Origin of the sequence: Paenibacillus sp. MAEPY2 (assembly GCF_000499205.1) — a bacterium.
Taxonomy (GTDB): Bacteria; Bacillota; Bacilli; order Paenibacillales; family Paenibacillaceae; genus Paenibacillus; species Paenibacillus vandeheii.
The window spans coordinates 1-57,671 of sequence record NZ_AWUK01000036.1 but is presented as its reverse complement, the minus strand read 5'-3'; the positions used below and the strand labels follow the sequence as shown (position 1 = coordinate 57,671).

At 47.8% G+C, this 57,671-nt stretch carries 55 protein-coding genes (1 of these 55 running past the window's edge); 14 read left to right on the top strand and 41 right to left on the bottom strand.

All coding sequences use genetic code 11. The features are described 5' to 3' along the window. The 9 genes from P364_RS0126200 to P364_RS0126155 all read right to left on the bottom strand — a co-directional run. Positions 1-1,081 carry the 5' end (the start) of an S-layer homology domain-containing protein gene (locus tag P364_RS0126200; RefSeq protein WP_081718146.1) on the bottom strand. Its footprint begins 2,561 nt before the window's first position, so only the first 1,081 of its 3,642 coding nucleotides appear in the window; the start codon lies at positions 1,079-1,081; its stop codon lies beyond the left edge, outside the window. A 270-nt stretch (positions 1,082-1,351) separates the two neighbouring features. Continuing rightward, positions 1,352-1,576: a hypothetical protein gene (locus tag P364_RS0126195; RefSeq protein WP_024633003.1), complete on the bottom strand. Its 225-nt coding sequence runs from the start codon at positions 1,574-1,576 to the stop codon at positions 1,352-1,354. Positions 1,577-1,646: 70 nt separating this feature from the next. Further along, positions 1,647-2,501, bottom strand: a complete 855-nt coding sequence (locus P364_RS0126190; RefSeq protein ID WP_024633002.1) for a lipoate--protein ligase family protein — start codon at positions 2,499-2,501, stop codon at positions 1,647-1,649. A 260-nt stretch (positions 2,502-2,761) separates the two neighbouring features. After that, positions 2,762-3,355 (bottom strand): GTP cyclohydrolase I FolE, encoded by a 594-nt coding sequence (gene folE / locus P364_RS0126180; protein ID WP_024633001.1) that lies wholly within the window; start codon positions 3,353-3,355, stop codon positions 2,762-2,764. A gap of 177 nt (positions 3,356-3,532) precedes the next feature. Continuing rightward, positions 3,533-3,796 (bottom strand): YneF family protein, encoded by a 264-nt coding sequence (locus P364_RS0126175; protein WP_024633000.1) that lies wholly within the window; start codon positions 3,794-3,796, stop codon positions 3,533-3,535. Between the two features lie 223 nt (positions 3,797-4,019). Next, the gene (locus tag P364_RS0126170; RefSeq protein ID WP_024632999.1) at positions 4,020-5,051 is read right to left on the bottom strand and encodes an HD-GYP domain-containing protein; all 1,032 of its coding nucleotides are present in this window, start codon (positions 5,049-5,051) and stop codon (positions 4,020-4,022) included. Positions 5,052-5,066: 15 nt separating this feature from the next. Beyond that, positions 5,067-6,956, bottom strand: a complete 1,890-nt coding sequence (gene queG / locus P364_RS0126165; RefSeq protein ID WP_024632998.1) for a tRNA epoxyqueuosine(34) reductase QueG — start codon at positions 6,954-6,956, stop codon at positions 5,067-5,069. Between the two features lie 179 nt (positions 6,957-7,135). Beyond that, positions 7,136-7,741, bottom strand: a complete 606-nt coding sequence (gene lepB, locus P364_RS0126160) for a signal peptidase I (RefSeq protein ID WP_024632997.1) — start codon at positions 7,739-7,741, stop codon at positions 7,136-7,138. A gap of 421 nt (positions 7,742-8,162) precedes the next feature. Continuing rightward, entirely contained in the window at positions 8,163-8,588 is a 426-nt protein-coding gene (locus P364_RS0126155; RefSeq protein WP_024632996.1) for a GNAT family N-acetyltransferase, read from the bottom strand. 538 nt (positions 8,589-9,126) lie between these two features. On the opposite strand from P364_RS0126155, the gene P364_RS0126150 reads away from it, so the two are divergent. Beyond that, positions 9,127-9,738 carry a superoxide dismutase gene (locus P364_RS0126150; RefSeq protein WP_024632995.1) on the top strand — a complete coding sequence of 204 codons (612 nt, stop codon included), beginning with the start codon at positions 9,127-9,129 and terminating at the stop codon, positions 9,736-9,738. A gap of 116 nt (positions 9,739-9,854) precedes the next feature. Here P364_RS0126150 and mutY read toward each other — a convergent pair whose 3' ends face one another. After that, entirely contained in the window at positions 9,855-11,207 is a 1,353-nt protein-coding gene (gene mutY, locus P364_RS0126145; protein WP_024632994.1) for an A/G-specific adenine glycosylase, read from the bottom strand. 61 nt (positions 11,208-11,268) lie between these two features. Further along, positions 11,269-11,688: a holo-ACP synthase gene (gene acpS / locus P364_RS0126140; protein WP_024632993.1), complete on the bottom strand. Its 420-nt coding sequence runs from the start codon at positions 11,686-11,688 to the stop codon at positions 11,269-11,271. Between the two features lie 187 nt (positions 11,689-11,875). Here acpS and P364_RS0126135 point away from each other — a divergent pair, with 187 nt between their 5' ends. After that, complete coding sequence (locus tag P364_RS0126135) at positions 11,876-12,691, top strand: alpha/beta hydrolase family protein (protein ID WP_024632992.1); 816 nt, start codon at positions 11,876-11,878, stop codon at positions 12,689-12,691. Between the two features lie 95 nt (positions 12,692-12,786). Here P364_RS0126135 and nadE read toward each other — a convergent pair whose 3' ends face one another. From nadE to P364_RS0126120, 3 genes are all read right to left on the bottom strand, one after another. Then, on the bottom strand, positions 12,787-13,596 hold the full coding sequence (gene nadE, locus P364_RS0126130; protein WP_024632991.1) for an ammonia-dependent NAD(+) synthetase: 810 nt from the start codon (positions 13,594-13,596) through the stop codon (positions 12,787-12,789). A 138-nt stretch (positions 13,597-13,734) separates the two neighbouring features. Further along, on the bottom strand, positions 13,735-14,169 hold the full coding sequence (locus tag P364_RS0126125; protein WP_024632990.1) for a BrxA/BrxB family bacilliredoxin: 435 nt from the start codon (positions 14,167-14,169) through the stop codon (positions 13,735-13,737). 169 nt (positions 14,170-14,338) lie between these two features. Beyond that, positions 14,339-16,030: a two-component system sensor histidine kinase NtrB gene (locus P364_RS0126120; protein WP_081718145.1), complete on the bottom strand. Its 1,692-nt coding sequence runs from the start codon at positions 16,028-16,030 to the stop codon at positions 14,339-14,341. A gap of 196 nt (positions 16,031-16,226) precedes the next feature. Between P364_RS0126120 and P364_RS0126115 the strand changes: the two genes are divergently transcribed. Continuing rightward, positions 16,227-17,495 (top strand): NAD(P)/FAD-dependent oxidoreductase, encoded by a 1,269-nt coding sequence (locus P364_RS0126115; protein ID WP_024632989.1) that lies wholly within the window; start codon positions 16,227-16,229, stop codon positions 17,493-17,495. Between the two features lie 194 nt (positions 17,496-17,689). Here the strand turns inward: P364_RS0126115 and P364_RS35650 are convergent, their stop codons facing one another. The 3 genes from P364_RS35650 to P364_RS0126100 form a co-directional block, all read right to left on the bottom strand. Beyond that, positions 17,690-18,073 carry a hypothetical protein gene (locus P364_RS35650; protein WP_024632988.1) on the bottom strand — a complete coding sequence of 128 codons (384 nt, stop codon included), beginning with the start codon at positions 18,071-18,073 and terminating at the stop codon, positions 17,690-17,692. A gap of 115 nt (positions 18,074-18,188) precedes the next feature. After that, positions 18,189-19,439, bottom strand: coding sequence for an ABC transporter permease (locus P364_RS0126105; protein WP_024632987.1), 1,251 nt, complete (start codon positions 19,437-19,439; stop codon positions 18,189-18,191). A gap of 18 nt (positions 19,440-19,457) precedes the next feature. Continuing rightward, positions 19,458-20,189: an ABC transporter ATP-binding protein gene (locus P364_RS0126100; protein WP_024632986.1), complete on the bottom strand. Its 732-nt coding sequence runs from the start codon at positions 20,187-20,189 to the stop codon at positions 19,458-19,460. Between the two features lie 386 nt (positions 20,190-20,575). Between P364_RS0126100 and P364_RS0126095 the strand changes: the two genes are divergently transcribed. Further along, entirely contained in the window at positions 20,576-21,037 is a 462-nt protein-coding gene (locus P364_RS0126095; RefSeq protein WP_024632985.1) for a MarR family winged helix-turn-helix transcriptional regulator, read from the top strand. 81 nt (positions 21,038-21,118) lie between these two features. On the opposite strand, the gene P364_RS0126090 is transcribed toward P364_RS0126095, so the two are convergent. The 5 genes from P364_RS0126090 to P364_RS0126070 form a co-directional block, all read right to left on the bottom strand. Next, positions 21,119-21,304, bottom strand: coding sequence for a hypothetical protein (locus P364_RS0126090; protein ID WP_024632984.1), 186 nt, complete (start codon positions 21,302-21,304; stop codon positions 21,119-21,121). A 31-nt stretch (positions 21,305-21,335) separates the two neighbouring features. Further along, positions 21,336-21,821 carry a hypothetical protein gene (locus tag P364_RS0126085; protein ID WP_024632983.1) on the bottom strand — a complete coding sequence of 162 codons (486 nt, stop codon included), beginning with the start codon at positions 21,819-21,821 and terminating at the stop codon, positions 21,336-21,338. Positions 21,822-21,940: 119 nt separating this feature from the next. Continuing rightward, positions 21,941-23,449: an MDR family MFS transporter gene (locus P364_RS0126080; protein WP_081718148.1), complete on the bottom strand. Its 1,509-nt coding sequence runs from the start codon at positions 23,447-23,449 to the stop codon at positions 21,941-21,943. A gap of 34 nt (positions 23,450-23,483) precedes the next feature. Further along, positions 23,484-24,056, bottom strand: a complete 573-nt coding sequence (locus tag P364_RS0126075) for a GNAT family N-acetyltransferase (protein ID WP_024632981.1) — start codon at positions 24,054-24,056, stop codon at positions 23,484-23,486. 198 nt (positions 24,057-24,254) lie between these two features. Continuing rightward, positions 24,255-24,551, bottom strand: a complete 297-nt coding sequence (locus P364_RS0126070) for a hypothetical protein (RefSeq protein ID WP_024632980.1) — start codon at positions 24,549-24,551, stop codon at positions 24,255-24,257. Positions 24,552-24,737: 186 nt separating this feature from the next. Here P364_RS0126070 and P364_RS0126065 point away from each other — a divergent pair, with 186 nt between their 5' ends. Then, positions 24,738-25,226, top strand: coding sequence for a GAF domain-containing protein (locus P364_RS0126065; protein WP_024632979.1), 489 nt, complete (start codon positions 24,738-24,740; stop codon positions 25,224-25,226). Between the two features lie 158 nt (positions 25,227-25,384). Here P364_RS0126065 and P364_RS0126060 read toward each other — a convergent pair whose 3' ends face one another. The 7 genes from P364_RS0126060 to P364_RS0126030 all read right to left on the bottom strand — a co-directional run bounded on the left by P364_RS0126060 (position 25,385) and on the right by P364_RS0126030 (position 33,401). Beyond that, on the bottom strand, positions 25,385-26,200 hold the full coding sequence (locus P364_RS0126060; RefSeq protein WP_024632978.1) for a MerR family transcriptional regulator: 816 nt from the start codon (positions 26,198-26,200) through the stop codon (positions 25,385-25,387). Positions 26,201-26,558: 358 nt separating this feature from the next. Next, a complete protein-coding gene (locus P364_RS0126055; RefSeq protein WP_024632977.1) occupies positions 26,559-27,983 on the bottom strand; it encodes an aldehyde dehydrogenase family protein in 1,425 nt (474 codons plus the stop codon). An 87-nt stretch (positions 27,984-28,070) separates the two neighbouring features. Further along, a complete protein-coding gene (locus P364_RS0126050) occupies positions 28,071-28,493 on the bottom strand; it encodes a universal stress protein (protein WP_024632976.1) in 423 nt (140 codons plus the stop codon). Between the two features lie 19 nt (positions 28,494-28,512). Further along, positions 28,513-29,733 (bottom strand): MFS transporter, encoded by a 1,221-nt coding sequence (locus P364_RS0126045; protein ID WP_024632975.1) that lies wholly within the window; start codon positions 29,731-29,733, stop codon positions 28,513-28,515. A gap of 140 nt (positions 29,734-29,873) precedes the next feature. Further along, complete coding sequence (locus P364_RS0126040; protein ID WP_024632974.1) at positions 29,874-30,314, bottom strand: helix-turn-helix domain-containing protein; 441 nt, start codon at positions 30,312-30,314, stop codon at positions 29,874-29,876. A gap of 245 nt (positions 30,315-30,559) precedes the next feature. Then, positions 30,560-30,919 (bottom strand): SdpI family protein, encoded by a 360-nt coding sequence (locus P364_RS36350; RefSeq protein ID WP_161634259.1) that lies wholly within the window; start codon positions 30,917-30,919, stop codon positions 30,560-30,562. Between the two features lie 100 nt (positions 30,920-31,019). Beyond that, entirely contained in the window at positions 31,020-33,401 is a 2,382-nt protein-coding gene (locus P364_RS0126030) for a heavy metal translocating P-type ATPase (RefSeq protein ID WP_024632972.1), read from the bottom strand. 258 nt (positions 33,402-33,659) lie between these two features. On the opposite strand from P364_RS0126030, the gene P364_RS0126025 reads away from it, so the two are divergent. Further along, entirely contained in the window at positions 33,660-34,031 is a 372-nt protein-coding gene (locus P364_RS0126025; RefSeq protein WP_024632971.1) for an ArsR/SmtB family transcription factor, read from the top strand. 139 nt (positions 34,032-34,170) lie between these two features. Here P364_RS0126025 and P364_RS0126020 read toward each other — a convergent pair whose 3' ends face one another. From P364_RS0126020 to P364_RS0125985, 8 genes are all read right to left on the bottom strand, one after another. Then, the gene (locus tag P364_RS0126020; RefSeq protein ID WP_024632970.1) at positions 34,171-35,331 is read right to left on the bottom strand and encodes an AI-2E family transporter; all 1,161 of its coding nucleotides are present in this window, start codon (positions 35,329-35,331) and stop codon (positions 34,171-34,173) included. A gap of 317 nt (positions 35,332-35,648) precedes the next feature. Next, positions 35,649-36,683 carry an LLM class flavin-dependent oxidoreductase gene (locus P364_RS0126015; RefSeq protein ID WP_024632969.1) on the bottom strand — a complete coding sequence of 345 codons (1,035 nt, stop codon included), beginning with the start codon at positions 36,681-36,683 and terminating at the stop codon, positions 35,649-35,651. 161 nt (positions 36,684-36,844) lie between these two features. Beyond that, positions 36,845-37,156 carry an ArsR/SmtB family transcription factor gene (locus P364_RS0126010; RefSeq protein WP_024632968.1) on the bottom strand — a complete coding sequence of 104 codons (312 nt, stop codon included), beginning with the start codon at positions 37,154-37,156 and terminating at the stop codon, positions 36,845-36,847. A 239-nt stretch (positions 37,157-37,395) separates the two neighbouring features. After that, a complete protein-coding gene (locus tag P364_RS0126005) occupies positions 37,396-38,073 on the bottom strand; it encodes an NAD(P)H-dependent oxidoreductase (RefSeq protein ID WP_024632967.1) in 678 nt (225 codons plus the stop codon). A gap of 252 nt (positions 38,074-38,325) precedes the next feature. Continuing rightward, complete coding sequence (locus P364_RS0126000) at positions 38,326-38,784, bottom strand: DUF523 domain-containing protein (RefSeq protein WP_024632966.1); 459 nt, start codon at positions 38,782-38,784, stop codon at positions 38,326-38,328. Positions 38,785-38,842: 58 nt separating this feature from the next. Next, complete coding sequence (locus P364_RS0125995) at positions 38,843-40,102, bottom strand: hypothetical protein (protein WP_024632965.1); 1,260 nt, start codon at positions 40,100-40,102, stop codon at positions 38,843-38,845. Continuing rightward, complete coding sequence (locus tag P364_RS0125990) at positions 40,099-40,677, bottom strand: RNA polymerase sigma factor (RefSeq protein ID WP_024632964.1); 579 nt, start codon at positions 40,675-40,677, stop codon at positions 40,099-40,101. Before P364_RS0125990 ends, P364_RS0125995 begins: the two co-directional genes overlap by 4 nt. A gap of 172 nt (positions 40,678-40,849) precedes the next feature. After that, positions 40,850-41,584 carry a class I SAM-dependent methyltransferase gene (locus tag P364_RS0125985; protein WP_024632963.1) on the bottom strand — a complete coding sequence of 245 codons (735 nt, stop codon included), beginning with the start codon at positions 41,582-41,584 and terminating at the stop codon, positions 40,850-40,852. A gap of 166 nt (positions 41,585-41,750) precedes the next feature. On the opposite strand from P364_RS0125985, the gene P364_RS0125980 reads away from it, so the two are divergent. Continuing rightward, the gene (locus P364_RS0125980) at positions 41,751-43,106 is read left to right on the top strand and encodes an MATE family efflux transporter (RefSeq protein ID WP_024632962.1); all 1,356 of its coding nucleotides are present in this window, start codon (positions 41,751-41,753) and stop codon (positions 43,104-43,106) included. A 145-nt stretch (positions 43,107-43,251) separates the two neighbouring features. On the opposite strand, the gene P364_RS0125975 is transcribed toward P364_RS0125980, so the two are convergent. Both P364_RS0125975 and P364_RS0125970 read right to left on the bottom strand, forming a co-directional pair. Then, on the bottom strand, positions 43,252-43,608 hold the full coding sequence (locus P364_RS0125975) for a FlxA-like family protein (RefSeq protein WP_024632961.1): 357 nt from the start codon (positions 43,606-43,608) through the stop codon (positions 43,252-43,254). Between the two features lie 128 nt (positions 43,609-43,736). After that, a complete protein-coding gene (locus tag P364_RS0125970) occupies positions 43,737-44,957 on the bottom strand; it encodes a TraB/GumN family protein (protein ID WP_024632960.1) in 1,221 nt (406 codons plus the stop codon). A gap of 368 nt (positions 44,958-45,325) precedes the next feature. On the opposite strand from P364_RS0125970, the gene P364_RS0125965 reads away from it, so the two are divergent. The 6 genes from P364_RS0125965 to P364_RS0125940 all read left to right on the top strand — a co-directional run bounded on the left by P364_RS0125965 (position 45,326) and on the right by P364_RS0125940 (position 52,057). Continuing rightward, complete coding sequence (locus P364_RS0125965; RefSeq protein WP_024632959.1) at positions 45,326-46,183, top strand: carbohydrate ABC transporter permease; 858 nt, start codon at positions 45,326-45,328, stop codon at positions 46,181-46,183. Beyond that, positions 46,180-47,064, top strand: coding sequence for a carbohydrate ABC transporter permease (locus P364_RS0125960; RefSeq protein WP_024632958.1), 885 nt, complete (start codon positions 46,180-46,182; stop codon positions 47,062-47,064). Before P364_RS0125965 ends, P364_RS0125960 begins: the two co-directional genes overlap by 4 nt. Before the next feature lie 52 nt (positions 47,065-47,116). Further along, positions 47,117-48,508: an ABC transporter substrate-binding protein gene (locus tag P364_RS0125955; RefSeq protein ID WP_024632957.1), complete on the top strand. Its 1,392-nt coding sequence runs from the start codon at positions 47,117-47,119 to the stop codon at positions 48,506-48,508. A gap of 131 nt (positions 48,509-48,639) precedes the next feature. Then, positions 48,640-49,647: a LacI family DNA-binding transcriptional regulator gene (locus P364_RS0125950; RefSeq protein WP_024632956.1), complete on the top strand. Its 1,008-nt coding sequence runs from the start codon at positions 48,640-48,642 to the stop codon at positions 49,645-49,647. A gap of 33 nt (positions 49,648-49,680) precedes the next feature. Then, a complete protein-coding gene (locus tag P364_RS0125945; RefSeq protein WP_024632955.1) occupies positions 49,681-50,673 on the top strand; it encodes an N-acetylglucosamine kinase in 993 nt (330 codons plus the stop codon). Positions 50,674-50,728: 55 nt separating this feature from the next. Continuing rightward, positions 50,729-52,057, top strand: a complete 1,329-nt coding sequence (locus tag P364_RS0125940; RefSeq protein ID WP_024632954.1) for a 6-phospho-beta-glucosidase — start codon at positions 50,729-50,731, stop codon at positions 52,055-52,057. A 334-nt stretch (positions 52,058-52,391) separates the two neighbouring features. Here P364_RS0125940 and P364_RS0125935 read toward each other — a convergent pair whose 3' ends face one another. Next, the gene (locus P364_RS0125935; protein WP_024632953.1) at positions 52,392-53,621 is read right to left on the bottom strand and encodes a glycosyl hydrolase family 8; all 1,230 of its coding nucleotides are present in this window, start codon (positions 53,619-53,621) and stop codon (positions 52,392-52,394) included. Positions 53,622-54,395: 774 nt separating this feature from the next. Next, positions 54,396-54,707 carry a hypothetical protein gene (locus P364_RS0125930; RefSeq protein ID WP_024632952.1) on the bottom strand — a complete coding sequence of 104 codons (312 nt, stop codon included), beginning with the start codon at positions 54,705-54,707 and terminating at the stop codon, positions 54,396-54,398. 1,152 nt (positions 54,708-55,859) lie between these two features. Between P364_RS0125930 and P364_RS0125925 the strand changes: the two genes are divergently transcribed. Then, positions 55,860-57,506 carry an RNA polymerase sigma factor gene (locus tag P364_RS0125925; protein ID WP_024632951.1) on the top strand — a complete coding sequence of 549 codons (1,647 nt, stop codon included), beginning with the start codon at positions 55,860-55,862 and terminating at the stop codon, positions 57,504-57,506. Positions 57,507-57,671: the final 165 nt, after the last annotated feature.

The following is a 57,671-nucleotide window of genomic DNA, read 5'->3' as shown; positions in this document are numbered from 1 at the left end:
ACCCTATCGTCTGATCATCAATGGGTGATGATGAATTATCAGACATAATGTTTACAGATGCCGCCACATAATTATGAAGTACATTTATTTGAGAGGTGTTACTCGAGCTACGTACTTTATTCACTTCACCAAACAAGCCGCCAATACCTTCAGCAGAAAAGTCATTATTCCCTGAAGCATCAGATCTAACAGAACCGACCACATAATTGTCTGCAATGGTATGGCTTAATTCATAATTAAGTTGGCCAATCAAACCGCCTACCTGGTAGTTACCCGCCACCTGTCCTGAAGTGTAGCTCTGACGAATGAAATTATCATTCGACTCTCCGATCAGTCCACCTATAGCCTCGTAACCACTCACTATACCTTCAGCAGCATTCGCAATGATTATGCCCTTATTACTTTCTCCAACAAGTCCCCCGAGTGAGTCGCCATCCTCACCTAAGGCGGTCACCGCGACATTAGTGCTGTTATTTATATATTCACTTTCGTCCGATAAACCTGAAATACCGCCTACTCTCATATTCCCTTGTATATTTCCACTGATTTGGACCCCTTCAATACGGGACTCTGTACTCCGTCCGGCAAGTCCGCCTACGATCACATTTCCTTTTATAGAAACATCGTTTAATACAAGATTTTTAACCTCAGCACCTTGTAATACAGAGAACAGCCCCACATCGTTCTGATTCTCATCTGTCGTTTTCAAACCGGAGATTGAATAACCATTCCCATCGAACCTGCCTGTAAAAGGCATAAGCTCATCTTCTATCATGTCAGCAATTGGAGTCCAAGAGCCTCCGTTCAAAAACGTGCTCATGGCTGCTTCAGAAATATCATTCTTCAGCTTGTAATTACCGTTTAAGTCTTCTCTTACGCAATAGAGCTCTTCAGGCGTACTAATGAGCTTCCATTCAACATCATCAGAATCGGTTTCCGTCATTTCATAGCAACTCTTGGCCTGAACGACGCCTTGTTGAAACACAACTGGCAGCATACCGAAGACCATAAGGAACGATAATATCACGACCCCTATTCGTCTCAGGAGCCTGGCGCGCTTCTGGTGATCCTTTTTTCGCATGTTCGAATCTTCCCTTCTCTTTCTGTTGTAGGAAGATTATAACTATCAGCTCTGAACGGATTCTGAACATTTATCGGCATTTTTCGTGAAATTATGCCTTTTCTCGCATTTTTGCAAAACCACTTTCAAATGAACATGTTTCTTCCCGTACAATTGTTGTTCAGTTCAGCGGGGCACGGAATCGAATAATCCAAATACAGAACAAAAAAAGCAAGCCTCTATACTAGAGACTTGCTTATCATTTGAGGCCCACTATGCAGAGCGTTTACCTTAAGAGGCGCAACCCTCACAGGCAACATAATTGTCGCCAACCTGTTTGCTAATCGCGATCAGATCGCCCAGCTTGATATCTTCCTCTCCTGTAAATTCAAGATCAGCGATACGTGCAATGATCAGAGCAGCTGCTTCTTCTTTGCTTGTTGCCATTTGGCTGAACTCAGACTTTTCGCCTGTGGAAATGACCTCATATAAATACGTATATCTTAATGTTTCCATGTAGACACTCTCCTTCCGAAATCACATCATATCATCTCTATTAACCAATTCCAAGTCCAAGCTTCTGAACCTAATCGTAACGCAGCTTCATCTGCTCAGCCGTCCGTCTGACGGTTTCCTGATCCACGGTCAACACTCGGCTTGTCTCCGCAAGGGGAAAACGCTGACGCAGTGTGCGTACCAGCGAGGCTGTATACGCCGCAGCAGAAGGGACACCTGCCAGTTCCTGCAAACTCGCCATCGTTCCGGGCCGAACATCCGGATACCCTTCGTTGGCACCGTCTGCTGCTTCCTGATAGAACTGACGCACATCTGCTGCCAGTTGATCTCCTTGTCCCTCCACGATGATAAAGGCAGTAATAATATAAGCCTTGGCCTGTCTGCGCTGGGCAATACCACAGAATTTCAGTCCACCCACACTGACATCATAATCGCCAGGACAGAAAGCACCCTCGATCTCCCCCGTACGTGCCTGACTCGACCATGGTGTTAGCGATTCAGCGATCAATGAGGCCATCTCTCGGAAATCGTCGTGAATATTGATGGCACGTCCCGGGTTGGGCAGAATCAAAGACACGTTAACGACCCCTGGATTCAGGGGAACTGCTGCACCACCGGATGGACGAACACAGACCGCTGTGCCTTGGCTTCTCATGCGTTCCATGACTTCTACGGCCTGTGGCAATCTCCTGTCTCGCAGTCCCGCTACAAAGGCATCTGGATGCCGCCAAATGTGAGCAACAGGCAACTGACCTTCTCCCACTCGGCGGCACATGACTTCTTCCCAGGCAAATGCTTCTAGTACACTGCTCCCGGGCCGCAGGAGCGGTGTCTCCCAAATTTGCAGACGCAATGATTGATCCAGTTGCAGATGCTGCTCTGCTCCCCGCGATCCGGGTTGATCTGAATTGGACGGTATACTCATATAAGATAGCCTCCGACTAAACTAATCTGGATGAACTGAAATAATTGGGTGATCCTTATGTATCTCCTTGTGTGAATGCAAAAGTAATATATAAATAAGCCGGTTCCCCAGGGAACACGGCTTATTTATGAAAGCTTCCATTGGCACAAGCATCTATTCTGCCATTTCAGTTCCAGCAAAAATTGCCGAATGGAAACAACATAATTACGCCAAAGGATTCAAATGCTTCTGGCTTGTCCAACGCGTGGAATGAGCCAATCTTAATCTTTCACCAGTGACAGGAACTCTGCACGCTGTGCCGGATTGTCACGGAAAGAACCTCGCACAGCAGACGTTACCGTCTTGCTGCCCGGCTTCTTCACGCCGCGGGAACACATGCACAAGTGCTCGCCTTCCACGACGACCATGACACCGTTCGGCTCTACCGCCTCAGTCAGAATATCGGCGATCTGTGAGGTAATGCGCTCCTGAACCTGCAGGCGGCGGGTAACCGCCTCCACCAAACGGGCCATTTTGCTCAGTCCCACAATCTTGCCGCTCGGTACATATCCAATGTGCACCTTGCCGAAGAAAGGCGCCATATGGTGTTCACATTGGCTGTAATAGACAATGTCCTTCACAATGACCAGTTCTTCGTGATTCTCGTCAAACGTAACCCCAAGTACATCACGCGGGTCCACTTCATACCCGCCAAAAATCTCTTCATACATCCGGGTTACGCGTGCAGGCGTTTCCAGCAGCCCTTCACGCGTACTATCCTCACCGATCAATTTTAGGATCTGCTCAACGTGATACTCGATCTTCTCCCGATTGTCGGATACTTTTGAATTCAAATAATCTTTAACGCCAGCCACTGCCGAACGCCTCCTTTCGAACCACATGCTGTAAGCAACTATTCACTTCAGCATTATGCATAATTCGATTCTAACCGCTCCCGGGTATAATATATAGACGAATAAAACCATTTCGATCTATACATTCATGATTGGAAGTCGCTCTTTTGATTTATGCAAAATACTCACTCACAGCTATTATTTTCGGCGGCCCGAATTTTTACGCGCAGGATGTTGCCCCGGCTGAGGCATCTTCGCGCCAGGCTGCTGGTTCTTCATCATCTGCTGGGCGCGCTGCATTTGCTTGCCATTCAGGTTGTAACCCATTTGCTTCGCCATCTTCTGGAGCATGTCGGGATCACTTTGCATTTTCTCAAGCTGCTTCCGCAAGTAGTATACCCCAATGAAAAATCCTCCGACCAGACCAACAATCAATGTAATAATCGGTATTGCTATTGCCATCTCTTAGACACCTCTGTATGCAATCTAAAAAGCCTGATGATCCGTGTCAGCACATGATGTTGAATGCTCACGATGCAAACATGACACGTACCGGATTTCCTGAAAGTTATCATAGCATTTCCGCACGCCTTGAGCAAACGGATTTTCCAGCTAACTACCGAATTTAACATCCAGGAAACAGATCGAAAACATTCAGTAAATCTCTCAGCAACATCCGTTTAAGTTACATCAGGACCGCCTCTATGAAAACGGTTGTATGCTGAGCCAAGTCCACTTCTATCACATCCAGATCATAACGTGTACTGCCACGTGCAACCCGGATGACTGGCCTGCCGGGCAATCCCCGGTGCTGACGTACAATGACTCCGGTCTCCCTGGTAGACAATCGAACTGCTGTTCCATTCGGATAAACGGACACACTCCGGTTGAATTCGATCAGAATATCTCTATCCAGCTTCGTGCCAGACATCGCCATCATCTCTTCGCAGGCGTCATGTGGGAGCATACTTCGACCCGAAAGGCCATTGATCAGATTATCATACGTGTTAGCTGCACTGACGATTCTGGCGAACAGATGAATGTCTTTTTCCTTGATACCTCTCGGCAGTCCTGTACCATCTACATGCTCATGATGCTGCAATGCCGTATGTGCCACAAGCAGATTGAACTCCCGTTTGGACTTGATCAACTCGAACCCTTTCCACGTGTGATGCAGAGAAGAATTCGCTGCTGAACCGCTGCCGGGTGGCTCCCCCACTTTGCCGATGTCATGCAATAGGGCTCCGACAGCCAGATCCTTAAGCTGCGCATAGTTAAGCCCCAGATTCAGACCAATGACAGAAGACAGCAAACATACATTCATGGCGTGAACATACTGTGCGTTATCTTTGGTCCGAATATCTGTGAGCTGGACAAGCAATTCACGCCCGTTCAGAACATCGTTCAACAATTTATCTATGCTGATGGCGACCTTCTTCGGGCTCCAGTCCTTCCCGGAACGAATAGATTCAAGCGTGACACTCATTTCATTAATTACTGCCTTTTTCGTGGCTTCATCCAGAATGTCTTCTGTATCCACATCTTTATACGCTTCATCCTGGATGTACAGCATGGTCACGCCAATACGCTTCAGCGTATTAACCATAAATACGGTGAGCTGGACTCCGGCAGACAGCAATACCGTGCCGTTGCCAGAATATATGGTTTTACCCAAAAACTCCCCCGCCTCCACGCTCTCCACGTTAACATACTTCATGAACGTCCCCCGCTCTTACGATTGCTGCTCCAATGTGAGCAATTGCTCTTTGGTTTGCAGACCGCCTACATAACCCACCAGGGTTCCGTCTTTACCGCTGATGCGGTGACAGGGAATTATAATCGGAATCGGATTTTTGCTAATCGCATCCAGAACTGCTCGAACAGCTTTGGGCCTGCCGATGATTTCCGCAACCTGTTGGTGTGTTGAGGCCTCTCCATAAGATATATCGGACAGGACTTGCCATACTTGTAGCTGGAATGGTGTTCCAAACAAATCGAGCTTCAGTTCAAACGCTTTTCGTTCTCCTGCAAAATACTGCTTCAACTGCTGTACAGCTTCACTCAGCTTCTCTTCATTTTTCTCATATCGATATTCCCCAATCCAGGTACGGGCCCATTGTTGCAGATGCGCCTCGCGCACATGGAAAGCACCAAAATCAATGTGACACAGCCCCTTTTCCGTAGCACAAAGCGTAAGTGTTCCGATCGGTGTCAGCACCTCATCGTAATATACGGGTGTACCATGCAGACCTGTTACGGCTGACGGTTTCCATGCTGCAGCTTCCGGTTTGGCAGGCTCTGTCGTCTGTCCGTTCTCCTGTTTGGGTGCCTCATCCGTTACCTGACTTGGCTGTTGCCCATCCAATTGGTTAAGCTGATTATTCTGTTCCTTCTGATCCTCAGGCTTATTGTTGCTCGATTGCTCTGCCTGAGGCTTATCGGGTAAGGTCGCGGACGAACTCAGTCGTTCCTTGGCCTTCTGCAGCATGCTTAGCACGTTCCCATCTTGTTCGTTAGCGGCAGCTTCCCCAATAGCTCTCATTGCGTCTTCTCCTCCAATTCTGCTCAGCGCCCAGGCTGCAGTTCCCCGCAGCTCGGGACGCGGATCACGCTTCAGTACCTCCGTTAGTTTTGGTACAGCGGTTTTGTCTTTGAAATTGCCCAGGGCAATCACGGCGTTGCGCTGGATTGGCTTCTTGCCCCGCCAAGCGGCGGAGCTTTGGCCAAAGCGCTCTTTAAATTCACGGTTACCGATGTCAAGCAGCGGTATCAGCAAAGGTTTTACAATCTCCGGATCGGGATGAAACTCGGGATGGTGGTCCCAATTTTTACCCCGATTCTTCGGGCAGACAATCTGACAGGTATCACAACCGTACAGGCGATTGCCAATTTTCAGCATAAATTCTTCATCAACGAAGCCTTTTGTCTGGGTCACAAACGATATACAGCGCTGTGCATTCAGCTGTCCCGGCCCCACCAATGCTCCTGTTGGACAGGCATCAATACACTTCGTACATTCACCACAATCCTCGGTCACCGGGTTATCTGGCTGAAACGGGATATTGGTTACCAGCTCGCCGAGAAAGATCCATGAACCGAATTTGGGCGATATAATGGCACAGTTCTTGGCACTGAATCCAATCCCCGCACGCTGGGAAACAGCTCGGTCCACCAACGCCCCGGTGTCTACCATACTTTCGATCATGGCTTCAGGTACGCGCTCACGTATAAAATGAACCAGCTTGTCCATCGCAGCACGCAGAACTTGGTGATAATCCTGCCCCCAGGCAGAACGTGCCAGAATACCACGGTAGGCGCCCGGCTCCGACTTCGGCGGATTGATCATCTTCGAAGGATAAGCCACGGCTATCGCAATGAGCGAAGCAGGCTCTCCGTCCTTCAACTCGGGACGCACCCTTTTCTCAATGTCAGGCTCCTCAAATCCGGATTCAAACCCTTTAGCCCGATGCTGCTCCAGAATAGACTTCAATGTCACGAAAGGCTCTGCCGAGGCAAACCCAATATCATCAATGCCAATCTCGGGAGCGGCTGCCTTAATCTCTTGTTTTAACTTCTCCCATACAGCTGCCGCATTTGCTGCTCCGGTCTGTGCACTCGTCATATCTATTCCCTCTCTTCTTCCAACGCTAATTCCGTAAATAGTGAACGCCCGCCTCAGGTGGGAGGACAGGCGCTGATTTCGATATACAAGTCGGACATACCGGAGCTAAAAAGAAACCGAGTCTATATCGTTTAACGCAAAATGCAGCGCGAAGTTGTTGTCCTTGTCCTGCTAACATTTTACAGTTTTTTAATTTCCGAGAACGGCCAAAAAATAAATTCCGCCCTGCCTACAATTTCACTGGATGTAATGCTTCCAAACACACGACTATCCTTGCTCTTGCCCTCATGACGGTTATCTCCCATCACAAAGTAATGATCCGCTTCCAGCGTAATCGGTCCAAAATCAGGGTCCTGAACCTCCGTATCCGTGTACGTTTCCGCTTGCTGCTCCCCATTTACGAACAGATGGTGATCCCGCACTTCAACCGTATCTCCGGGAAGTCCAACAATCCGTTTGACCAGAAAATCTTTTTTCTCAACACCTTCACTTGGATCACGAAGCACAATGACATCCGATCGGGACGGTGTCCCAAAATCATATACAATTTTATTCACAAACAGACGGTCTCGCTCCACCAGCGTGGGCTGCATTGATTGACCTTTGACCATTGAGAGATTAAATACAAACAGGTTCAGCAGCATCATGATCACAAAAGCTATCACAATGGTTTTCACCCAGTCCCAAAGCTCTGCACCCCAGGATTTCCCCGGTTGATCAGGCACTCCTGGCCCGTTTCGTTCCTTGGAAGCCACATGCTCCGTTGAAAGGTTATTGGAGTTCAAAGAGACACCTCGTTTATCAATTTTGTAAGAAAAACGTCTATCGATGTACTTTCAAGGGAGAAAGACCGCATATAGTGAAAGTTTTTCTTAAAATATCAGGAAGCTCGGGCTCCGTGTTTATATGTTCTGATATTACCAAAATCGAGTGATCATAATCCTTTTAATTCTACTTCATTTGCAAGGGTGAAACAATTGGTTATGAGCACCAATACCACTGGAAAGGTAATAACAATGCGAATATAACAGTTAGAATAGGGGTCCAAGTTAAATGTAATAGCGTTCAGAAGTGGCGAAAAAAGGGGAATAATCGGTGAATAGCACCCATATAAATAGAAAGGCGTATCCCCCACGTTGTTACACGTTGAAAGATACGCCTAATATGAAATGAAAATCTGTTATATTTCTTTATTAACCATACAAACTAAGCTTTGGACAAGATACTGAGTTTCTGGAAAGCGCTCATAATCTGATTGGCACCGTAACCCATTGCTTCATATAGAGGCATGGCTACTTTGTTGTGCTCATCACCCGCCACCCAAATTTGACTGACTTTACGCTGCTGGAACCGTTGTTCCATGGCCTCGACAAGTTTTTTGCCGACTCCGCGGCGACGATAGTCTGGATGGACCGCAATACGATAGATGCATCCCTGGTTGTGGTCAATCGTACCGATCAAAGCGCCGACGAGGTCTCCCTCTTCTTCCGCAACCATGATCAGGTCAGAATCCCATGACAATTGACGGGCAAACGGGCCCATCGTGTTCTCATAACACTCTTCCGATAGTGCAACCTGGAGAAGCTCTGTCATCTGGCTTGCATCACTCAACTGAAAGGAACGAACGTGCATGTCTTAAATCTCCCTTTTCGTTAGCTTAGATGAGGTTTTACAAAAAGGGGTTCCCCTTTTTACCAAAAACCCAATGTTCATATAATGACAAAAAACGAGAAAATACCGCTTCTTCGTCAATTAAACCATACTTTACGCCATAAAACACGCATTTTCTTTTGAAAGCGCTTAATTGTAACCGTTTACATCCGAATATTAAACTTTTCCTCTATTCTGACCTCCAAAATCACATAAATAGTTTCATAATGGGTAAAATATGTTTGTTATCTCTAACCCATGAATGGATTAACGTCTGGGGGGACTTAATAAACAAAAATGTTGCTTAATTAGCCCGGATGCGGTTTAATATTAGTGACAAGGGTATTATTACATATGTACCTGGGCAATTTGCATAAATCCTATGAGCGACTTTCATTAAGCAAGATATAGATCGAAGTGATATTATTTCGTCTAAAACTTGTCCCGGGAGCGATTCGAATTGAATTATGCAAAATGCTGACCTTAACAAAAATCCCAAAATCTCAGGAGGTATTTCACTATGACTTTTCAATTACCAGCACTTCCTTACGCTAACGACGCACTGGAACCACATATTGATGCGCAAACGATGGAAATCCACCACGATCGCCATCACAATACTTACGTAACGAACTTGAACGCAGCTCTGGAAAGCGCTCCTGAACTGCAAGGAAAAAGCTTGGAAGATCTGATTGCTAACCTTGACAGCGTACCTGAAGGTATCCGCACAGCGGTTCGCAACAATGGTGGCGGACACGCTAACCACAGCCTCTTCTGGGAAATCATCGGACCTAACGGCGGCGGCGCTCCTACTGGCGACATCGCAGCAGCAATCGATAGCGAACTGGGTGGCTTTGACAAATTCAAAGAAGATTTTGCAAAAGCAGCTACAACTCGTTTCGGTTCCGGCTGGGCTTGGCTCGTCGTTGGCAAAGATGGCAAATTGTCCATCACTAGCACACCTAACCAAGACAGCCCTCTCTTCGAAGGTCTGACTCCGGTTCTGGGTCTGGATGTATGGGAGCACGCTTACTATCTGAAATATCAAAACAAACGTCCTGACTACATCGGTGCTTTCTGGAATGTAATCAACTGGGATGAAGTAAACAAACGTTACGCTGCAGCGAAATAAGACTGCTGGCATAATAGAAGAGCCTGACTCGGTCAACGCGACCGGATCAGGCTCTTTTTTGTGTGCTTTTGTTTGCTTCACGTCAGTTCATTCAATGTACATATGGTATGCGCCCATTATTCATTAACATCGTCATACGCTCCTGCAAAATAACTGCTGATGAGCTTCAGGAAGATGTTCGGGAATGCCATCTTGTCCATATCTTCCGGACCAATCCAGCGGTAGGTCAGGCCATCGCCTTTGCCAATCAGCGTAAGCTGAGCGTCATCTGCCGCTGGAGATTCATCCAACAGGTCCGCATCTTCCGATTGGTTGGAGAGCAGAGAAGTAACCGAATGGAACTGCTCCGAGTAAGTTGTTGCCAACTCAGACGCAGCAGACGCTGAGGATGAGTGATCGCTCGCAGCCGCCTGTGCGTCGTAGGCGGCTCTGGCTTCCGCAGCGATCAGCGGAAGCTCGTTACTCTGGTCCTGCTCGGTGCATTTGTACACCTGCAGGCTCCAGACAATATGGCTGAACACATGCTCCGCATGGGTAGCCAGCCCTTCCGGGCGGGCAGCGAAGCCTTCCGCCCACAGACTGCCGGCCAGCAAAGCCATGGCCGGCTCATCGGCCAGCGGCCCCGCCGCCTTGCCGGCTGCGGCGGGCGCCGCCAGCACATGCGGCAGCTCCCACATACGGGCCAATAGGCCCGTTGCTGGGCGCTGGCGCACAAGCACACGACCGCGATGAGCACCGCGGCCCTCCACAATGGCGACCAGCCGCTGCTCAGGGCGCGGCGGCTTCGCCTTGGTCTTGACCGGCAGCGTGAGCTCCCGTCCGGCGATGCGGCCGGAACATTGCTCCATGACCGGGCAAGTCAGGCAGTGCGGCGCTTTGGGCGTGCACACCAGCGCGCCAAGTTCCATCAGCGCCTGATTGAAATCACGCGCACGCCCTTCCGGAATGAGCTCTCCCGCGAGCTCTTCCATCAACACCCGGGTGCTGCCCTTCATAATGTCCTCATCAATGAGGAAGTATCGGGACAGGACCCGCATCACATTGCCATCCACCGCTGGCTGCGGCTGGTTGAAGGCAATGCTGAGAATGGCCCCGGCTGTATACGGGCCCACCCCTTTTAACGCAAAGACCGCCTGCTTGTCCTGCGGCATCTCCCCGCCATGCAGCTCCATGACTTGTCTGGCAGCTGCCTGAAGATTACGGGCACGCGAATAATATCCGAGTCCTTCCCAATTTTTCAAAACATCTTCTTCCGGTGCCTCAGCCAAAGCCTGTACGGTCGGAAAATTCCCGATAAAACGGTTGAAATACGGGATCACCGTATCCACCCGAGTCTGTTGCAGCATAATTTCCGATACCCACGTAAAATAGGGGTTGTTGTGGCGACGCCACGGCAAATCCCGTCTGTTGACCATATACCAATCCAGCAAATTCACACTGAAGTGTCGTTTCTGTTCCAATAAACCCATATTCCCGTCCTCTCCTGTTACCGTGCTTACATGCTAATGTTCTTCACACATTCCATCATGGTTACTGTTCAGATCCAGGCAACGTCTTCTCCATCTGCTCCACAATAGCAAAGGCCGCAGCCAGCTCCGTCTGGTGTGTAATGCTCAAATGAATGTCATACTGTTGGCCGTATGGCAGTTGCAGCCGTTCCCATGCCTCAGCGGACAGTGTGGCAACGGGACGTCCTTTCTCATCAGGCAGTACTTCAATGTCGGTAAAACTCATCACGCTTCCAATTCCGCAGCCAAACGCCTTGGACACTGCTTCCTTTGCGGCGAAGCGGCCGGATACAAACTCGACCCTTCGTTTCCCCCGATGATCCGCAATCTCCCGCTCGGCATATGTTAAAATTCGCTTCATAAACGCTTCCGCGTGGCGACCGGACATCAGCTTGCGCATGCGTCCAATCTCCAGCACGTCGTTTCCAATGCCATATATCATCAACGTTTCACCCGCTTAATCATTTATGCTGTAAACGATCTCCATTCGGTCATATGATCCGTAACTTATCCGAACACGTATTCTATTGTAGCAGGAGGGGCGTACGGATGCGAGTACCTTCGTCCACATTACCATTTATGTTAAAATATGAATCGGGAATAGTATGAAAATTGAGGAGGAATAAGATATGTCCACAGCATTTGAACTGCCTGCTGGCGGGGATGCCGTCATTCGCGGAAATATATTCACTGCACGGCAACCCGCTCAAGGAATCATGATCCTGGCTCACGGTTACAAAGGCTTCAAAGACTGGGGCATGTTCCCCTACGCTGCATCCCAGCTAAGCGAGAATCATCACGTCCTGACCTTCAATTTCTCTCACAACGGCGTTGGAGAAGATCTGGAGCAATTTTCTGAACTTGAAAAGTTTGCAGTCAATACGTACAGCCGGGAGCTTGCTGACTTGGCAACGCTGCTTGACTATGTGTCCACACAGCCAGAGCTTAACGAACTGCCGGTAATTCTGATTGGACATAGCCGTGGTGCAGGCGTATGCCTCGTGTACGCGCTGGATCATCCCGAGCAGATTGCGGGCGTTCTATCCTGGAACGGCGTAACTAACCTGGATCTTTTTACACCGGAGCAAAAAGAGGAAATGCGTACGCTTGGCCGCAGCCATGTCACGAACGGCCGAACAGGCCAGCAGATGCCACTGGATGTATCCATTCTGGAGGATTTGGACAAGCACAAGGACCGCTATGCCATCATTGATCGTTTGTCTGCCTCACCTCTACGTGTAGCACTTATTCAAGGAACAGAGGATGGCCAACGGCTGCGTGGCGGCTCGGCCGCACTGGTTCAGGCTCGTCCGGATGTCCCGTGGTACCAGATCCCTGGAGGAAACCACACGTTTAATACGGTACATCCATTCAAAGAATCGACTCCACAGCTTGAGCAGGCGATCACCGAAACCCTTCGCCAGATCGAGGCCTGGAGTAAGTAGTTCCTGCATAACAAAAAGAGTCGCTGCCTTATGCAGTGACTCTTTGCTGTTTAGATGCTTGCATTGTCCATATCATGGTATGCTTGCCATCCATATTAGATGCCAGGAATGGCATTACGTTTGTGATGTGTACGCTTGTAAAATGCTTCAAGACGCTCCTGTGCAGCCGGATCGATCTGTTTGCCCTCCAGATAGTCACTGTTCGCTTCATACGAAATGCCCAGTTCATCTTCATCGGTCTGGCCTTCCCAGAGTCCTGCTGATGGAGCCTTGTCCAAAATGGCCTGTGGCACGTTCAAATACGCAGCCAGCTGACGCACCTGACGTTTGTTCAGGGTGCTCAATGGTGTAATATCCACGGCGCCGTCACCCCATTTGGTGTAGAAACCCGTGATGGCTTCAGAAGCATGGTCTGTTCCGACAACCAACAGATTTTCCTCAAAGGAGAGAGCATATTGCATCACCATACGGGTTCTCGCTTTCACGTTCCCTTTGCCTTGGTGAGTCATGTGACGCGGGCTTCCCATCGATTTGAAACCTTGCTCCACTTCGAGTGCAATCTCGTTAACTGCATCTTCGATGTTTGTTTCCACAACATGCTTCAGGTCATAGGCTTTTGCCACAGCATAGCTATGGTCAATGTCCGATTGCTCACCATAAGGCTGGAATACACCCAGTGTTTTGTATTCCTTGTTCTCCTCTGCTGTAAGCTCGTCCGTTGCTTTTTTGCAAAGCGCCGTAGCTACAGCGCTGTCAATCCCGCCACTGATCGCGATGAGCAATCCTTTGGAACCGGCATTTTTCACATACGTTTTGAGAAAGTCAACGCGCTTGCGCACTTCCTCTTCTTCATTAATGCTTGGTTTAACCTTCAATTCAGCGATGATCTGTTGTTGCAAACTCATCGTTCACACACCCCGTTTCTAAATTAATGAAATTTGATGTCCATTTTGAAAGGTCCGAATGGTTCAATAACCTTATTCGCTCAAAATGAAACGCCCCGGCATCGGTCATCCGAAAGGCGGGGCGTTTGCTTGAGCTAATTAACGGCAGTAACGGTCAAACACACTTGTGAGCTCAGCCGCGATTTCCTCTGCAGAACGGTCTTCCACTTGATGACGCTCAATAAAATGAACGAGTTCTCCGTCTTTCATCAAAGCGATGGAAGGTGAAGATGGAGGATACGGTGCAAAGTATTCACGTGCTTTTGCTGTAGCTTCCTTATCCTGACCGGCAAATACCGTGTACAGGTGGTCTGGTGTAATATCATGCTGAAGTGCTTGGGATACACCTGGACGGCATTGACCTGCGGCACATCCGCAGACCGAGTTAATAACAACCAGAGCGGTTCCTTTGGCATTCGGCAAACTTGCTTCAACCTCTTCTGGCGTACGCAGCTCCTGAATTCCCAAACGAGTCAAATCATCCCGCATCGGTTGAACCATATCTTTCATGTATTGATCAAATGACATAGACATTTCGGTTTCACTCCTTAAACATGTAGGTTCTATTATTTAAAAAATTAAATGCTTTTGTGCTATTCCTATTATACATCGCTAATCAATGAAAGCAAGGTTCAAAGACCGCCTGCGGAAAGGCTTCTTCTACAATATTATGTCTCATTCCTTGGCAAAACATGCTTGAAGTTCAGCGTTGGAATGCAACCTTGAACGTTGTACCCTGACCTTCCTCCGATTCGATGGTAATGGTTCCGTTATGTCGTTCAACAATGCTTAGACACATGGATAATCCCAGTCCGGTTCCTTTGGCTTTGGTCGTAAAAAAAGGTTCGAACAGCTTCTCCTGCTTCACTCTAGGTATACCCGGGCCTGTATCTCGTACACACAGCTCCACCGTGTCATCCACCAACCGGGTCTCCAGCGTAAGTACTCCTTTTTCATTCATGGCTTCCATCCCGTTGCGAGCCAGATTAAGTACCACTTGTTTGATTTCCTTTGAATTCAGATGCAGCTTGGGCACATCGTGAGCCAGCATAAATTCAATACTCTGACCTCGCAAATTTGCATCCGCCCATAATAAAGGACTTAGTTCATGGATGATATCATGCAGCTGGGATTCTTCTTTCTCGGCAATTCTATTCTGCGCCAATGATAGAAAATCATTAATAATGCTGTTTGCCCGATCAAGCTCTTCCAGCACGATTCGGTAATAGTGATCCAGGGACTCCGGGCTCTTTTCCTGCATTAATTGAAGAAAACCACGCACAACCGCCATTGGATTTCTTACCTCATGGGTAATACTTGCGGCCATTTGTCCGACGAGACTGAGTCGATCCACATTATCGAGCTCGCTTCGCAGCATTTCAAGCTCAGTAATGTCCTGAATGATCAACATGGCTCCTATAGCCTCTCTTGGTTCTGGGGATAAAGCGTAAATAGGAACCGTCCGGGACTGGAACACGTTTGAGCCATAACGCACTGTCAGCCCACTCACTTCTCCATGAACAATGGCTTTGCGAATACTGTTCTCCATCTTGTCTGCCTGAGCTTGTTCGACAAACTGGCTAGCAGGTTGCCCAATCAAATCAGGTGTTGTTGTGCAGGGCAGTTGATCCCGCGCCGTTTGCTCCATGGTATCATTCACGAACTGCACGGTCCCCTCCCTATCTACGGTAGCTATGGATAAAGGAACGGCATTCAGAATTTGGTTAAGCTTTTCCGTTTCGGCTATGTATCGATGATGAACTTCGGACAAATGCTGCTCCAGCCCCCTGTGATGCTGCATCTGTTCAATCCAGAGCATACTAAGACTTCCGGCGAGGATTGCACCGATCGTGTATCCCAGAGCTGGCAATAGCCAATGTACTATTGAGAATGTTGCATGACTTTCAATAGATAGGATATATAGCAGACTGTCCACAACCAGCTCTGCCGTTATCAAGGCGATAACTGTTCCCATTTTGCGTGAACGTGTATAATGCTTGAATCGTTTGGCTGACAACCATACAATAGGATAGAGAAGGATACCCGTTTGAAATAGAAATCCGTACAAATTATAGGGATGCGCAAAGAGAAAATAGAAGAGTATCTGGAGAAGAGACAGCGTTAGGCCTACGCGGGGCCTGCAATACAATATGACGAGCGTCAGGGGCACAATGCCCAAGGAGATGGGAACGGATACTGGGCTTCCATAGAGAGCAAAAAGCAGACACAGTAACATGCTCACCACACTGGTCGCGGCAAAACTGGTCAGTATCATCCTGTGATATCCTGCCTTGGCGACCGTTTGCTTGGAGAGCCTCAAGTGCAATAATGGAATCAGGAATACCGCAGCTCCTGCAAGCAGTATTTGTAAAAGAATGTCCTTCAACGCAACCACAATGCCATCTCCCTCCTCTGCCTGCACATTCCCTTATGTATTTCTGATTAAAACATAGGCGACAGTATATTACAATATATCCCTTAAGACTGCATAATAGAACTGCTAATACATTTGTATTGTTTCATAAACAGGCAGGAGTAGACAGCTTTTTCGGAAATCAGACAAAATCAATGAAAAAAGAGGGTAATAACGCATGTATGATGTCATTGTAATTGGTGGTGGATCTGCGGGACTCATGGCCTGTGTTGCTGCTGCCGAGCATGGAGCCTCCGTGCTTCTGCTGGATAAAGGAGATCAACTCGGCCGCAAACTCGGGATCTCTGGTGGCGGTCGCTGCAATGTGACCAATGCCAAGGAGACGGATGAACTGATCCGGCATATTCCGGGCAATGGACGCTTTTTATATAGTTCATTTCAGAATCTGGACAATCAGGGAATTATGCGTTTTTTTGAGAATCTCGGTATTGCCCTGAAAGAGGAGGATAACGGGAGAATGTTCCCGGTAACCGATAAAGCCAAAACGGTGGTAGATGCGTTGGTAGGCAAGATCATTTCCCTTGGGGTTGAGATTCGCACCAAACAGCCGGTTAAGGAATTGATTCAGAACGGTCAACATGTGCAGGGAGTGAAGCTGGCATCTGGTACAACCGTGCTTGGACGCTCTGTTATTATCGCTACCGGGGGCAAATCGGTCCCCCAAACCGGCTCAACCGGGGATGGCTATCCTTGGGCTGAAGCGGCTGGACATACGATTACGGAGCTATATCCGACGGAAGTACCAATTGTGTCTGGTGAAAGCTGGATTCAATCCAAAGAATTGCAAGGCTTGTCCTTGCGGAATGTGGGGTTATCAGTTCTGGATGCCAAAGGCAAAACGGTTATCTCCCATCGCGGAGATATGATCTTTACCCATTTTGGCGTATCCGGGCCGATTGCGCTTCGTTGCAGCCAGTTTATTCGCAAAGTGCAGATGAAATCTGGACAACCACAGGTCACGATGAGTATTGATCTGTTCCCGGATCTGTCTGCCGGCGCTTTGGAAGCCCAGGTTCAGCAGGTGCTGGAGCAGGAATCCCGAAAGGCTGTCAAAAACATACTCAAAACATGGGTTCCTGAACGCATGATTCCATTGATGATGAAGCGTGCAGAGATCAGCGAAGACCTCACATTCCACCATTTTCCCAAAGGTATGTTAACTACATTAGTGGGGTTGATGAAGGCTTTTACCTTCCGCGCAGACGGTACACGTTCTCTCAAGGAGGCCTTTGTAACTGGCGGGGGAATCCACTTAAAGGAGATTTACCCCAAAACAATGGAATCCAAGCTGCTGCCGGGGCTATTCTTTTGCGGTGAAGTCCTGGATATTCATGGCTACACGGGAGGCTATAATATTACTGCCGCCTTCTCTACGGGGTATACGGCGGGTATGCATGCTGCAGAGTATAAAAACACTAGCTCATAACATGAACATACGATGTTGATGGACGGATTCACGTTCCACATCAGGTAAGGTCAATAAAAGTATTAAAAAAACCTCGAAATCCCACTATCATGGGGTATCGAGGTTTTTTATATGATATATGCTATGCCCATTCCAAATCCTTGTTACAAACACAGTTACATACTAAGACAAACAGCAGCATCACCCATATGTCTTTACGCCTTCACACTGCCCGAGAATCCATCGACTGAATCATCGAAGGTCGGATCATCATCCCGGTTATGCATCCCCTGTTCAGGATTGCTCCCTTGGCCTCCACTCGCATAACCTTCATGCCAATCTTCATTCACGAGATGAGCCGGAATGGATATATTCTGAAACTGATCCAATCCATCGGTTTCGGAAAGAAACACGGCACTGCCTCCGTGAGACTGTACGATTTCCACAGCGGATTGCGTATCCTGACGATCTGTAGGAATGTACAATTCGAGCGGTCCAGACTGATATGGTTTATACCCCAGTTCCTCCAAAGTTGCTTGCGCAGCGAGCAGCGCTGCATGATCTGCGAAGTGCACCTGAAGTTCACTATCATCCATCATAATTTTTCCTCCTTGCGAGAGCTGATCCCTTATCTTCTAAAATGATAAGATCCGTCTCCTCTAGCATGGTCAGTTATTTCATCGGATATGCTACTGCACAAGGAAGAATATCATTCTATGCAGATCGGATGTAACGAATCCAGCCTGTTACAGACAGAACGAACAGTCCAAATGCCACCGCAGCCGCAGCTGTAAGGATACCTTCGAGCCAACCCAGCCAGGCTGCCCCCAGTGAATATCCCATTAGAATCCCGATCGGAACGAATAACATTCGGACCATGGTCGTCGCAGCTTGATTCAACGCCTCGGCATCGTAGGATACGAGCTGAACATAGTCGGAGGTTGCAAATACATCCCATGAACGATAAAAGAGTACACTCAGCATGATAATTAATAATCCACACACAATCACATTGACCGGAAAAGGCGGCAGAGCTACAGCAGCGATGGATAGGCCACCAAGCTGCAAATACAGTTTCATGGTCGATGAGTTACGAAAAAATGCCTTGAATGCCGTCTCGGCTGTCCGATTAGAGATGGATCGATGACGCAGCAGCTTGCGCGGCTTGCGGAATATCATGGTCCGAGTGCGCGGCGCTTTTGGCTTGGTGATGGAGCGACTTAGTATAAGTGCTGTAAGCTTCAGTCTTTCCCGTAGATCCTCTCTCACATCGCCCTCAAAGGTCCCCTTCATCTCCAGCCTCATTCGGCCAACCATTATCAGTAGAAGGAATGCGGCCACGATGCCTGCAAGCAGTGTCCAGATCTGCCCATGCATCCAATACGTTGCCCCAATCGTGATAATGCCCATTGCAATTGCGAGAGGAATCATGCGAATCCAGCGTCTCCAGCCGGTATACCGTACTTTTGTCATATGGAGCACAATAACCTGAAATGAAGCCACTGCGCCAAACCAAATCGATATAAGCGCGATATGGATAATTGACATGTCATACACACGGGACCATAGTGGTGCGGTCAACGCGGTAATTGCAATCATTTTACCCAGATGCTGCATACAAGCCCGGTAGATCCCCTGTCTCATCAAGGTGCGCATCCACAGTGACCTCGACTTCAGGAATAACACATCCGCTTCTTCCACAAATATAATAATTCCACCTGTGAGCATAACGATGTCGATTAGTCCTGTCAGTGTAGGCAGCGATAATCCGGTCGCCCATGAGGGAAGCGGTTTGGACCACAAGCTCATATACCATCCGCTAAGATACAACAGACCCGGAACAAGCAGATATACCCATACCGTCCAATCTACTACCAGTTTCAGGTTTTTTAACTGTTCATTGAAGTGCTCCTTGCGCCTGCGTCTATATAAACCAAGTGGTGTGTATGTATGAAAGGTCTGCATCTCTTCTCCCCTTCCCGCTTAGGATGTCAGTGTATCAAAACAATCGAATAATGAGGCTTCCGGCAAATCCGCGGCTGCACGGATTTCATCCAGCGTTCCTTCAGCAGCTGATCCCCCGGCGTGGATGAGAATAAAACGATCACAGATTCGCTCTGCGGTATCCAGTACATGCGTTGACATAAGGACACCTGCACCACGGCGGCGCTCATCGTCAAGCAATTTCAGAAAATCCTTGGTTGCTCGCGGATCCAGTCCGATAAAAGGCTCGTCCACAATATATACATCCGGCGAGGACAGGAAGCCGATCATCAGCATCATTTTCTGCCGCATGCCCTTGGAGAAACTGGCTGGAAGATCATTGCGAACGTGGTCCATACCGAAACGAATCAGCAGTTCCTCCGCCCTGGCAACAAAGACATCTTCTTCCATCTCATAGGCGGCCGCAGCCAGGTCGAGATGTTCCCACAGGGTCATATATTCGTAAAAAACAGGCTGTTCTGGGATATAGGCATAGCGACCGTCTCCTCCAATGGTCACTTCATATTTTGCATGCTCAAGCAGGCCAAGCAATGTTTTGATGGTCGTGCTTTTGCCAGCCCCATTCGGTCCGATAATGCCTACCAATTCTCCTTGAGCCACGTGTAATCGGATGTTTCTTATTGTGGATTGACCCGCATCATATCCTGCTTCCGTAATATGTACATCCAATATGGACTCCTGTGCGGGTATATCTTTGTTTTCGCTTTCCATATCATTCACTCCCTGTCCTGTCAGGTGCTTGTTCGGTTCTTTATTGTTATTGTAAACGAGTTCGTGAGGAATTGTTTGATCATTTTGAGCTTTTGTATTCTATATTAAATGGAACAAAGATTATTTTACACTTACCACTCCGATGCTAGAACATAACAGCGATCGGAAGGTTGTTCTGTCAGCGCAGTGACAAGGGTAAATATTCAATCGTTCAATTTATATAGACAAAAAATGATTAAATTTTAATTGCTAAAAATGCAAATCTTGTGACATATCGCATGTTTTTCACACAAACAGACGCTTACAATAAAAACATGGCGACCCTCTGAATCGTCAACTGTCAGTTCATTATCAATTACAAACTAATCTGAAAAGGCGGGATCAGCATGCTGGAATTACAGGAAATCGGAACCGAACGTTCTCTTCATCTGTACCGCACCTTGGCCCAGACATTTAAGAGCGTGAATGAACACGCTGTATCCGGAAGCAAAGTGCATGGCTTCAACCCCACCGCTTACGGGGTGCTCGAAGTGTTATATATGAAAGGAGCACAGCCTATTCAACAAGTCGGTGCACAGCTTCTGCTGCAAAGCGGGAATGTCACTTATGTCATTGACAAGCTGGAGCAAAAAGGACTTTTGCATCGCAAACACTGTCCACAGGACAGACGCATCATTTTTGTAGAACTGACCGAGGAAGGCCAGCGTACCATGGATGAAATCTATCCAGGCTATGCACACAAAATTGATCGTGCTGTCAGCGGACTGAGCGAGGATGACAAAACATTGCTGTCTGAGCTGTTGGAAAGGCTTGCACTCGGTGCAGATCGTTTATCCGCAAACGGCTAGGACCAGCCCCATATCACCTGATCCAAATTAAAAATAACCGGTTCGCCTAAATAGGCGGTACCGGTTATTCGTATGTGTTAATCAAAGGTACAGAATCCACATCAACACCGTCAGGGCAGCGACAACCAATCCACCTGCAATCAGCAAATCGACAACGTATCTGGACAGATCTGAGCGACTGTGCCCCTCAATCTCCCTCTGAGTCTCTTCGTACTTGCGTTTGGCTTCGTCTTCCTTCGACGAATTCAGATTATTGGGAAACATCATCCTCACCTCTACTCCCAATGAGATATCTATATTATTTTGTGTTGGTTTGCCCCTGATTACGGGCTTTATTCACTATCCATCCCAGACCGGATTGCCACAACAAAAAAACAAAGGTTGTTATTACTACGTATTGATAAGGGCCGACATACTGGAAGGCATCCATTTTGAACACAAAGATGGAGAACAACAGCGCACTGCCTATACCCAAAAGAAAATAAGTTCCGATTACAGATATCACCCTTGTTACAGGTCCATTCAATCTCAAGGAAGCAAGCACATTGTCCACAAATAACGATAAAGGCAGAATCAGAAATAGAAGAACAGCCACATTGATAAGAATGCTTATGATCAATGTATACCAGAAAGGATAGTAATATGTATGTTCAGCTCGTTCAACTAAGGGAACATATTGCATGAGTTCGACAACCATAGGAAGCGAAATACATGTTAGAAGGGCTGCCAGCGACTTGATTGAAAATGGCACAAACCCGTACGATTGCTGCGATTGTTTTCTCATCTTAACTCGCCTCCCATTCTATTACTGAACATTACAGAAAATCCCTTCTAGAAAATAATAAACAAAAAAGCAGCCAAGAAACAGCTGCCTTGTTCCAATGATTATACTTTCGACTACATTTACTTCCCTGAAGCTTGCGCTTGCGGCGGAGCATCTGCATCTTCGGGAACGATTAGCCGTTTGCGCAAGGCCAGTGTCGTCACCCACGAGATAATGGCAATGACAAACATGATAACGAACAATGAGTGCAGACTTCCTTCCAGCACATTACGCAAAAGTGACCATTTTTCATCCGACAGGGCAGCTTCCGTATGCGGGGCAAGCAGTTGATTCAGATCCCCATCCGAGATCCCCGCCTCCGCCAGATGCTGCTCGCTCGACAACGTTGATATTCGATAGTTCAACCAAGTGCCGAAGGCTGCTGCACCAATAGTTTGTCCTAGCGTACGCATGAAGGTATGTAACGCCGTGGACGATCCACGCTCTTTATATCCGACCGAAGACTGCGAAATAATTGTGAATATCGTAAAAGCAAATCCGAAGCCGAGTCCGTATATAAAGGTCAAAATAAACAGTACGGACTGGGGAGACGTCCCACCGACCAGGAAGAGTCCTCCCGAGCCAATGGCTATCCCGGTTAATCCAATCACTGCCGTCAAGCGTGATCCGATTTTCATTAACAGACGGCCCGCAAGAACGCTGCCGATTAGCCAGCCGACTGACATGGGTGCAAGCAACAAACCCGATTCAGTCGCATTACCGCCCCGAACCCCCTGCACCCAGAGTGGCAAATAACTGGTTAGGCCAATCATCAGGGTACTGGTCAACAGTCCGGCGATATTCGCCACCCGGATGTCCCGAATACGGAACAGATGGAGAGGAACCATCGGGGCCTGAGCTCTCTTTTCCACCACAAAAAATAAAATCATGAATATGATAGCCACAATGCTCAATCCCACAATAACAGGGGAACTCCATGCGTAATACTGTCCACCCGCCGACAATACAAAGAGCAATGCAGTAATACCGACGGTAAAGGTCAACGCACCCATGTAGTCAATTTTTGCGGTACGCGGAGACATTTCTTCCTTCAAATAACGAAATACAAACCACATCGCGAGCAGTCCGAACGGCAAATTGAACCCAAAGATCCACTGCCATCCCAGATTGTCTACAAAATAACCGCCCAGCAGCGGTCCTGCCAGAGAGGATATGCCCCACACGGAGCTGATCCAGCCCTGTATTTTGCCTCGTTCTTCAATACGATAGATGTCACCGATAATCGTAAACGTAACAGGCACAACTGCACCTGCACCAATCCCTTGAATCGCACGATAAATAATCAGCTGCTCCATGTTCTGCGAAAGGCAGCAAAGAAGCGAACCTAGTAAAAATAAGGCACAACCAATCAGGAATACCGGCTTTCGTCCGTATATATCACTGATTTTGCCGAAAATCGGCGTGCTCACAGCCATCGTTAACAGATAAGCAGTGAAGATCCAGCTTAGCAGCTGTACACTACCCAGTTCACTGACAATGGTTGGCCCTGCCGGACCAATTACGGTACCTTCAATGGCCGACAAAAAAGTCGCCAGCAGCAACCCCGCCAAGATGAAGCTGCGATTCAAACCTCCTGTTGTATTCACACAAACCCTTCTCTCTTTAATTCTCTCTCTTGCGCAAAAACTCATCGTATAACAGGGAATACATCACCATATCCTTATATCCGGTAGACGTATGCTGCACCTGACGCAGCAGTCCTTCCCGTGTGAAGCCGTGGTTCGTCAGAAACTCACCCGAAGCGAGGTTACGCGGATCAACCAGCGCTTCAATTCGATTGAGACCCATCGTCTCATACCCAAACGGCAGCATAACCGAAAATGCTTCCGTCATATAACCGTGACGCCAGTAATCGCGCCCCAGTTCATAACCGATCTCACCCCGGAATGCGCCTTCAAGCTGCCAAGTGTTATATCCGCAGCTTCCGATAAGCCGGCCCGTTTCCTTGAGTTCAATCCCCCAGCGAATCGCCTCCTCTTCTCCTGCCATATGATTCAGCAGCCCAATCATATCCGCAGCCTCACTTGTCCCAATCATTGGCGCCAAATTCATATAACGTGTCACTTCCCGGTCAGACCAGCAAGCGAACATCTGGGCCGCATCCCGGCGGCGCATTTTGCGCAAACGCAGCCGTCCTGTCTCTAGTTCGGGAATTCTCCCTTTGCATTTATACATGAAAAGACACTCCGATCCGATCCATCTCCACAGACCATAAGATTCAATAGCCATCTAACCATAACCTGCACCGAATGGCAACTGTTCAGTCATCGTAATCACGTCAAAAAACCGGGCGCTTCCGCTCCCGGTCTTGTTGTACGTATCGATTAACTCAAGTTTGCATGAAATTTCGGGAGACTTTGAACCAAGGTAGATTTAGGCAGTAGACGTCTTCTTGCCCGTCGCCAGCAATTCCTCACTAACCCGGCCAAGTACAGCTGTGATTTCCTTAAACTCCTCAATGCCAGTCCCGGTAAGACTCCATTGATCTCCATGGGCGGTCAGGAAGTTCTCTTGCGTCAGGTGCTCAAGCTCCTGTTTGATCTCCCGCTCACCAACGCGATATCCCCGTTCTTCCAATAGAGGCAATGCGTCGCTAACGGTTAAATCCTGATTTTGGGCCAAATATAGAAGATGAATTCGTACAAAAAGATTCTGTACCTCTGCATGCATAAGCCAAGCTCCTTCCCGGGTTGTAGCCCGCCGTGGTTGCTAAGTAATTACCCCACGCAGGAAGATGAGAAACAGGAGGGATTTTCAGGCATGAGCTGCCTTTTCCGAAATCCTCCGCTTGACTAACCGCATACTCTGCACTATCTTGAAAATAAGTACCATTTTTGCTCGGGAGGGTGATTCATCATGTTTCAAGCTGTTTCTTATGAAGGAACACGAAGCGAGCAGCAAACCGCCGTCCTGGGACAGTTAAGCGCTCTGATCCGCGATGAACCTAGCGACATTGCCAATCTGGCAAACGCTGCGGCGTTGCTCAATGTATTTATGACCGATACCAATTGGGTCGGATTCTATCTGTATGATGGAAAAGAACTTGTACTCGGTCCATTCCAGGGACTGCCTGCCTGCATCCGTATTCCACTGGGACGCGGTGTATGCGGCACTTCTGCTTCGGAACGACGTACGATGGTCGTAGAAGATGTTCATGCCTTTCCAGGCCATATCGCCTGTGATGCCGCATCGAACAGTGAAATCGTAGTACCTATTATCAAAAACGGCGAATTGTACGGGGTGCTCGACATCGATAGCCCGCTCAAGAACCGTTTTGACGATGAAGACCGCATCTTCCTGGAAAAGGCGGTAAGCCTGATTACAGAGCAGCTGGAATTATCCTAACTGCCTGAAGGACATGTTCATTAAGCAGATAAAGCATTCATCAGCTTTACGATGGTGTGCAATAACAAAGAGCGCACTCCTCACTAGAGGAGCTGCGCTCTTTGTTATGATTATTTTCTTCACACCCATGTTCTGCTCGCCCATGATACTTTATGCATCTAGGATAAATCCTGTTCCGCCTTAATCATCATCCCGTCTCGCAAAAACTCGGCCAGCTTGGGGTGATAGCCATCATACATCTGGCGAAAATTTTTGTGCTCGACATACAGATTGCCCAGATCGCGGTAAATCTCGGCCGTGGGTGTGTAATAATCCTTGATCCATTCGAGATGTCTGCCAATAATTTGTTGAACCTCCGAGCTGCCAGGCGTTAACCCTTCCTCAATGGCGCCCTGCAAGTCCAAATGAATCCGGTCAAGCTTCGCTTGCGAATCGAGAAAATCTTCCTTCGACTTCATCTCCTGGCCCTCGGGCATGGTGGATTGCTCCAAGGAATGGACGCCTTGCTTCTGAGCGGCTTTTATCTGCTTCTGTTCGTAATAATCATGCTTTGCCGCATGATCAGAAGTCGTTTCATTTAAAAGCCTGTGACGTCCTTTATTCGAAAAGCCAGCGTACAGTTCAACCTCATCCAGTTCCTGCTCTCCTCGTAAATAGGAGATGGTTTTGTCCAGTGTCTGGATCATCCTGTGAAGATGAAGGGCCTTCTCCAACATCTCGATCCGATGCTGCTGCATAATACGGATCATGTCCCGGGGAGTATCCCTGAGCATGGGGGCGATTTCTTCCTCCTCCATGCCTACTTCTTTACAGAACAGAATCTGCTGCAGCCTTAGCAATTCCGGCTTCTCATAGTAGATATCATCATCTTGACCCACAAAGGCAGGATTCAGCAGACCTGTCTCTGCGTATTGTCCCAATTCACTAAGGCTTACACCGGACATTCCGGATACATCAACCATGGAATATGCCATTTGAATACACCTCCTGTCTGGCCTGTATGCTCAGGCTTGCTCATTCTGCATTTTATTTGAATTTTGAGTGAGAGATTATAAAACGTTCGACAATCTGTACCCGAGTAATCCGTTCATTTCTCTGGATTACACAATACTTCGTTGATATGAAGGGCATGTAATTGATAGATTCGCGGTATGATAATTATTTATACCCTTCTCATCAGATGTGAACCCGGGGTCAGTGAAGAAAAGCTATGTATTTTTTTACGTTAAGGACTGAATGTTGAAAAGCTAAAAAATCCTGCACCCGCTAATTCGGGCACAGGATCACCTTATTCTATTTCATCTCGAATATCCGCTCACTTATAGGTCGATCTTAATTCTTGTTAAACATGACAAACTTCAATTCCGTCATTTCCTCTACGGCATATTTGACACCTTCACGTCCCATCCCGCTCTGCTTCACACCGCCATACGGCATATGGTCCACACGAAATGTGGGGATATCGTTAATCATTACGCCACCAGCTTCGATGTGGTCAGCAGCATGCAAAGCGGTATGAATATCATTGGTGAATACACCCGCCTGAAGTCCATAGATGGAATCATTCACATGCTCAATACCTTCTTCAACCGAATCCACCGTATTAATCACAACGATCGGCGCAAATACCTCCTGACAAGACACCTTGGCATCACGTGGAACGTTAACAAGCACCGTTGGACGCAGTACGCCTCCCTCGGCTTCGCCGCCTGCTGCAACCTCAGCACCTGCCTGCTTGGCCTCATTAATCCATTCAAGCGTACGTTGTACATCTTTGGATGTGATGAGTGCAGAGACAACGGTATCCGGGTTCAGCGGGTCTCCTACCACGACTTGTTTCGCCGCTTCAGCAAAACGGCGAATGAACTCATCCGCGACCGCGCTGTGCACATAAATCCGCTGCAGCGAGATACATACCTGACCTTGGTAAGTAAAAGCCCCGGTCACACATCTCGGTACCACCTTGTCCAAATTGGCATCCGCGTCTATAATGACGGCTGCATTGGACCCCAGCTCCAATGTTACGCGTTTCAGTCCGGCTTTGCTGCGAATGCTGGTGCCTACAGCGGGGCTGCCTGTAAATGTAATATGGGCCACGTCAGGATGCTCTACAAGTACATCACCAATCGTTTTGCCGTCACCGCTCACCACATTCAATGCCCCATCGGGTAATCCGGCTTCCTGAAGCAGATTGGCGATGTAATAGGAAGACAGCGGCGTCTGCTCCGCAGGCTTCAGTACAATCGTATTGCCTGCTGCCAGCGCCGGTCCTACTTTGTGAGCCACCAGGTTCATCGGAAAATTAAATGGCGTAATGGCTCCGACAACGCCCAAGGGCTGCCGCATTGTGTATCCTATGCGTCCTTCTCCGCCTTTGGCTGCATCCATGGGAACCGTCTCCCCAGTGAGGCGCTTGGCTTCCTCTGCGGCGAAACGATACGTTTCCACTGTACGATCAACTTCAGCGAGTGCCGCAGTAATCGGCTTCGCTGCCTCCAGTGCAATAATGCGTGCCGCTTCTTCCTTCCGTTCTTCCAGCAGGACAGACAGCTTGTAAAGAATGTCTGCACGCTGATGGGCAGGCATTCTGCGCATCTCTTTACGAGCCTGAACTGCGGCGGCAATCGCTGCTTCTACTTCCTCAGCTGACGCCGAGGATACTTCTGCCAGTGTTTCTCCAGAATACGGTGCCTGAAGTGTTATATAATCTGCTGATTCGGTGGGCTTGCCCCCGATGAACAGATGTTGTTTTTTCATCACTGCATCCTCCATTCATGTTTTCCGCAAGAGTTTTCCCATTCCTATTTATACACCACTTTGGCATCATCAACACAAGTTATACCTCTAATTGACAGTCATCACCGGACATTCTGCATGTTTCAAGACGCCGTGACTGACACTGCCCACCACGATTTCGGCGAGCATGCTTTTCCCCGCTGTTCCCATCACAATAAGATCACAGTTTCTATCCTTTGCTGCCCGGCATATCTCATTCACGGGATCACCGGCAATCAGCAAAGTTTCATAATGAACAGAACAATCACCTATCAATTCATTAATGGGTTGTATGATATGCTGACCTTCTTCAGCGATCCGCGCTTCCAGATCCACGCCAAGTGCGGGCTCATTCAGCGAGATCGAAGGATTGACATGAACAATAATCAACGTAGCCGGCTCTTTCAAACTTTCTGCCAGAACAACAGCTTGCTCCAAAGCCTTGTGTGCATGCTCCGACCCATCGACAGCAACCAATATTCGTTTCAGCATTTTCCATTCCTCCTGTTCATTAATGATGCGTAATGGCAGCATCGATATCGCGCAGATGTCTGCGGCGTACCAGAAGCACGACGACCCCGATCAGAACCATCAATGCGCCAAAATAAAACGGTGTCTCCGGCAGGAACCACTCGGATAACTTACCAGCAAGCCATGGTGCCAACGCACCGCCAAGGAACCGGACAAAGCTGTAGGCAGCCGATGCCACAGAACGTTCCACGGGCGCTGCTTCCATGACTGCCGTTGTAATCAACGTGTTGTTGATCCCGAGGAAAATCCCGGCAACGATAACAGCTACGATAACGGTTGTGGATGATCCCATCACCGTACCTACGGCCATCACCAGCAAATCTATTGCGAACAGGGTCAGCATAACGCTCATGGAAGGAACCGATCCGAATCGGCGTTGCAGTCTAGGTGCGACAAATACAGACGTGATCGCCAGCATCAGACCCCAACCGAAGAATACATAACCGAGTCCGTGCTCATCCAGATTCATGACATAAGGTGAATAAGCCATCAAGGTAAAGAAACCAAAGTTATACAGGAAGGCGGTAATCGCCAATGTTTTCAGTGAAGGATAACCCAGAGCCTTGAACGGATCGGACAAGGAGCTGCGTGTTTTGGGTTTGGCTATCTTGGGCAGCATAAACGTAATACTGATAAAAGCAATCGCCATCAGAACAGCTACCCCATAGAACGGACCACGCCATGAGATGGAACCCAGTTCACCACCGAGTAATGGACCAACGGCAATCCCGAGACCAAGAGCTGCTTCGTATAAAATAATCGCTTTGGCTGTTCCCGATGTGGACAGTCCCACGATAGCGGATAATGCGGTTGCGATGAACAGGGCATTCCCCAGTCCCCAGCCACCACGGTAACCGACGAGTGCACCTACGGTATCAGATGTCCCGCCCAGGAACGAGAAAACAATGATTAGCAAAATCCCGCTGAGCAGTGTCCACTTCACACCAATCCGGCTGGATACAACACCCGTAATGAGCATGGCAACCCCGGTAACCGCGTTATAACTTGTAAACAATAAAGATACCTGGCTTTTGGAAGCATGCAGTTGATCTGCAATCGCAGGCAGAATCGGGTCAACCAATCCTAGTCCCATAAAGGAGATAATACAGGCGAAGGCTACTGCCCATACCGCTCTGGGCTGGGACAGCAGGCCTCCACGGGATGACGGTAATTCGTCAGGTAACGAGGGTTCTCTTTTCATACATGATTCCTCCTGATTCATGATTAATGTTGGGAAATAATTTGTGAAAACAATGAAATTCTTGTCTTTATTTTCAAAAATATAGGAAAGAAAACGGCACAAATGACACCGGATCTCCCGGTGCTTATCGTGAATATGAATTATGTGTCATTCTCGTGCCCTTCTAATCGTCGAATGCCGTTCTGCACCCGTACACGCAATTCCTCCAGTTCCTTCTGCACGGCATGAATGCTCTGAAGTTTCTGCTCAATCAGCTCCAGCTGGTCGTCCAGCGTCGTTTCCATCTTGGTGAGCTTCTCGATCCGTTCTTTTACTTCAGTGGTCTGCTGGTAGTCAAAACGCTGTTCGTTCAGCGCATCCGCCGTTGCCACATAGGTATGCAGCTCCTGAAGTGAGAATCCCAGCACTTCCTTCGCCCGGACCACCTTTTTCAGATAATCGATATCTTCCCGGGTGTATAATCGTGTGCCACCGTCCGTCCGCTGAGGTGAAGGCATAACACCAATCTCTTCGTAATACCGAATGGTACGCTTGGTCAAACCACATTCCTTGGCTACGTCATCGATTTTATATAAACTCATTTCCTTCACCTCACTTTCGTTATATGTCTATAATGTTATATACATAATTATATATATTATTAACGTTAACGTCAACGTTAGATTTTTGACCGGAATATGTAGTATGTCTCAAACATCGACTGAATATCTCAATAAAAGCTTTCCAGTATGTTGTTAAATGTAGTTTTATTATTCTCTACCTCTATAGACGCAAAAAAGATCCGCTCTCACGGATCTTTCGTTCAGGTCGAATTCACATCATGCTTCTAAGCGCCTTGCTTCTCCTGTTCCTGCTGCTGAACACGCTGCATTTCCTTCAAGCGACCTTCAACCTTAGTAAACAGCCGTACCGTATAGAACAGGACAGCGAAAAGACTCAGAACCAATGCTTGTACATCGGTAAACCAGAAACCGAGAATACCAAACACGGTAATAATGACACCAAATTGCATCATTAGATTGGCGCTGTATCGTTGTGCTTCTTCCCACAATTCCGGGTTACTCATCGCGCGCGGGGTACGGTATCCATATATGCCATTGATTCTTTTAGGCGGTTTTTTGTAAACCATTAACCCCAATACGAAATAACACACGCCGCATATCAAACCAACAATTGCTCCTGCCACAATGTCCTCCCCTAACTCCATTCAAAATACACCACAGATATTAAAACAAAAAAACGGCTCTACGTATATACGAAGAGCCGCCCGGATCGTTTCGTAAAACTTAGATGTCCTTCACCCGCAGTACACGCATGGCGTTCAGGACAGCCAGCACGGTCACCCCTACATCAGAGAAAACCGCTTCCCACATGGTGGCAATTCCGAACACACCCAGCAGCAGGAAGATCGCTTTGACACCCAATGCAAAACCGATATTTTGCCAGACAATGGTTCGTGTCCGTTTCGCAATCCGGATCGCACTCGCCAGTCTGGATGGTTCATCCGTCATGATGACCACGTCTGCCGCTTCAATGGCAGCATCGGAACCGAGTCCGCCCATCGCTACACCTACATCGGCACGCGCCAAGACGGGCGTATCGTTAATGCCATCACCGACAAACACCATTTTCTCTTTTGGTGATTTGGAAGCTTCAAGCCGCTCTAACTGTTCGACTTTATGCTGTGGCAGCAGATCTGCGTATACTTCATCGACACCCAGTTCACGCCCTACAGCCTCACCAACAGCCTTGGCATCCCCTGTCAACATCACTGTTTTGCGGATGCCCAGCTTCTTGAGCGCCTGAATAGCTGCCGCCGCATCGTCCTTCACCTCATCGGCAATGATCAGATGGCCCACATACGAACCTGATTCGGAAACGTGCACCACTGTGCCCACGGTTTGTGGAGTCGTGTACGGGATGCCTGCCTGTTCCATTAATTTGGCGTTACCAGCAAGCACTTCACGTCCGTCTACACTGACCTTGATGCCATGTCCAGCTACCTCATCGTAATCGTCCACACCTCGGGTACGGATATCTTTTGCCCAAGCTGCACGAATGGATTCAGCAATCGGATGATTGGAATGGGCTTCGGCAATGGCAGCAAGCTCCATCAATTCATCTTCCGTGCGCCCACCTTCAGGGCGAATGGCTGTTACTTTGAAAACACCTTTGGTTAGTGTACCCGTTTTATCAAAAACAACGACTTTGACATCGTTCAGTGCTTCAAGGTAGTTACTTCCTTTGATGAGTATACCGTTACGTGAGGCAGCTCCGATGCCACCGAAAAAACCAAGCGGAATGGAGACGACCAGCGCACACGGACAAGAGATTACGAGGAACACCAGTGCACGATAGATCCAATCGGCGAATGTTGCACCACTAAGCACCAGCGGCGGAACGAACGCAATCAATGCAGCCAAAATAACAACAACCGGTGTGTAATAACGGGCGAATTTGCTAATAAAATGTTCCGTTTTGGCTTTGCGGCTGCTCGCATTCTGCACCAGATCCAGAATTTTGGATACCGTGGATTCACCAAAGGTTTTCGTTACTTCAATGGTCAAGATTCCGTTTTTGTTCACGAACCCACTCAGCACATCACTGCCAGGCTCCAGTTCCCGAGGCACCGACTCACCCGTCAGAGCGGACGTATCTACCATGGAACGACCTGCCTTGACGATCCCGTCCAGAGGCACCCGCTCGCCCGCTTTGACCACGATGCGATCTCCAATGCGCACTTCTTCCGGTGAAACCCGCTTGGTCTCTTCTCCCGTACCGATCAGCATATTGGCATAGTCCGGGCGAATATCCATAAGGGACTGGATCGACTTTCTTGAGCGATTAACCGCCATTCCCTGAAACAGCTCACCGAGCTGATAGAAGAGCATGACCGCTACACCTTCGGGGTATTGACCAATGGCAAAAGCACCAATGGTGGCGACGGACATGAGGAAGTATTCATCGAATACCTGACCGCGAATAATATTTTTGAACGCCTGGAGGACGATATCTCCACCTGCAATCAGATAAGCGACAACATAGAGTGCAAGCTGTGCCCATCCTTCCAGCGGAGACCAGATCGCAGCTGCCAGCAGAATGGAGCCTGCCGCCAAACGTGCCAGCAGTACCTTCGTCTGCCCAGCGCCATGTTCATGCGAGTGTCCAGCGTGCGCGTCATGATTTTGACCGTCTGCATGACTGTGATCATGTCCGGCATGACTTCCATGATCATGCGCGTGCCCTTGGACGCAGTGTTGATGGGCGTGGTCATGTGCGTGGTCATGGTCATGGGAATGACCAGCATGATCTTGACCACTCGGCGTGTGCTCATGCGTGTGGACTCCGCTGCCTGCGTGTGCGTGCACATTGCCGTTGGCGCGGTTTATTGACTCGGCAGCAGCACGACTGCCTTGTGATGATTTATTTTTTTCCGAAATACGAATATGCGGCTCCAACCGAAGAACTTTGCGCTTCGCTTCTTCCACCACTTGCTCATCCATATCGGATGTGGTGTGCATGGATAAGGTTTTAGTTACAAAATTAACCGAGCAATCGGAAATACCTTTAATTTTTTTGACGCCATTCTCAATCTTCAATGCGCAGTTCGCGCAATCCAATCCATCCAGCAGCAGTTCCCTTTTCACCTGTTCCTGACCGGTTCCCATGTGAACTCTCCCCTTTGCATACGTAAAACAAAGTTATCCGTAATTTTTTTGATCTTACAATCAATATATGAGCAATCATTCATATGTTTTGTTAACCCTATTATATGCACGCCTAAACATGAGTGTCAACAATTCCAGTTGATTTTTCATACAGAATATGCTAATAGTAATCATTTCGCTTTAGACGTTTTTTGGATATAATAGGCTTATCGAAGAACATTTGATCAAAGGTTGAGTTCATATAGGTGGTGATAGGAAATGGAACAACCGGTTAAAGCTCCTGCCGAATGCGATGCGGCCTGCTCTGGAACAGAGGCTGACGTGCAGACCCTTCGTGCTTCTCTCATGGATCGCGAGACCTCTTCCGAGATGGCTGATTGGTTCAAGGCTTTCAGCGACCCGACACGGCTTCGTATTATTGATGCGCTGTTGCAGAAGGAATTATGTGTGCACGATCTGACGGTGCTGCTCGATATGGGACAGTCGGCCATTTCGCACCAGCTGCGGTCGCTTCGCAACATGCGGATCGTCAAGCGGCGCAAAGAAGGCAAGACCGTGTATTATTCTTTGGATGATGCACACATTGAGCAGATCTTCCTGCAAACGCTCCAGCATATTAAACATGGCTAGGCATTAGCCTGCCTGTCATACAAAAGAACCCCCGCCTCTCGGCTGTTAGCCGATGGACGGGGGTTCTTTTGTATAAGGGCACCGTTTTGGAGAAAAAGAAGTGTATTATGGGGGTTCAGCTTAGGCTTGCCCACTCCGGTTACAATAGATCGTTATTGTTCGGATCATACAGGCCGGATCGTTCCTTGAACCAGTTGAAGATATGCGACACACATACTTTCAGCACCGCGTATCCCGGAACGGCCAGCAGAATGCCCACCACACCGAACAGATTGCCTGAAGTCAGAATGACAAAGATAATCGTGATCGGGTGAATCTTGAGCGTTTTGCCCATAATCTGAGGTGAGATGAATTTACCCTCAATTAATTGCACAATGGTCCACACGGCTACCATCTTCAGCAGCATCACCGGAGAAGTGACCAGGGCAACGATCAACGCAGGCGTAATCGCGATTGCAGGTCCCAGGTACGGAACGACACTTGTGAACGATGCGATAATCGCAAGAATCAGCGCATAGTCCAGACCAATAATCATATAACCAATGTAGAGCAGAATACCGATGCAGAAGCTGACGATAATCTGTCCGCGAATGAACGAACTGATCTGGTGATTGATATCTTCCAGCACATGCATTGCACCCGTACGGCTCTTGATTGGCAGGAATGACAGAATTTTCGCTGGAAGCTTCTTGCCGTCTTTCAGCAGATAGAACAGGATAAACGGAACCGTTACTATGGACAGCACCGTCTCGGTGAATGCTCCAAGGAATCCGCCCAATCGGGTCCAGGTCGAGTTCAGAATCTCAGTGGCTTTCTGGGAGATCGTGCCCCACCAGTCTTGGGAGTTCAGGTTCACCGCTTCCTGGAATTGGCTGAACAGCTGGCTGCCCGTAAGTTCCTCAAACTGATGCTTTACCGTCTCACTATACGTTGGGAAATTCTCGATCAGCCCCGTAATTTGGTTACGCACGACCGGAATGACTGCCAGTACAACGACTGTCAGGATACCTCCGATAGCGAGATACAAGATTAGAATGGACCATCCTCGCTTGATCTTCCACTTTTCCATGACATCCACAATCGGATTTAGCAGGTAATAGAGAATACCCGACAGAATAATCGGCAGCACAATCGTCTTGATCAGTACCGCGAGCGGATGCAGAACAAAGGATACTTTGGTCAGAACCATCACGTTCAGTCCCACCAGCAGCAGAATTAACAGAAAAAGGACAAACTTGTTATTCAGAAAAAATCGTTTAAACCGATCCGGCCAAATGCGGGGTTGCTCAGGTTGCTCCATAGGCGTGTCTTCCTCTCTTATGTATCCTTTATCAAAGCATAAGCTGTAAACCAGCATGTTTCTTCACTGCACATAAAGTAGCTTGTACAAGCCAACATATGTATAACACATTGAGTTTATACGTACGGCTCTGTTTAACCGTTTCAAATTAGAGCGGTAAGATCATTTTACCCTAAAAAGATCCTTATGCCCCATAGAACTCCTTTTGAAAAATATCCCTACCAAAAAAAGGCTCGCCTCCGAAGAGACAAACCGTTATTATGTCAGCAAATCCTTATGCCTTCGCTGCTTGTCTATACTTTTGGTTAAGCTTTTGCTTATGCTTTACCAGCCAGCTGAGCGATCAGCTCATACGAGTGTAAGCGTGCCTGATGATCATAGATCATCGACGTAATGATCAGTTCATCCGCTTGGGTCTGAGCGATAAATGATTCCAGTTGACCCCGCACGGTTTCCGGAGAACCGTTCACAGCTGCTTTCAGCGTCTGCTCTACACCGGCTTTCTCACGATCTGTCCATTTGCCTTCCATATCGGCTGGTGGCTGCACCAATCCTGTTGTGCCGCGAATAATGTTCAGGAACTGCTGCTGCATCGTTGTACCGAGCCATGCTGCTTCTTCGTCGGTATCCGCAACGACAGCATTTACACCCACAATAACATGGGGTTCCTTCAAGTGATCGGATGGCTGGAAACTGCTCCGATACGTTTCAAGTGCAATCCGGGTGTAATCCGGTGAGAAGTGGCTGGCAAAAGCAAACGGCAATCCCAGCTGTCCGGCCAGACGAGCACTGAAATCACTGGAGCCGAGCAGGTAAATCGGGATATTCAATCCTTCACCGGGAACAGCACGAACGGGCGCATGATACGATGTAGCAGAAGCATCGAAGTAGGCTCTAAGCTCAGCCAGCAATTCAGGGAAATCTTCACCACTGTTGAGGTCTTTACGCAGGGCTAATGATGTGCGACGGTCACTTCCCGGTGCACGGCCCAGTCCAAGATCAATACGGCCTGGATACAGGGACTCCAGTGTACCAAATTGTTCGGCAATCACAAGCGGCGCATGGTTAGGCAGCATGATTCCACCTGAACCGAGACGGATGGTTTTCGTTCCTCCCGCGAGGTAACCAATCACAACCGAAGTGGCTGAAGAAGCGATGCCTGGCATGTTGTGATGCTCCGCTACCCAGTAACGGTGATATCCCCAACGCTCCGCGTGTTGAGCGAGATCCAGACTGTTGCGAAGCGCATCCGCAGGTGTGGCCCCTACAACGACAGGTGCCAGATCCAGAATGGACAATTTAACGTCGTTAATATGTTTTTTATGGGATGCAGCTGTGTTTTCGGTAGACATGATATATAGTTCTCCTCTGTAGTTATATTTATTTTTGTATATCCAGATATATAGATGTAAAAGCGTAAAAAAATGATGTGCAGAGCTACTCCTCAAGCCGTTTACATCCGGACGGAATACCCGCTTGCACCTGCATTCTTGCTTCCGTCTCGGCGTCCGGCTTATAGCTCGTGCTGTACGTACTCGGCAAATTGACGAATAGTTTCTTCGTTGCGGCGATAATATGTCCACTGTCCCCTGCGCTCGGAGATCAGTAACCCGGCTTTGAGCATGGTCAGCAGATAGCTGGATATGACGGATTGAGCCAGTCCGGCCTTCACCTGAATCGTACCAACACATATGCCGCTCTTTCCTGCATCCGGATGCTGGGATAGCTCCAGCGGTGGAAAGTGTTGCTCTGGGTTCTTGAGCCACAACAGAATCTGTCGACGTGTCTCGTTGGATAATGCTTTGAATATGAGTATAGTTTCCATGGGTACGATTATACCGCCTTTCTTTCATTTTGCAAACTAGACAGACCGATTCGACGAACGAACCGGCCTGCCAATAAATTCATGGGTATGCGTTTAGACTAGATTGGTAAGCCGCTGCCTCCAAATAACGGATACCGCTGAAGAACAAGTGATCTACCGCTCCAATGCCTACAAAATCAAAGATACCCACACTCGGAAGTCATTTTTATGCTGGTAGTCATGCCGATTTGTTCGTAAATTCAATCAATCCACTGAGTGATTTTTTCCAAAGGCTGACGGGATTTCTCGCGTGGCGGATCTTCCGCACGATAACCAAAGGCTGCCATAACGGAAACATCCCATAGTCCATCCTCCAGCAGACCTTCTTCTTCCAGAATCGAATGTACGCCCTCATAGTTAAACCCTTCAATTGGGCAAGAATCGATACCAATCAGCGCTGCTGCAGTCATCATATTGCCGAGAGCAATGTAAGTCTGTTTGGACGCCCAGTCCAATAAAGTACGGGGATTCTCCAGAATCCGTTGGTTATTTTGAAATTTGCCATAAGCTTCACGAGTCAACTCAAATACGTCATCCGGCATGCCCTTGATTTCTTTCAGCATGTATTCCGCGTATGGCGAGTTATAACTCGCATCAGACCGCGCCAAAATAACAATAAAATGGCTTGCCGCCGCCAATTGTTTTTGAGCCCCGGAAGAAACTTCGGACAGACGCTTGCGCAAGTCCGAGTTCTGTACAATCAGAAATTTCCATGGCTCCAATCCGATCGAGCTTGGCGACAATCGTCCCGTTTCCAGAATATACTCAAAATCTTCTGCCGGAATGAGACGTGAAGCATCAAACTGTTTGGTTGCATGGCGAAAATGGTAAGCGTTCAAGACGGTTTCTTTCGTAATGGCTTTTGATGAGGATTCCATAAAAACTGCACATCCTTTTCTTTTGTTTATGTTCATTTGTTCACCCTGATATCTAAGTGTTATTTTAGATTCTATCATTCAAATATAAAAGTACGCACAATGTTGTTTCTTAGTTCATAAAAGTAACTATAGCTATCTAACAAGGTTTTTCTATGGTCAAGTGCATGCCCTGTTGTAACCAAAAACAAGTCGCCATGGATCTGCTGCTCCCCAAGGCGACTTATCTGTGGTTCATGTCAGCGATGATGATTATTACAGCTGCTGCATAAACTCATTTTCCGAGATGACCGTAAACCCCTCTTGCCGCAGCAAAGCAGAAGTAACCCCTTCGCCCACGACTTTGTGGTTGGCAAAGTTGCCATCGTAGATCATCTGTGTGCCGCAGGAAGGACTGAATTCTTTGAGTACTACACAGGTGACATCCAGTTTCTGCGCCCATTCAAGTGTTTGATAGGCTCCTTTAATGTATAGATCTGTTACGTCGTTGCCACTCTTCTCAATGACCTTGGCCGTACCTGCCAGCACATCCTTACCTGTACCGCCGATAATTTCAGCCGGCTCCCGCGGGGTGGAAAATCCGCCAAGCAGCTCCGGGCAGACCATCTTCGCCTGTTCCTGCTCCACAAGCTCCTGAATCTTTGCATCCAGACTCGCTGTTCCGTTGTAACGGCAGGCTACGCCAGCAAGACATGAACTCACCAAATATTTCATCGTTATGCTCCTTATGATCCAATCATCTATTAAATTGATTGTACCATATGGGTCAGGCCTAGAGGTCAATTCTTGTAATCATTGTAATCCGTGCATCGTCTTCATATCGAACCTTAAAAGTATTGTAGATCTTTGTCTCTGCTGAACGAAATGTGACCATTCCAGGCGTATTTGGATCTCTTTCAAGTTTATATTTATCAAGATCGATATTGAACATTTGTTTGATTACTGGTGCTGCGTTCTGCCTGATTACACTTTCCTTCATGTTAAGTAACTTCTCAAAGTAAAGCTCATACTCTTCCCGAGTTTCAAGCTCTGGAATCCCCCTCTGGTAATCCATTACAGTATATCCGTTGCTAAATCTCCCACCAATTCTACTTACTAAATACCGATCTCCAAAATACAGGTCCGTAGTATCTTCAAGCGTCTTGCCATTTTGTTCAAAAATTATATCTTTCAAATCAGGTGCGGGCTCACCAGACAAGGCTTCAATCGACATTCTGGCTTCTGTTATTAAATCTTGTGATACAGTATCTGAACTCACACTACCAGAAACGGATACTGCTTCATCCCTCGTCCATTCGATACTGCCACTGCCCCTACTATTCTCCAAAAACACTGTTGTGAACCATACCGGTTTTTCCTGACCCTGCTTCATTTTCACATAACGTCTGGCTGAGATCGGTTTTAGCGTAGGGTCACTTTTTATCCCTTCAAGCAGTGACGGAATTTGACGCAAATAACGATGCTCAAGCTCATTAGCCGACATCTCCCGTCTCATCTGTACCTCACGCAGATTGCCTGTTGCCGCATCAAGCCAGATCAACGCGTATTCTGCATCTCCTTCTTTTCCAGCCTCGACGGACACTCTTCCGGAGACAGGCAGGTCCTTCACTTTGGTTATAAGTAATTGTTTGCCAAGATAGTCTCGCATCGTGACGGCTACATTTTTTTTCATCTTGTCTGTGAGCAAGCTCATGCCGGCGTCATCCGTATATTGCAGCGCTGCTGTGGGATATACCTTTTCAATTACCGGCTCCACAATCTGTCCGTTCCAGAGAATGACCGCCGCTGCCACGGCTGCAATCGTCGTGCATGCCATAATGGCTTTGCGAGAGCGAAGACTGCGTCTACGTTGATTCGGCCGAACGTGTTGCTCGTTAGACTTATCCCCAGCATCACTCATTTTCTGTGCAGATCCCGATTTGAGCCAGGCTACCTGACGAAGTACGTTCTGCTTATGCTCTTCGGTAAAAGGAGACGCCGCAAACGGCTCCTGCCGGGCTACTTTTTCCCATTCGTCATCCATATGTTTCATTCGCTTCGCTCCTCCCACTGTTTCCGTACTTTGGCCTTCGCCCTCGATAGTCGCGATTTGACCGTTCCCGCGCTGATGCCCAGCATTTCCGCAATTTCCCCCGTCGTAAGTTCATACTTCAGATGCAGCAAAAGCAATTCCCGGAATTTGTCCGGCAGAGCCATGATGATGTCCCAGATTTCATGAACGTGCTCCCTGCTGATCGCCTCAGCTTCGGCAGAAGGGTGAACAAATTTTTCGGGCTTCATTTCGCCTTGGCTCGTATTAACCTGTTCCGTGTGGATTGGCAGGGTCTCTCCCCATAAACTGCTGCGAAAAAATCTGGATTTCCGGTATGTAAATGTCGTGTTCCTAGTAATGGTCAGCAGCCATGTCTTCAATGAGCATTCTCCGCGAAAATGGGCGATCCCGGAATATGCCCGGATAAACACTTCCTGTGACAATTCATCCGCCTGCTCGGTACTTTTGGTCAGAAAGTACGCGTAATTCCATACGTCGTTCCCGTAGTCATCCATCATGCTGCTAAGTGTGTAATTGTCGATGGTCTGAGCATGTGCCAGATATTGATAGTCCAACTGATGTTCACCTCACTTAATAAGACTGCGTCCATTCGGGTTTGGTTCCCAAACGGTTTATTTCTTCCCCCTTTCCTGCAAATTAAAATAAACCAGCAAGGTCCACATGTGCTGAACGCGCTGGTCTATCTATGATAAAGCCAAATAAAATTCAATCTGCGGCGAAAGCTACTCACACCTTAACCGCAGCAATCATGAGAAACATCGGTCGACGACTCTCGTCTCGCATACCGGGAACCTGCTCCATCATCTCCGGGGATGGCTTGGACTCGGCTACCTGTTGAATGACAAACCCCGCCTGAATCAATTCATTCAGATGCGTCGCCAGCGTCCGGTGGTATTTCACCACGTCCTGATTCAGAAAGTTCGCTACCCGCTGTCCTTCCTCATGATAATGATCCACAGGCCAGTGCAGTATCTCGCCCTCAGGTCCATAATGCCAATCCTGCTCCGCCCGCGCAGTGAAAATGGGATGTTCCGCAGACAAGACAAACGTGCCTCCGTGAACGAGACATGCATTGATTTTGGCATAGACCTGATCCAGACGCTCGATATAATGCAAGGCCAGGGAGCTGATCACCACATCAAATTGTCCGGGTGCAAAATCAATATCCTCAATTGCCATCCGCTGGTACTCGATATGAGGGTCATCCGTCATCTCGCGTGCACGCTGCAACATATTTTCAGACAAATCCACGCCAACCACCGAACGTGCCTGCTGCTCACGTGCATATCGACAGTGCCAACCGAATCCGCACCCCAGATCCAGTATGTTTTTGCCCTTTAATTCAGGCAGCATCGTTTGCAGCTCATGCCACTCACCAGCTGCCTCCAGTCCTTGGGTGGATCTAGCCATCTGACTGTAATTGCCGAAAAATTCGGCTTCATCATATTTGTTTTGTTTCATAAAGTGATCCCTCCCGTGTCATAAAAGATGCCCCATTTACTCTACCATATAAACGATAATCTTTTGGAAAAGTTGCCAACCAAAATCACGGCATGTTATTATACAGAACGAACGTTCAGTATAATATAATACAGAATGAACATTCAGTATATTAACGGAGGTCACCATGAACACAAATTGGACGCATCCATTAGAAAGGCAATCTGTAGGTAAGGCATTTGTAAGCTACCTCGTGCCTTCCATATTAGGGATGCTGGTTATCGCTTTCAACTTTATTATCGACGGCATTATGGTTGGACACAAACTTGGATCTACAGCGCTGGCCGGAATCGGTATTGCTTCTCCTGTCTACACACTTTTTGTGGCTATGTCTCTATGGATTGGAATGGGCGGAGCTACCTTGTATTCAACTTACATGGGGAAGAAAGACCCTGCAACAGCGAAGCAAATCTTCACCAAATCCATAACGATCATTTGGCTGATTACGATGGTCATCGGATATACGGCCTATACATTCAAAGATAAGCTGGTCTTCGCCCTCGGTGCCAATACCGAAACATTCCCGTTTGCTGCGGACTATATGAATATCATTTTGTTGTTCGGTTTCGTTTTCACCATTGAGAACGCACTCACTATTTTTGTTCGAAACGACGGAAATCCCAATACATCCATGTATGCTCAGATTACGTTTGCGGTAGCCAATATTGTGCTCAACTATGTAACGTTATACGTGCTGGAATGGGGCGTCCGTGGCGTTGCGATTGGTACAATTGTATCGGCATCTCTGGCGCTTCTCGTCCTGCTGACTCACTTTTTCAAAAAAACAAATAATCTTAAATTGACCCGCTTCAGATGGAATACCAAACTGCTGGGTTCCATTGTGCTCATTGGTTTCCCCAGCTTCCTGGCTGAACTGGGCATGTCCGTCTTCTCCATCGCTCACAACATTTCATTGGATCGGATTGCGGGCACGGATGGTGTGGCATCTTTTACAGTCCTGAACTATATTCATGGTGTTGTACTGCTGGCATTTCTCGGTCTGGCGTCCGCTGCCCAACCTTTGGTCAGTTATTATCACGGAGCCAAACAGATGGATCGGGAAAAACAGACCATTCGCTTAGCCTCCAGAACGGCTCTGGCATGTGGGGTTCTGCTGTTACTCGTTGTACAACTGGGCGCACCTTATTTTGTGCAAATCTTCGGGAACTTCAGTGACAGCGTGACGGATAGCGCCGTGTACGGTTTGCGAATATTTACTTTTGCATACTTGTTCATGGGTATTAACTTTGTCATGAGCACGTACTTCCAATCTGTCGGGAATGCCAAAATGGCCATCTGGATTACAGCTGCACGCGAGATGATCATTATGGTTGCCTTAATTGTTATCCTCCCTTCATTCTTGGGTGTCACTGGTGTATGGCTTGCCGTTCCGTTATCTGAAATGATGGTTCTGGTGACTATTGGGATGTACTATAAAAAACGATCCATCTCTGAACGGATAAACAGTTTAACGATTGAATAAAGCATGTACATGTGAACATCCAAAAGACCTGCTTGATCTACAAAGATCAGGCAGGTCTTTTGGTTAAGGCAATCAACTCTATTTTTATCGATTGGCTCGTTTAATATGTTTACATAAGGTTTTTTAGATTAGGTACTATATTACTTTATACCCGAATATCGAATCGGCCATTGCTGTCCGTCGTTGCATTTGCAATTTCTTGCGGGGATGCGGCTTGCATGCCATTGTTCGCAGGTTTGGCTGGCGGCGCTTCTTTGGTTCCGGTTGTACCGCTGCTCTGGGAACTTTGCTGCGAGATTTGAGCTTCGATTTGCTTGATTTGCTGCTGCAGCTGCTTCGTTTTGGTCTCCTTGGTTTTCTCATCGTCCTTGCTGGATTGTACCTTCTCCAATTCGGCCTCAAGCTTCGTCTTTTGTTTTTCCAACTCGCTTGTGCTGTTCGAACTGGATGAAGACGTGGATATGTAGGATGTCGTGGAACTTGCTGCTGAAGAAATATTCATCGTTGATCTCCTCCTCTTTCTTGGTTCCACTATATCCCATCCAGACAAAAGGAACGTTAAATTCAACTGAAAGGTTGCTGAATGATTAGCTTTCAAGTCGTCCTAAGGGGTAATTTTAAATAGCGTATTTATTTACGCACAACGTTATACCCTTTATCCTTCAACAGCTGGATAACCCCATCTTTACCCAGGAAGTGGCCTGCGCCAACTACGATGAAATATTCCTCTTTCTTGTCGGATTTCAGGTAGCCATCGATTTTGTCAGCCATCCCGATATTCCGGTCAATAAGCATCGCTTTGTTATACTCTGGATCGACAGCCATGCTATTGGTGAATTCTAGCAATCCCTGATCATCCCCCGTTTTCCACATTTCAGCCATCTGGTCGACAGAATCATCAAGGACACCAAAGTTATCGATTACAGCGTTCAGATTCTTCTCTTGCAGTTCATTGGAGAAATGATCGAACATGCCTAACTGGGATTCATAGGATTCCAGCTCCAGCACGGGCAATTTTCGTTCAACGGCTTTCTGTATGAAATACAGATCGATACCCGCAGATGCTTCGTACCCGGCTTTCACTGATTTCAGACTGCTGAGAGTCGATTCCGCCACCCATGGTTTAAATGCATCAAGAGCATTGACTTGCAAGCCACTTTGCTTCAAAATGGCACCGAGTTTAGCATACGTTTCCTTGGACACATGATCCTTCAGCGTTGTGCCGTCCTGATACATCCCCATATCCATAATCAGCTTCTGCTGCGCCTCATCGGCAGCTTTGCTGATATCAATCTCCACACCGAGATAGTCGGCTTCGGCAAAAGCTTCTTCAAATTCTTTACGTAACGGGTAGAAGCTATCATCTGCAATATGCATGGAACCTACCAGATACACCGTATTTCCATTATGTTCGACTTCCCACATAAAACCGCGGGCGCCGGTTTGGACAGCTTCCGTGCCTCCACCTTTGGAGACCAACAGAACGGTGCGCGTTGTCCCATCCCAGCGAACTTCATAACCAGCTGCATCCCCGACGATACGGATCGGCGCATACGTTACGCCATTGATTCGTGTAAGTTTACTTTTAAGCGTAATCGTTTTGCCATCCACTACGGCAGTGATCGTGTCATCCGTTGCAGTTGTCAGCTTTACATCCATCGCGTCAAGCGTGGTACGCAGCGGAACCAATGTGGTTCCCTTATCCATAATCGGCACTTCTGTCGCATATTCTACTGCCTGATCATTGACCTTGACGGAAGTCTTCTGTGGAGCCGCCATAACTGGTACTGCAGATGCGAGCAAACCTACCGAGATTGTAAGGGATAAGAGCATTCGTTTCCAATTTTTCATATTATGTATTCTCCTTCATTCACAATATATTTCTTTTTTGGCATCATTATCTTTATTATAACACAGCAAAAAGTCCGCTCTCTAAAAGTCGGCAGAGTGGGCTATGTGAGTACTTCAGAAGCGCCAACAAAGGTAGCGCTTTCAGTTAACCAAAAAAAGGGTTGATTATTGAGAAATCATCCACTATGATAATGTCATCAGTCCGACTACAAAAGTTAAAGCACTTTAACTTTCAATTACATAACATCATATGAAACCTTTCATTTAAGGAAACTATCTTCCGAAAGTTAAAGCGTTATAATTTTATATCCAATAGAAAGGTTGGTGTTTATGTGACCCATCGCGAAAGCCGACGGCAGACATTTTACATGTACCTCTTCATCTCTCCATGGCTTATCGGTTTCATGGTGTTTGCCTTGTATCCGATTCTGTCATCCCTTTATTACAGCTTCACGGACTATGATATTATCCACCCGCCGAAATATGTCGGACTCGCGAATTACAACGAAATGTTTCACAATGACCTGTTTTGGAAATCTGTTGTCGTAACGGTGCGCTATACATTTATCAGTGTACCGATCCAGCTGCTGCTGGCACTCGGCTTTGCTCTCCTGCTCAATACGAAAATACCGTTCCGCGGATTTTTCAGAACCGCCATGTATTTTCCGAGCATGGTATCCGGCGTCGCGATGTCTCTGCTGTGGTACTGGATTTTCAACCCATCGATCGGTCTGTTCAATTACGTGCTGTCCTGGTTCGGCATTAGTGGCCCATCCTGGCTCATGAGCCCCGATTATGCGCTTTATGCACTGATGATTATGTCCTTCTGGACAGTGGGCTCAGGCATGATTCTGTTTCTTGCGGGACTTCAGGGCGTTCCTGCCAGTCTCGTGGAAGCCGCAAAGCTGGACGGTGCGGGACGCTTCCGGATTTTCCTGAACGTGACGCTGCCCATGATTTCACCGGTACTTTTGTTCCAGCTGATTATGGGCGTCATCGATTCCTTCCAGGTGTTCACGCAGGCGTATGTAATGACCCAAGGGGGTCCTAACTACTCGACCTGGTTCTACGTTTACAACCTGTATACCAGTGCCTTCAAGGAATACAGGGCAGGCTACTCCTCGGCACTCGCTTGGGTGCTGCTGATCGTCGTCATGGCGTTTACGGCGCTCATTATTAAACTCTCGAACCGTTATGTTCACTATGAAGGAGGCGGACGCAAATGAGTACGATTCCGACTGCCGGCCCAGGGGCTTCACCTTCTGTGAGTAAACGCCGGCGCAAAATCGACGCGGTTAGCATTGCCAGCTTCATTGCCCTGGTGGTCACCACTTTTCTCATGCTCCTCCCTTTGTTTTTCATGGTCTCGACCTCGCTGAAATCGAAGAAGGAACTGCTGAAGTTTCCTCCGACCTTTCTGCCGGAGTCCTGGCAGTGGAGTAACTACAGAGAGATTTTCGACACGCTGAATTTCGGTCAAATGTATATGAACAGTCTCATTATTGGCATTTTGACCGTTGTTGGCACCCTGTTTTCGTCGGCGCTTGCAGGCTATGGTTTCGCCAGATATCGGGGCAAGGGCAGCAACTTGTGGTTCATGCTCATGCTCAGCACCATGATGCTTCCCTATCCGGCGATTATGATCCCGCAGTTCATTCTCTTTTCCAAGCTGAACTGGATCGATACCTTTCTGCCGCTGATTGTCCCTGCATTTTTTGGTTCAGCATACAACATCTTTTTGCTGCGACAGTTCTTCTCCACGCTCCCGGATGAGCTGTTTGACGCCGGACGCATTGATGGCTGCAGCGAGTTTCGGATGTGGAGACAAATTGCTTTGCCTCTGTCCGGTCCGGCGCTTGCAACTGTTGCGATCTTTGCCTTCATCTACAGCTGGAACGATCTTTTGACACCTGTGCTCTACTTAAGCTCATCGGATAAGTTTACGCTTCCGGTCGGTATGTCTTCCTTTACCTCTTCCCGTTTCCGGATTCCGCCGTGGCACCTGCTCATGGTTGCCTCCGTGCTCGCCATGCTGCCAATCGTGGCCCTGTTTGCGATAGCCCAGAAGCGGTTTGTGGAAGGAATTGTACTTACAGGCATCAAGTAAAGGCTCCGCCGCAGGGGCGGCAAAAACTTGAATATATGGGGGACTGTCATTCATGAAAAAGATAAGGATCAAAAAGACTTTTGCACTTTTGCTTGCGACCAGCATGCTCGTCGTATTGGCACTGTCCGGCTGCAGCGGCGGTAAATCAGCGGGAGATGTAGTACCTGGTAACGATGATGATAGCGCTAAATCCGGCTCCTCCGGCGAGCAAGTAACCATAACGCACTACACTATCGATTCCGAGGATCGCACCTTTATTGAGAAGCTGCTTCCCGATTTTGAAGCCAAACATCCGAACATTAAGGTCAAAATCGAAAAAGCTCCTTACGAGCAGTTCGACAGTAAGCTCCAAACGCTGATTGCCGGTGGCAAATCGCCTGACGTCACAAGCCACTATGGCTACGGCGGTTTTGCGGAGTATTACAACAAAGACATGCTGCTCGACATGAACGACATGATTAAGGAAGACGGATTTAAGGCGTCCGACTACAGCATCCCGGATGACCTTATGAAAATCTATACTGTTAAAGACCATGTCTACGGTATTCCGGTCAACATGTACGTTACTCTGATGCTCTATAACAAAGACATGTTCGACGCTGCCAACATTCCTTATCCTCCAAGCGATTACGAGGACAAGAGCTGGACGTTTGACAAAATGGTCGAAGACGCCAAGCAAATGACGCATGTGTCCAACGATATTGCCAACACTCAATATGGCGTGGACTTCACATGGTCCGAGCGCGATATGCGTCCGCTCTATTTTGGAGCCGAACCTTACTCCCAGGATACCTGGACCAACGGGGGCGTACCATCCGAAACTTATTTCAATTCACCGGAAGTCATCGCAGCCTATAACAAGCTGTTCAACCTGATTTTAAAAGATAAAGTGTCTCCGACAACGGAATGGAGCAAAAGCGTGGCGGGGCAAAACGGCGATGCATTCGTAACCGGTAAGGTGGGTATGACCGTTAGCGGCTCCTGGAGCCTTGCCGGCTCGAATGACTTTCCGTTCAAGGTTGGCGTGGCAGCAGTGCCGGCCGGCGGCAATGACAAGGTCCGCAGCGTGCTGTTTGTCGATCCGCTCTTGATTCTGAAAGGCTCCAAACATCCGAAGGAAGCTTTTGAATGGATCAAGTACCTGGTCAGCGACGAGGTTCAGGAAAAATCCATTGACCTGAGCGGCGGCAATCCTCCTGTAAATACGAAGGCTGCCGAGACCTATTACAAGCATTTTGATGGCATCGATCCAGCAGATGTGAAGAAGGTTTACGAAGGCGCTGTGAAATACGGATTTGAATCCTATAACCACCTGATCACCCACTATTCTCAGATCAACGACATGTTCATCAACGAGATGCAGCCGATCGATACCGGACACAACACCGTTGAAGAAGTGATGCCGACGATTCAGAAAAAGGTTATGGAAATTATCAAACGTTAACGCCAGACATTGTGCCGTCCCGCAAGGGGCGGTGCATCTACTAAATTAGCTTCGCGGCTAAGCCTCCGTACATGTATACTAGTGTTAAATCAATATAAAGTACGGAAAATCTGCCGCAAGGAGAATAAACAATGAAGGTTAGTATATTTGATGTAGCAAAAAAATCAGGATTATCCGTTGTGACGGTTTCCCGGGTACTCAATGGTGCCGAATCCGTTCGTGAGAAAAATAGACAAAAGGTACTCGACGCCATTAAGGAGCTTGATTACCATCCCAACGCTGCTGCGCGGAGTTTAGCCCGCGGCAAGACAGGAATCGTCGGTTTGATCATGACCACTCTTCAGGACTCCTTCTTTGACGCCGTTGTTAAGGAGCTGAACGAAGTGCTTTCGCTTCACGGCTATTTTCTTGCCGTTTCGGTCTCTACCGGCATTGGCTCGGATGAAACCCATTACCTGATCCAAGAGGACCGGGTGGACGGTCTTATTCTGCTCTCACCCATAGAAGAAGATAACTACATTGTAGAATTGAAGCGGCGCAATATCCCTTATGTCCTCATCGACAATCAGAAGCCGGAGAATGATGCTTTTTCCGTAACGATCGACAACTACAAAGGCGGCTATGCCGCTACAAAGCATCTGCTTGATCTGGGCCATACCTCCATCGCACACATAAGCGGAGATGACATGTTCCGCAGTACGAAAGAGCGCCGCAGCGGTTTCCTGCAGGCACTTAAGGAACAAGACCTGGCTCCGTTCGACATGATCACAGGCGATTTCGAAATCGATTTTGGTTATGACATCTGCCGCAAATGGCTGCATGAGGGGCGCCTTCCTTCCGCGGTGTTCGCGGGCGATGACCATATCGCGCTCGGGGTTGTGAATGCCCTAATGGAAGAAGGCATCAAGGTGCCTGAACAGGTAGCCATTGTCGGCTATGACGATCAGTATATTTCATCCAAGCTGCACCCCCATCTGACAACGGTCCGGCAGCCTGCCGACCGCATTGGGATTGCTGCTGCGGATATGCTGCTGAAACGTATGGACGGTACGATGAAGCGTGGCGCTAATGTGCGAATCGACCCTGAACTCATCGTGAGAGAATCTACTGGATCGCCAACAGAAGATACGACCGGATAAAAAATATAACCTTATATTTAGGAGTGACGACCATTGACTTACTACTTGGGAATCGATGGGGGAGGAACAAAAACATACGCCCTGCTGACTGATGACTGCGGCAATGTGCTTGGCAAAGGCGTTGGCGGCAACGGCAATCACCAGATTGACCACGCCTTGGCCTCGCAAAGCATACGGGAAGCTGCAGAAGGAGCCCTGAACGAGGCAGGGTTGCAGATTCATGAAATCTCGCACACCTTTTTCGGGCTTGCAGGCGCAGATCGGGAGATAGATTACCGAATTCTGCATCCTCTGGTTCAGGGAATCGGATTCACCCGGAATTACTCGATTGACTGTGACACGATGATCGGCCTGCGTGCAGGCACGAACCGCCCTTACGGGGTCGCATTAATTTGCGGCACAGGAACCAACTCCGCAGGCCGCAATCCGGCAGGAGAACATGTACAAATCGGCGGTTTTGATTATATGTACGGCGATTTCGGCGGCGGGGGTTCCCTCAATATTGAGGTGTTCCGCTCTGTCATCCGTTCTTGGGACGGCCGTGAGCAGACAACGCTCCTGACTCCCCTGCTGCTGAACTTCCTTGGATATGATAGTGTCAGCGATATGTTTGATGATTTCCAGGATCACGGCAAGCATGTGCCTGTCCATGCTGCGAAGCTTCTGTTTGAAGCTGCCGCAGAGAACGATGCTGTAGCTCTGGAAATTCTGAACCGTCAGGGCGCCGAGCTTGGTAAATCAGCGACTGCTGTCATCCACAAGCTCGGAATGGAAAAGGACACCTTTGACGTGGTACTGGCAGGAAGTCTGCTAACAAGGGGAGATCGCGGGTGGATTCGCAGCAAGGTTGAAAAGGCTGTCGCAAACGTTGCTCCAAATGCGACCATCGTAACCTTGGCCACAGAGCCTGTCGTCGGTGCTTTATGGTCTGCTATGGATGCGGACGGACATACGGTAAGCCAGGATGTATATGACAAAATGCGGACCTTCCGCGAATTCGAACATATTAAGCAAACAACAAGATAAACGTCCATAGGAACTGTCATCATAAAAAATTCTAAAAAGACTGGAGTGTGCAAAAATGTCAAACGAACAAGGACTGAAAATAGCGGTAATCGGCGGTGGATCTTCCTATACTCCGGAGCTCGTTGAGGGGTTCATCCTTCACCATGCCGAGCTTCCGGTACGCGAGCTGTGGCTGGTGGATATTGAGCCGGGACAGCACAAATTGAACATTGTTGGCAACTTGGCCAAACGCATGGTGGAGAAATCCGGTCTGCCGATTGAAGTTCATTTGACGCTCGACCGCCGTGAAGCCATCAAGGGCGCGGACTTCGTCAGCACGCAAATGCGTGTCGGCATGCTTGATGCCCGTGGCCGCGATGAATCCATCCCCCTGAAATACGGCGTGATTGGCCAGGAAACCACTGGTCCCGGAGGCATGATGAAGGCGCTGCGGACGATTCCGGTCCTGCTCGACATCTGCCGTGATATCGAAGAACTCGCCCCCAATGCCTGGCTGCTGAACTTTACAAATCCGGCGGGTATGGTCACGGAAGCGATTCTGAAGTATTCCAACGTAAAAAGCATCGGACTCTGTAATGCGCCGATCGGCCTAATCAAGCAGACCTCGGCCAAATACGGCGTAGAAGCGGACCGCATCTATGCCGAGTTTGTCGGCCTGAACCATCTGCACTGGATTACGCGTATCGATGTGAACGGAGAAGACAAACTGGATGAGATGCTGGCCGATACGGCCAGTTACAGCGCGAAGAACGTACCTGCACGGGAATGGAATCCGGAATTCCTGCAATCCCTGCATGCCCTGCCTTCCTACTATCTGAAATATTTCTATATGACCGATGCCATGCTTGAAGAGCAGCTGGAATCCTTACAAACAGGCGGCAACCGTGCGGAAGTGGTTAAACGCGTCGAAGAAGAACTGTTCGAGCTATATAATGATCCGGAGCTGAAGGATAAACCAAAGCAGCTGGAGCAGCGCGGCGGCGCCTTTTATTCCGAAGCAGCCGTGAACCTGATGCGCTCGCTCTACAACGGAACGAATGACATTCAAACGTTGAACGTAGCCAATCAAGGTATCATTGACTTCCTGCCGGACGATGCCAGCATTGAAGTCAACTGTGTGGTTACCAAAACCGGCCCGCTGCCTCTGCAGCTAACCAAGATTCCTCCAATGGCCGTCGGACTGATCCATGCGGTTAAAACCTATGAGCGCCTCGCCATTGATGCTGCCGTGACCGGTGATCGCGGATTGGCCATCCAGGCATTAGCCCATCATCCTTTGGTTCCTTCGGTCGAAGTGGCGATTCAGATGTTGGATGAAATGCTCGAAGCCAACAAGCAATATTTGCCGCAGTTCTTTACTGAATCTACAGCTAATGCACAATAATTCGGCTATCATCCATTCGTCCTTATCCCATAAGAAAAAGTCTAACGATGTATTTTTACAGAAGACAGACCCTATTTAAATGTTATTTTTCTAGCGATTATAGGATGGTTCAGCTTCGCTGATATTGATAGATTCTATAATCTTATACGAAACCGCCATGTCCCAGCATTTCCTGAGATATGGCGGTTTTACGTTTTATAGACACTTGCCCATCTATATCGCTTTGCTCAAATCATTCATTTAATGCATTCTCCTAGCTCATCCATAAAAAAGCAGGCAGGGAGCTAACCTCCCTGCCTGCTGGCATTTGAGTAATCAACCAACTTCAAGTTGCTTAGTAAGTCCACCAGTTGCCGGACATCACGATCATGGAGAAGAGCTTGATGCTGTCTTCATAGTAGCCCTCATTGGAGCTGCCGGCCGTTTTGGTCCAGACGGAATTCAGCCAGCTTTGGTTCGTAGACGAAGTCATAGCGCTGACACCAAACGGTGCATAGAACGCGCCGCTGCCGCCGGAACCTGTGACCGTGCCATTGAGTTTATAACCATCTTTCACACTGCTAGGGTTGCCGCTTACTTTGGTCGAGATCCAGCTATTCATTTGGTTGAGCTGATTGAGCGCCCGGCTGTCACCAGTCATCAGGTAATCCGTTGCGATCCGCCAAGGTGTACGACATGAATTGTAATCGTAGTTGCCGTCGTTCGCCCCTTCCAGAAAATCGGCTGAAGCCGGCTTGTACGTCGAGCCCGACAGAACGACGAAGTCTGGTAGCAATCCGGTTGATGAGCTGTACCCGTTGTATAAGGAGTTGATGATGGTATAGGTTTTGTTGATCACGTTCGTCCATTTGGCATCACCCGTTGCTGCCTGGAACGCCTTCAAGTGATTCAGCATAAAGTCCGATGGACGGGTAGCATTTTTGAACGTGTTATCCGTTGCCCAGTCGCCAAGACGCAGCGTCCATTGCGACTGATTCACGTCACTTTGCATAATAGCATTGATGATGTCCTTGCCCGCCTGAAGGTAATTGATACTGCCGCTGCTACCCCACTGCTTGTCCGCAAGCAGGAGCGAATAAGCAATGTCCATGTCTCCATCCGTGGCCGAATCGGCACCTTCAATGTTCTGGAAGCTGCTGTTTTGTTTCCAAGCCATCAGTTTCGAATTGTTGGCGCTTGGATGAGCCTTATAATATTGATAAAGTCCGTCAAAATAGGTCTGCGCATTGCTGTCATAACCCGCCATTAGAACCGTTGCCAGCATTCCGTACCCATGTGCCTCAGATACGGTATCCCCGTTGGACTGATACTTCACATAATACTTTCCTGTGCCCGCCGTCTTCAGATATGCCGATTTCCAGCTGTCCCATTTCGCTTTCACGGCGCTGTCCATCGCACTTTGCGTAACATGGTTCGGCTTGATCGAACCGCTGGTATATGTCGTGTGCTGCGGGAACGGCTTGTTTGGAGCAGCGAAAGCAAAACTCGCCGGAATTAGAAGAAAAGCGAGACAACACATCATAACAGCCTTGCTGCTAAACGAAAATCCCCTATTTTTTCTCATAAGCTTACACTCCTTTTAGGTTCATATGGGTCTTGATCCATGACATAACCTTTAAGCCAAAAATTCAGTGCAGCATCTGGATGGTTAAACAATGATTTGATACTCGCTAAACCACAATCACCTCCGCCTTAAAGTTTAAGCGCTTTAACTTTTGAAACGCTTACATTTATTTTAAATGTTCTTCTAATATTTGTAAATAGATATTTCCGCGATTGAATCTAAAGTCCTGAATCGACATTTTACAGTAAAAAACCCGAGAACGAATGTCCCGGGGTTTGCTTGTTGCCTTTATACTTACTGTCTTACGTCCATTACTGATCATTGACGTTATTGTCTGTCGTCCTACCACTGTTACTCCATTGTCTGTTGTTGTCTGTGTGTTGTCATAATTAGTGAGAGAAATGATCGATATTGTCTTATAAATCAAGACATATTTTCATATTTACCGAGGAAAAGTCAACGCTTACGTTTTAAAATCTCCATCTTTTTCACAAATACTGAGAAAAACAGCAAAGCACCATTTGTATATTTATGGATAAAATTGATGGCAAACTAACATGGGTGATCCTAAGGTAACAATAGCAAAAGACCGCTCTCTTTTTACTTTGAGAAGCGGTCTTTTGCTATTGTTTTAACTTTACTTTCATCCAATTTATTAACTGTTTATATCAGTAAATGTCTCTCTGTTATTACGTTATAAGACTGAGAGTTTTGATTAGCACGCTATGAACAAATAATTTTTTTTCAAGAAAATAACATTAGAACATGAGGGTTTTAATCTGTTTCATTTAAGAGTAACGAATTGGGATACGATTTAAGAAATGTTGATTCATCTACTTTTAAAAAAAACTCGCCTTCAAAAATTAGTTGATTCGTATTAGGTCCGATTTGATCTAACTTTCTTGCTATCTCAGATTCTTTAAAGATACTTTGTTCATATGCTCGCAAGAACATGCCATGAGGTGTATATAGTTGACTGAAATACCCTTTTGCGAGTTTTGATTCTTCGGATTTTACGGATTTTACGTTATTTGTTGAAAAATTAGTGTTAACAGGATTTTCAACTGTCTTATTTACGGTTTCCATTCCTGGATAGGTGTCTGCTTTTGAATTCGATATTAATGCCACTCCTGAAATAATAGTCACTGCAAAGGCTATTAAATATATTTTTTTAAAGCCCTTTCTATACCAACAATTATTTCCTACTTTAAAACATTATATTTACCAAAATGTTGAACGAATCGATAAGGTCTGTAAAGGAAAAGATTAAACTATAAAATGTTTTATTTTCCTAATTTTATTATACTAGCATTTAAAGTGCTGTGAACATCAGTTTACGATAAAAATGAATTTCCTTACGCATTAAATCTCCAATTCTCCTCTAGGTATTATTATGTTCCATCCATCATGGACAACACGCCGGATGCGATCGGGAGAATCAGAGGGTAAACCGTTCCATTTTGTTTCACCTGGAGGATATGAACGTGGTATCAAAGAAGGGCGTTTGTTTGCTGAAGAGATACTGAAACATGGTGAACGTGTAGCTGCCCCGATACATAGGTATGAAGTAGAGTTATCTCACGGATGGTTCCCGGTCATTGACCTATCGTATATCTGAGTTCCGTTGAGTCTGTTGTGCCGAATAGCTGTACAATAATAAAGCCCGCCGGGAGTGAATCGGCGGGCTAACCTTTTCCTACAGAAGTAGACCCAATGTCTACAATAATATGATATGTACCTCTTCAGAATAAGTGCAAATTTTAACTTGAATAAAAAATAATCTTCCTTGTTAGTTTGAAATAAAAGCAGCCGATCATTTTGGTCAGCTGCTTTCTTAAGTTAACGTTTCCCGTTAGTTTAATGACCCTCTATTATACATTTGAAAATTAATCGAGACCATTCCTGGTTAACTGCGGAACGAAGGAGTACCCCAAGTACCCGAAGAAGAACTTCGGCTCGTGCTCCTAGTTTGTATCCTCCCATAGTTGAACGGAAAAGAAGTATCTTTATATACTAAAAGTGAGACCTTTACATCTAAAGTAATCTTCATCTTGTTTAACAAAAAGTTCATAACGTCTCTTTAACCATTTAAATGACCTACTCATGATGTTTGTAATTATACGTGTATGAGTGATCCGGTAGGACGTCCAAATTTTTTTTAAAATAATCCCAACCTTTATTTCGCCTGGCACACTATATAATTGTCAGGAATTACAGATGCAACTATGGAGGCAAGAGATGGATTCAATTGGTAAAAACGGAAAAGAAGCGGCGGAAGCGATTCGGAGCTATGTCAAACCGATTTTCGGTTTTGCCTTAAACCGGGTCAAGCAGCGGGCCGAGGCGGAGGATCTGGCTCAGGAGATTATGCTGCAGTTGTTGAAATCCTTCTCTGGGGTGCGGGACATTAGAAGCCTTGACGCTTACGTCTGGACGGTTGCCCGATACACTTGGGTGAATTGGTTGAAAAAGCGTGCGCACGCTCCCCAAGCGTTCGAAATCAACGGCATGTCCGAACTGTCTGCTGCCCCTTCCCGGGAGCCGCTTGACCGGCTGCTGGTAACCGAAGCTTACCGCGAGCTCCGCCGAGAAGTCGCGTTTCTGTCCGACATCCATCGCCGGATCGTGGTCATGCATTACTACGACGAGCTTAAAATCGGCGATATCGCGATTTCTCTGAACATTCCTGTCAACACGGTGAAGTGGCATTTGAGCGAGGCTAAAAAGAAGTTACGGAAAGGGATGAAACGTATGCGTGCAACAGGAACTTTAAGTGTCAATCCGGTCAGCATGGGGGAAATGGGCCATTCCGGTTCGGCCGGCAGACTGGGCGAAACCAACGATTTTCTTGGACGCGCCTTGGCGCAAAATATCGTTTACGCGGCTTATCACAAGGCGCGTACCGTACATCAAATCGCGGAGGAGCTCGGAATGCCGCCGTCTTTGCTGGAAGGCGAAGTCCGGCACCTGGCCGATTACAATTTTCTCATCCAAACCTCTCCCGGCAAATATCAAAGCAATACCATCGTCTGGGACCTCTTCGAGTTGGCCGTAGCCGGTCATCAATTTTGGCAAGATTGCGCCGCCGAAGTGGCCGATGTTCATTTTGACGCGTTAATGGAAGTTCGCCGGCAAGTCGAGGATAGCGGAGTGTACGTTCCGGACGGCGACTATAACTTCCTGCTCTGGACCTTGCTGCCCAAGAACGTCGAGGAGCAATCTTGGCGGAGCATGCCGGCGGGCGAAAACTTCGATGCGGTCGCACCAATGCGAAAGGACGGAGGTCAGTATATTGCCTATGCGGCGTTAAACCGGAGCCACAATGCCGATCCGGGTTTTGATTTGAGTAGTTACGTCACCTTCGGTCCGTCGCTCCGCTACGTCGAAGACACTCCCTTATACTTGTGGCAATTCAATACTTACTGGAGCGACCGCCAGATGGATTGGCGTTTCCTGGAATACCGGAATGTCGAGATTTGTCATGCGTTCCAACAAGGGGAACTGCCCGAAAACGAAGAGAACGCCGAGCAATATTCGTTCCTGCTGGAGAAGGGGTACATCCGCAAGACGGAGGAGGGGTACAAGTTCAATGCGGTTTGGATCGACTCTCCGCAAACGTTGGATCGGTTGAACAAGGCAATGCCGGATTTGTCCGCTCTGTATGCGCCTGCTGTCGGCAAGCTCTACGACAAAATGCTCAACCTGTTCCTGCAAAATCAACCGAAGCATTTGGAGCCGCAGCTTGCTTACATGGTGAGAGGCAACACCGGCGGAGGCCGGCTGGTCGCTTATATTTTGAAGCATTTGATCGATAACGGGAAGTTGAAACCGCCGTTGCCGCACCAGCAGAAGACGATTTCAACCTGGATGGGGCCGGTCAAGTAAGTCGGTTCGGAAATGTATACGAAGAATGGCCTTTCCCGGGCGGTGGCCATTTTTACACAAAACTCTGTCTTTCCACTCTGTCTGTCCAACGAAGTAAGTAGGACATCGCTATTTCACCACGGCCCCCTCCTGAACGTATGAAAATGATTAAAAACTACCCATGAC

Bases quoted from the DNA above. Each gene is read 5' to 3' on its own strand.
- P364_RS0126170 (WP_024632999.1), bottom strand. From the start codon at position 5,051: ATGAAGTATGTTAACGTGGAGAGCGTGGAGGCGGGGGAGTTTTTGGGT.
- P364_RS0125980 (WP_024632962.1), top strand. From the start codon at position 41,751: ATGAACACAAATTGGACGCATCCATTAGAAAGGCAATCTGTAGGTAAG.
- P364_RS0125935 (WP_024632953.1), bottom strand. From the start codon at position 53,621: ATGAGAAAAAATAGGGGATTTTCGTTTAGCAGCAAGGCTGTTATGATG.
- P364_RS0126070 (WP_024632980.1), bottom strand. From the start codon at position 24,551: ATGCATGCAGAGGTACAGAATCTTTTTGTACGAATTCATCTTCTATAT.
- P364_RS0126060 (WP_024632978.1), bottom strand. From the start codon at position 26,200: ATGGCATATTCCATGGTTGATGTATCCGGAATGTCCGGTGTAAGCCTT.
- P364_RS0126015 (WP_024632969.1), bottom strand. From the start codon at position 36,683: ATGTCTACCGAAAACACAGCTGCATCCCATAAAAAACATATTAACGAC.
- P364_RS0125955 (WP_024632957.1), top strand. From the start codon at position 47,117: ATGAAAAAGATAAGGATCAAAAAGACTTTTGCACTTTTGCTTGCGACC.
- P364_RS0125995 (WP_024632965.1), bottom strand. From the start codon at position 40,102: ATGAAACATATGGATGACGAATGGGAAAAAGTAGCCCGGCAGGAGCCG.
- P364_RS0126095 (WP_024632985.1), top strand. From the start codon at position 20,576: ATGCTGGAATTACAGGAAATCGGAACCGAACGTTCTCTTCATCTGTAC.
- P364_RS0126050 (WP_024632976.1), bottom strand. From the start codon at position 28,493: ATGCTGAAACGAATATTGGTTGCTGTCGATGGGTCGGAGCATGCACAC.
- P364_RS35650 (WP_024632988.1), bottom strand. From the start codon at position 18,073: ATGATGGATGATAGTGAACTTCAGGTGCACTTCGCAGATCATGCAGCG.
- P364_RS0126000 (WP_024632966.1), bottom strand. From the start codon at position 38,784: ATGAAATATTTGGTGAGTTCATGTCTTGCTGGCGTAGCCTGCCGTTAC.
- nadE (WP_024632991.1), bottom strand. From the start codon at position 13,596: ATGAGTTTGCAACAACAGATCATCGCTGAATTGAAGGTTAAACCAAGC.
- P364_RS0125965 (WP_024632959.1), top strand. From the start codon at position 45,326: ATGTACCTCTTCATCTCTCCATGGCTTATCGGTTTCATGGTGTTTGCC.
- P364_RS0125925 (WP_024632951.1), top strand. From the start codon at position 55,860: ATGGATTCAATTGGTAAAAACGGAAAAGAAGCGGCGGAAGCGATTCGG.
- P364_RS0126075 (WP_024632981.1), bottom strand. From the start codon at position 24,056: ATGTATAAATGCAAAGGGAGAATTCCCGAACTAGAGACAGGACGGCTG.
- P364_RS0126190 (WP_024633002.1), bottom strand. From the start codon at position 2,501: ATGAGTATACCGTCCAATTCAGATCAACCCGGATCGCGGGGAGCAGAG.
- P364_RS0126125 (WP_024632990.1), bottom strand. From the start codon at position 14,169: ATGTCTATGTCATTTGATCAATACATGAAAGATATGGTTCAACCGATG.
- P364_RS0125960 (WP_024632958.1), top strand. From the start codon at position 46,180: ATGAGTACGATTCCGACTGCCGGCCCAGGGGCTTCACCTTCTGTGAGT.
- P364_RS0126010 (WP_024632968.1), bottom strand. From the start codon at position 37,156: ATGGAAACTATACTCATATTCAAAGCATTATCCAACGAGACACGTCGA.
- P364_RS0125950 (WP_024632956.1), top strand. From the start codon at position 48,640: ATGAAGGTTAGTATATTTGATGTAGCAAAAAAATCAGGATTATCCGTT.
- P364_RS0126030 (WP_024632972.1), bottom strand. From the start codon at position 33,401: ATGGGAACCGGTCAGGAACAGGTGAAAAGGGAACTGCTGCTGGATGGA.
- P364_RS0126065 (WP_024632979.1), top strand. From the start codon at position 24,738: ATGTTTCAAGCTGTTTCTTATGAAGGAACACGAAGCGAGCAGCAAACC.
- P364_RS0125975 (WP_024632961.1), bottom strand. From the start codon at position 43,608: ATGAATATTTCTTCAGCAGCAAGTTCCACGACATCCTACATATCCACG.
- mutY (WP_024632994.1), bottom strand. From the start codon at position 11,207: ATGGGTTTATTGGAACAGAAACGACACTTCAGTGTGAATTTGCTGGAT.
- P364_RS0126085 (WP_024632983.1), bottom strand. From the start codon at position 21,821: ATGAGAAAACAATCGCAGCAATCGTACGGGTTTGTGCCATTTTCAATC.
- P364_RS0126020 (WP_024632970.1), bottom strand. From the start codon at position 35,331: ATGGAGCAACCTGAGCAACCCCGCATTTGGCCGGATCGGTTTAAACGA.
- P364_RS0126155 (WP_024632996.1), bottom strand. From the start codon at position 8,588: ATGCACGTTCGTTCCTTTCAGTTGAGTGATGCAAGCCAGATGACAGAG.
- P364_RS0125940 (WP_024632954.1), top strand. From the start codon at position 50,729: ATGTCAAACGAACAAGGACTGAAAATAGCGGTAATCGGCGGTGGATCT.
- P364_RS0126025 (WP_024632971.1), top strand. From the start codon at position 33,660: ATGGAACAACCGGTTAAAGCTCCTGCCGAATGCGATGCGGCCTGCTCT.
- P364_RS0126175 (WP_024633000.1), bottom strand. From the start codon at position 3,796: ATGGCAATAGCAATACCGATTATTACATTGATTGTTGGTCTGGTCGGA.
- P364_RS0126055 (WP_024632977.1), bottom strand. From the start codon at position 27,983: ATGAAAAAACAACATCTGTTCATCGGGGGCAAGCCCACCGAATCAGCA.
- P364_RS0126045 (WP_024632975.1), bottom strand. From the start codon at position 29,733: ATGAAAAGAGAACCCTCGTTACCTGACGAATTACCGTCATCCCGTGGA.
- P364_RS0126135 (WP_024632992.1), top strand. From the start codon at position 11,876: ATGTCCACAGCATTTGAACTGCCTGCTGGCGGGGATGCCGTCATTCGC.
- P364_RS0126105 (WP_024632987.1), bottom strand. From the start codon at position 19,439: ATGCAGACCTTTCATACATACACACCACTTGGTTTATATAGACGCAGG.
- P364_RS0126150 (WP_024632995.1), top strand. From the start codon at position 9,127: ATGACTTTTCAATTACCAGCACTTCCTTACGCTAACGACGCACTGGAA.
- P364_RS0126040 (WP_024632974.1), bottom strand. From the start codon at position 30,314: ATGAGTTTATATAAAATCGATGACGTAGCCAAGGAATGTGGTTTGACC.
- P364_RS0126195 (WP_024633003.1), bottom strand. From the start codon at position 1,576: ATGGAAACATTAAGATATACGTATTTATATGAGGTCATTTCCACAGGC.
- P364_RS0125930 (WP_024632952.1), bottom strand. From the start codon at position 54,707: ATGGAAACCGTAAATAAGACAGTTGAAAATCCTGTTAACACTAATTTT.
- P364_RS0126090 (WP_024632984.1), bottom strand. From the start codon at position 21,304: ATGATGTTTCCCAATAATCTGAATTCGTCGAAGGAAGACGAAGCCAAA.
- P364_RS0126005 (WP_024632967.1), bottom strand. From the start codon at position 38,073: ATGGAATCCTCATCAAAAGCCATTACGAAAGAAACCGTCTTGAACGCT.
- P364_RS0126100 (WP_024632986.1), bottom strand. From the start codon at position 20,189: ATGGAAAGCGAAAACAAAGATATACCCGCACAGGAGTCCATATTGGAT.
- P364_RS0126115 (WP_024632989.1), top strand. From the start codon at position 16,227: ATGTATGATGTCATTGTAATTGGTGGTGGATCTGCGGGACTCATGGCC.
- P364_RS0125985 (WP_024632963.1), bottom strand. From the start codon at position 41,584: ATGAAACAAAACAAATATGATGAAGCCGAATTTTTCGGCAATTACAGT.
- acpS (WP_024632993.1), bottom strand. From the start codon at position 11,688: ATGATATATGGCATTGGAAACGACGTGCTGGAGATTGGACGCATGCGC.
- queG (WP_024632998.1), bottom strand. From the start codon at position 6,956: ATGACGAGTGCACAGACCGGAGCAGCAAATGCGGCAGCTGTATGGGAG.
- P364_RS0125970 (WP_024632960.1), bottom strand. From the start codon at position 44,957: ATGAAAAATTGGAAACGAATGCTCTTATCCCTTACAATCTCGGTAGGT.